At 48.6% G+C, this 57,671-nt stretch carries 56 protein-coding genes, 1 riboswitch and 1 other annotated feature (2 of these 58 cut by a window edge); of the genes, 16 read left to right on the forward strand and 40 right to left on the reverse strand.

What is annotated here, in order from left to right; all coding sequences use genetic code 11:
- Positions 1-1,221: the 5' portion of a cobyric acid synthase gene (locus M1Q06_RS15675; RefSeq protein WP_434400583.1), read on the reverse strand. The gene continues 300 nt to the left of window position 1, outside the view; 1,221 of the gene's 1,521 nt are visible here — the first part of the coding sequence; it begins with the start codon at positions 1,219-1,221; its stop codon lies beyond the left edge, outside the window.
- A gap of 105 nt (positions 1,222-1,326) precedes the next feature.
- A riboswitch (cobalamin riboswitch) is annotated at positions 1,327-1,511 on the reverse strand.
- Between the two features lie 468 nt (positions 1,512-1,979).
- Here M1Q06_RS15675 and M1Q06_RS15680 point away from each other — a divergent pair.
- The gene (locus M1Q06_RS15680; protein WP_434400585.1) at positions 1,980-2,567 is read left to right on the forward strand and encodes a hypothetical protein; all 588 of its coding nucleotides are present in this window, start codon (positions 1,980-1,982) and stop codon (positions 2,565-2,567) included.
- Positions 2,568-2,995: 428 nt separating this feature from the next.
- Here the strand turns inward: M1Q06_RS15680 and M1Q06_RS15685 are convergent, their stop codons facing one another.
- From M1Q06_RS15685 to M1Q06_RS15705, 5 genes are all read right to left on the reverse strand, one after another.
- The gene (locus M1Q06_RS15685; RefSeq protein ID WP_112229735.1) at positions 2,996-3,289 is read right to left on the reverse strand and encodes a 3-isopropylmalate dehydrogenase; all 294 of its coding nucleotides are present in this window, start codon (positions 3,287-3,289) and stop codon (positions 2,996-2,998) included.
- 618 nt (positions 3,290-3,907) lie between these two features.
- Positions 3,908-4,660: an SDR family NAD(P)-dependent oxidoreductase gene (locus tag M1Q06_RS15690; RefSeq protein WP_434400587.1), complete on the reverse strand. Its 753-nt coding sequence runs from the start codon at positions 4,658-4,660 to the stop codon at positions 3,908-3,910.
- Between the two features lie 89 nt (positions 4,661-4,749).
- Complete coding sequence (locus M1Q06_RS15695) at positions 4,750-5,721, reverse strand: NAD(P)H-dependent flavin oxidoreductase (RefSeq protein ID WP_434400589.1); 972 nt, start codon at positions 5,719-5,721, stop codon at positions 4,750-4,752.
- A gap of 30 nt (positions 5,722-5,751) precedes the next feature.
- Positions 5,752-6,879, reverse strand: a complete 1,128-nt coding sequence (locus M1Q06_RS15700) for an NtaA/DmoA family FMN-dependent monooxygenase (RefSeq protein ID WP_434400591.1) — start codon at positions 6,877-6,879, stop codon at positions 5,752-5,754.
- 28 nt (positions 6,880-6,907) lie between these two features.
- Positions 6,908-7,942 carry an LLM class flavin-dependent oxidoreductase gene (locus tag M1Q06_RS15705; protein WP_434400593.1) on the reverse strand — a complete coding sequence of 345 codons (1,035 nt, stop codon included), beginning with the start codon at positions 7,940-7,942 and terminating at the stop codon, positions 6,908-6,910.
- 203 nt (positions 7,943-8,145) lie between these two features.
- On the opposite strand from M1Q06_RS15705, the gene M1Q06_RS15710 reads away from it, so the two are divergent.
- The 3 genes from M1Q06_RS15710 to M1Q06_RS15720 all read left to right on the forward strand — a co-directional run bounded on the left by M1Q06_RS15710 (position 8,146) and on the right by M1Q06_RS15720 (position 9,836).
- Positions 8,146-8,517, forward strand: coding sequence for a winged helix-turn-helix transcriptional regulator (locus M1Q06_RS15710; RefSeq protein ID WP_434400595.1), 372 nt, complete (start codon positions 8,146-8,148; stop codon positions 8,515-8,517).
- A gap of 78 nt (positions 8,518-8,595) precedes the next feature.
- Positions 8,596-9,015, forward strand: coding sequence for a MarR family winged helix-turn-helix transcriptional regulator (locus M1Q06_RS15715; RefSeq protein ID WP_434400597.1), 420 nt, complete (start codon positions 8,596-8,598; stop codon positions 9,013-9,015).
- Positions 9,016-9,041: 26 nt separating this feature from the next.
- Positions 9,042-9,836: an NADPH-dependent F420 reductase gene (locus tag M1Q06_RS15720; RefSeq protein WP_434400599.1), complete on the forward strand. Its 795-nt coding sequence runs from the start codon at positions 9,042-9,044 to the stop codon at positions 9,834-9,836.
- Between the two features lie 204 nt (positions 9,837-10,040).
- On the opposite strand, the gene M1Q06_RS15725 is transcribed toward M1Q06_RS15720, so the two are convergent.
- The 5 genes from M1Q06_RS15725 to M1Q06_RS15745 form a co-directional block, all read right to left on the reverse strand.
- The gene (locus M1Q06_RS15725; protein WP_101802364.1) at positions 10,041-10,367 is read right to left on the reverse strand and encodes a YnfA family protein; all 327 of its coding nucleotides are present in this window, start codon (positions 10,365-10,367) and stop codon (positions 10,041-10,043) included.
- 128 nt (positions 10,368-10,495) lie between these two features.
- The gene (merA, locus tag M1Q06_RS15730) at positions 10,496-12,136 is read right to left on the reverse strand and encodes a mercury(II) reductase (protein ID WP_298829975.1); all 1,641 of its coding nucleotides are present in this window, start codon (positions 12,134-12,136) and stop codon (positions 10,496-10,498) included.
- Between the two features lie 2 nt (positions 12,137-12,138).
- Positions 12,139-12,540 (reverse strand): Hg(II)-responsive transcriptional regulator, encoded by a 402-nt coding sequence (gene merR, locus M1Q06_RS15735; RefSeq protein ID WP_101802362.1) that lies wholly within the window; start codon positions 12,538-12,540, stop codon positions 12,139-12,141.
- Positions 12,541-12,904: 364 nt separating this feature from the next.
- Positions 12,905-15,226: an MMPL family transporter gene (locus tag M1Q06_RS15740; protein ID WP_434400602.1), complete on the reverse strand. Its 2,322-nt coding sequence runs from the start codon at positions 15,224-15,226 to the stop codon at positions 12,905-12,907.
- A gap of 26 nt (positions 15,227-15,252) precedes the next feature.
- Positions 15,253-15,864 carry a TetR/AcrR family transcriptional regulator gene (locus M1Q06_RS15745; RefSeq protein ID WP_404466953.1) on the reverse strand — a complete coding sequence of 204 codons (612 nt, stop codon included), beginning with the start codon at positions 15,862-15,864 and terminating at the stop codon, positions 15,253-15,255.
- A 138-nt stretch (positions 15,865-16,002) separates the two neighbouring features.
- On the opposite strand from M1Q06_RS15745, the gene M1Q06_RS15750 reads away from it, so the two are divergent.
- Positions 16,003-16,611 (forward strand): Type 1 glutamine amidotransferase-like domain-containing protein, encoded by a 609-nt coding sequence (locus tag M1Q06_RS15750; RefSeq protein WP_434400604.1) that lies wholly within the window; start codon positions 16,003-16,005, stop codon positions 16,609-16,611.
- A gap of 82 nt (positions 16,612-16,693) precedes the next feature.
- Here the strand turns inward: M1Q06_RS15750 and M1Q06_RS15755 are convergent, their stop codons facing one another.
- Positions 16,694-17,689, reverse strand: a complete 996-nt coding sequence (locus tag M1Q06_RS15755) for a YhdH/YhfP family quinone oxidoreductase (protein ID WP_101191956.1) — start codon at positions 17,687-17,689, stop codon at positions 16,694-16,696.
- A 168-nt stretch (positions 17,690-17,857) separates the two neighbouring features.
- Between M1Q06_RS15755 and M1Q06_RS15760 the strand changes: the two genes are divergently transcribed.
- The 3 genes from M1Q06_RS15760 (at position 17,858) to tyrS (ending at position 21,586) form a co-directional block, all read left to right on the forward strand.
- Entirely contained in the window at positions 17,858-18,433 is a 576-nt protein-coding gene (locus M1Q06_RS15760) for a TetR/AcrR family transcriptional regulator (protein WP_101191957.1), read from the forward strand.
- Between the two features lie 33 nt (positions 18,434-18,466).
- Positions 18,467-19,933, forward strand: a complete 1,467-nt coding sequence (locus M1Q06_RS15765) for a DHA2 family efflux MFS transporter permease subunit (protein ID WP_101192246.1) — start codon at positions 18,467-18,469, stop codon at positions 19,931-19,933.
- A 118-nt stretch (positions 19,934-20,051) separates the two neighbouring features.
- Positions 20,052-20,293 (forward strand) — a binding site (T-box leader).
- 78 nt (positions 20,294-20,371) lie between these two features.
- Positions 20,372-21,586, forward strand: a complete 1,215-nt coding sequence (gene tyrS, locus M1Q06_RS15770) for a tyrosine--tRNA ligase (protein ID WP_434400608.1) — start codon at positions 20,372-20,374, stop codon at positions 21,584-21,586.
- A 337-nt stretch (positions 21,587-21,923) separates the two neighbouring features.
- Here the strand turns inward: tyrS and aldA are convergent, their stop codons facing one another.
- The 10 genes from aldA to M1Q06_RS15820 all read right to left on the reverse strand — a co-directional run bounded on the left by aldA (position 21,924) and on the right by M1Q06_RS15820 (position 28,621).
- Positions 21,924-23,363 carry an aldehyde dehydrogenase gene (gene aldA / locus M1Q06_RS15775; RefSeq protein WP_434400610.1) on the reverse strand — a complete coding sequence of 480 codons (1,440 nt, stop codon included), beginning with the start codon at positions 23,361-23,363 and terminating at the stop codon, positions 21,924-21,926.
- 99 nt (positions 23,364-23,462) lie between these two features.
- Complete coding sequence (locus tag M1Q06_RS15780; protein ID WP_434400612.1) at positions 23,463-24,161, reverse strand: Type 1 glutamine amidotransferase-like domain-containing protein; 699 nt, start codon at positions 24,159-24,161, stop codon at positions 23,463-23,465.
- 26 nt (positions 24,162-24,187) lie between these two features.
- Complete coding sequence (locus M1Q06_RS15785) at positions 24,188-24,601, reverse strand: NUDIX domain-containing protein (RefSeq protein ID WP_434400613.1); 414 nt, start codon at positions 24,599-24,601, stop codon at positions 24,188-24,190.
- The gene (locus tag M1Q06_RS15790; protein WP_434400615.1) at positions 24,591-24,842 is read right to left on the reverse strand and encodes a hypothetical protein; all 252 of its coding nucleotides are present in this window, start codon (positions 24,840-24,842) and stop codon (positions 24,591-24,593) included. Before M1Q06_RS15790 ends, M1Q06_RS15785 begins: the two co-directional genes overlap by 11 nt.
- 37 nt (positions 24,843-24,879) lie before the next feature.
- Entirely contained in the window at positions 24,880-25,122 is a 243-nt protein-coding gene (locus M1Q06_RS15795; protein WP_434400617.1) for a hypothetical protein, read from the reverse strand.
- 127 nt (positions 25,123-25,249) lie between these two features.
- The gene (locus M1Q06_RS15800; protein WP_434400619.1) at positions 25,250-25,603 is read right to left on the reverse strand and encodes a hypothetical protein; all 354 of its coding nucleotides are present in this window, start codon (positions 25,601-25,603) and stop codon (positions 25,250-25,252) included.
- A gap of 22 nt (positions 25,604-25,625) precedes the next feature.
- Positions 25,626-25,895, reverse strand: a complete 270-nt coding sequence (gene rpsN, locus M1Q06_RS15805) for a 30S ribosomal protein S14 (protein WP_434400621.1) — start codon at positions 25,893-25,895, stop codon at positions 25,626-25,628.
- A gap of 39 nt (positions 25,896-25,934) precedes the next feature.
- Complete coding sequence (gene rpmG / locus M1Q06_RS15810) at positions 25,935-26,084, reverse strand: 50S ribosomal protein L33 (protein ID WP_058382433.1); 150 nt, start codon at positions 26,082-26,084, stop codon at positions 25,935-25,937.
- Positions 26,085-26,099: 15 nt separating this feature from the next.
- Positions 26,100-27,218, reverse strand: a complete 1,119-nt coding sequence (locus tag M1Q06_RS15815; protein ID WP_434400624.1) for a GTP-binding protein — start codon at positions 27,216-27,218, stop codon at positions 26,100-26,102.
- A 146-nt stretch (positions 27,219-27,364) separates the two neighbouring features.
- A complete protein-coding gene (locus M1Q06_RS15820) occupies positions 27,365-28,621 on the reverse strand; it encodes a DinB/UmuC family translesion DNA polymerase (RefSeq protein ID WP_434400626.1) in 1,257 nt (418 codons plus the stop codon).
- A 172-nt stretch (positions 28,622-28,793) separates the two neighbouring features.
- On the opposite strand from M1Q06_RS15820, the gene M1Q06_RS15825 reads away from it, so the two are divergent.
- The gene (locus M1Q06_RS15825) at positions 28,794-29,543 is read left to right on the forward strand and encodes an SDR family NAD(P)-dependent oxidoreductase (RefSeq protein ID WP_434400628.1); all 750 of its coding nucleotides are present in this window, start codon (positions 28,794-28,796) and stop codon (positions 29,541-29,543) included.
- 42 nt (positions 29,544-29,585) lie between these two features.
- Here the strand turns inward: M1Q06_RS15825 and M1Q06_RS15830 are convergent, their stop codons facing one another.
- The 6 genes from M1Q06_RS15830 to M1Q06_RS15855 form a co-directional block, all read right to left on the reverse strand.
- Entirely contained in the window at positions 29,586-30,476 is an 891-nt protein-coding gene (locus M1Q06_RS15830; RefSeq protein ID WP_434400630.1) for a fumarylacetoacetate hydrolase family protein, read from the reverse strand.
- Positions 30,477-30,579: 103 nt separating this feature from the next.
- Entirely contained in the window at positions 30,580-30,867 is a 288-nt protein-coding gene (locus M1Q06_RS15835; protein WP_434400632.1) for a hypothetical protein, read from the reverse strand.
- Between the two features lie 12 nt (positions 30,868-30,879).
- Entirely contained in the window at positions 30,880-31,560 is a 681-nt protein-coding gene (locus M1Q06_RS15840; protein ID WP_434400634.1) for a FusB/FusC family EF-G-binding protein, read from the reverse strand.
- 94 nt (positions 31,561-31,654) lie between these two features.
- Positions 31,655-32,194, reverse strand: coding sequence for a chromate transporter (locus M1Q06_RS15845; RefSeq protein ID WP_274844329.1), 540 nt, complete (start codon positions 32,192-32,194; stop codon positions 31,655-31,657).
- Positions 32,191-32,721, reverse strand: coding sequence for a chromate transporter (locus M1Q06_RS15850; protein ID WP_434402904.1), 531 nt, complete (start codon positions 32,719-32,721; stop codon positions 32,191-32,193). The genes M1Q06_RS15845 and M1Q06_RS15850 overlap by 4 nt, the downstream gene beginning before the upstream one ends.
- 32 nt (positions 32,722-32,753) lie before the next feature.
- On the reverse strand, positions 32,754-34,358 hold the full coding sequence (locus M1Q06_RS15855; RefSeq protein ID WP_434400636.1) for a gamma-glutamyltransferase family protein: 1,605 nt from the start codon (positions 34,356-34,358) through the stop codon (positions 32,754-32,756).
- A 152-nt stretch (positions 34,359-34,510) separates the two neighbouring features.
- On the opposite strand from M1Q06_RS15855, the gene M1Q06_RS15860 reads away from it, so the two are divergent.
- Positions 34,511-35,440 (forward strand): LysR family transcriptional regulator, encoded by a 930-nt coding sequence (locus M1Q06_RS15860; RefSeq protein WP_434400638.1) that lies wholly within the window; start codon positions 34,511-34,513, stop codon positions 35,438-35,440.
- A 56-nt stretch (positions 35,441-35,496) separates the two neighbouring features.
- Here the strand turns inward: M1Q06_RS15860 and M1Q06_RS15865 are convergent, their stop codons facing one another.
- Genes M1Q06_RS15865 through M1Q06_RS15900 form a run of 8 tightly spaced genes read right to left on the reverse strand, consistent with a single transcriptional unit; the run spans position 35,497 to position 43,393 of the window.
- Entirely contained in the window at positions 35,497-36,399 is a 903-nt protein-coding gene (locus M1Q06_RS15865; RefSeq protein WP_434400640.1) for a hydroxymethylglutaryl-CoA lyase, read from the reverse strand.
- Positions 36,396-37,019 carry a flavin reductase family protein gene (locus M1Q06_RS15870; protein WP_374703190.1) on the reverse strand — a complete coding sequence of 208 codons (624 nt, stop codon included), beginning with the start codon at positions 37,017-37,019 and terminating at the stop codon, positions 36,396-36,398. The genes M1Q06_RS15865 and M1Q06_RS15870 overlap by 4 nt, the downstream gene beginning before the upstream one ends.
- Position 37,020: 1 nt before the next feature.
- A complete protein-coding gene (locus M1Q06_RS15875) occupies positions 37,021-38,277 on the reverse strand; it encodes an MFS transporter (RefSeq protein ID WP_434400643.1) in 1,257 nt (418 codons plus the stop codon).
- 39 nt (positions 38,278-38,316) lie between these two features.
- Positions 38,317-39,813, reverse strand: a complete 1,497-nt coding sequence (locus M1Q06_RS15880; RefSeq protein WP_058382420.1) for a sodium:solute symporter family protein — start codon at positions 39,811-39,813, stop codon at positions 38,317-38,319.
- Positions 39,806-40,066, reverse strand: a complete 261-nt coding sequence (locus M1Q06_RS15885) for a hypothetical protein (RefSeq protein WP_058382419.1) — start codon at positions 40,064-40,066, stop codon at positions 39,806-39,808. Before M1Q06_RS15885 ends, M1Q06_RS15880 begins: the two co-directional genes overlap by 8 nt.
- Before the next feature lie 42 nt (positions 40,067-40,108).
- Positions 40,109-40,714: a 3-isopropylmalate dehydratase small subunit gene (gene leuD / locus M1Q06_RS15890; protein ID WP_434400646.1), complete on the reverse strand. Its 606-nt coding sequence runs from the start codon at positions 40,712-40,714 to the stop codon at positions 40,109-40,111.
- Complete coding sequence (gene leuC / locus M1Q06_RS15895) at positions 40,711-42,135, reverse strand: 3-isopropylmalate dehydratase large subunit (RefSeq protein WP_434400648.1); 1,425 nt, start codon at positions 42,133-42,135, stop codon at positions 40,711-40,713. Before leuC ends, leuD begins: the two co-directional genes overlap by 4 nt.
- A 13-nt stretch (positions 42,136-42,148) precedes the next feature.
- Complete coding sequence (locus M1Q06_RS15900; RefSeq protein WP_434400650.1) at positions 42,149-43,393, reverse strand: CaiB/BaiF CoA transferase family protein; 1,245 nt, start codon at positions 43,391-43,393, stop codon at positions 42,149-42,151.
- A 312-nt stretch (positions 43,394-43,705) separates the two neighbouring features.
- On the opposite strand from M1Q06_RS15900, the gene M1Q06_RS15905 reads away from it, so the two are divergent.
- Positions 43,706-44,377, forward strand: a complete 672-nt coding sequence (locus tag M1Q06_RS15905) for a GntR family transcriptional regulator (protein WP_434400652.1) — start codon at positions 43,706-43,708, stop codon at positions 44,375-44,377.
- Between the two features lie 70 nt (positions 44,378-44,447).
- Here the strand turns inward: M1Q06_RS15905 and M1Q06_RS15910 are convergent, their stop codons facing one another.
- Together M1Q06_RS15910 and M1Q06_RS15915 are read right to left on the reverse strand one after the other, a co-directional pair.
- On the reverse strand, positions 44,448-46,493 hold the full coding sequence (locus M1Q06_RS15910) for a CocE/NonD family hydrolase (RefSeq protein WP_434400654.1): 2,046 nt from the start codon (positions 46,491-46,493) through the stop codon (positions 44,448-44,450).
- Entirely contained in the window at positions 46,493-48,016 is a 1,524-nt protein-coding gene (locus tag M1Q06_RS15915; RefSeq protein ID WP_434400656.1) for a BCCT family transporter, read from the reverse strand. Before M1Q06_RS15915 ends, M1Q06_RS15910 begins: the two co-directional genes overlap by 1 nt.
- 142 nt (positions 48,017-48,158) lie before the next feature.
- Between M1Q06_RS15915 and M1Q06_RS15920 the strand changes: the two genes are divergently transcribed.
- On the forward strand, positions 48,159-48,812 hold the full coding sequence (locus M1Q06_RS15920; RefSeq protein ID WP_434400658.1) for a TetR/AcrR family transcriptional regulator: 654 nt from the start codon (positions 48,159-48,161) through the stop codon (positions 48,810-48,812).
- Between the two features lie 516 nt (positions 48,813-49,328).
- Positions 49,329-50,606, forward strand: coding sequence for an L-lactate MFS transporter (locus M1Q06_RS15925; protein WP_434402906.1), 1,278 nt, complete (start codon positions 49,329-49,331; stop codon positions 50,604-50,606).
- Positions 50,607-50,678: 72 nt separating this feature from the next.
- On the opposite strand, the gene M1Q06_RS15930 is transcribed toward M1Q06_RS15925, so the two are convergent.
- The gene (locus M1Q06_RS15930) at positions 50,679-52,172 is read right to left on the reverse strand and encodes an amidase (protein ID WP_434400660.1); all 1,494 of its coding nucleotides are present in this window, start codon (positions 52,170-52,172) and stop codon (positions 50,679-50,681) included.
- 278 nt (positions 52,173-52,450) lie between these two features.
- On the opposite strand from M1Q06_RS15930, the gene M1Q06_RS15935 reads away from it, so the two are divergent.
- From M1Q06_RS15935 to M1Q06_RS15945, 3 genes are all read left to right on the forward strand, one after another.
- Entirely contained in the window at positions 52,451-53,521 is a 1,071-nt protein-coding gene (locus M1Q06_RS15935; RefSeq protein WP_434400662.1) for a Fe(3+) ABC transporter substrate-binding protein, read from the forward strand.
- A 75-nt stretch (positions 53,522-53,596) separates the two neighbouring features.
- Positions 53,597-55,228: an ABC transporter permease gene (locus tag M1Q06_RS15940; protein ID WP_434400664.1), complete on the forward strand. Its 1,632-nt coding sequence runs from the start codon at positions 53,597-53,599 to the stop codon at positions 55,226-55,228.
- Between the two features lies 1 nt (position 55,229).
- A complete protein-coding gene (locus M1Q06_RS15945) occupies positions 55,230-55,976 on the forward strand; it encodes an ABC transporter ATP-binding protein (protein WP_274844314.1) in 747 nt (248 codons plus the stop codon).
- A gap of 56 nt (positions 55,977-56,032) precedes the next feature.
- Here M1Q06_RS15945 and pabB read toward each other — a convergent pair whose 3' ends face one another.
- Positions 56,033-57,671: the 3' portion of an aminodeoxychorismate synthase component I gene (gene pabB / locus M1Q06_RS15950; RefSeq protein WP_434400667.1), read on the reverse strand. 107 nt of this gene lie beyond the right edge of the window; only the last 1,639 of its 1,746 coding nucleotides appear in the window; its start codon lies beyond the right edge, outside the window — the gene reads right to left on this strand; it ends in the stop codon at positions 56,033-56,035.

Raw genomic sequence — 57,671 nt, forward strand, 5'->3', positions numbered from 1 at the left:
AGTCTCCCCGCGGATAGTTGATCTTCCCAAATGGATTTCGTAGCCTGTCAGCATCTGTCCGTCTTTTACTTGCCTGCCGGTCATTAAAACGGTTTTCTTATCCCCAACAAACACCGTGTCCACCGGCAGTAAAGAAAGACCGCTTGCCACTCCCCCTTCCCCGTCGACCGCCTCATTATCTAAAAGTGATTCCCCAAGCAATTGAAAACCTCCGCAAACCCCAAAGATCTTGGTGCCTTGCTCGTGCAGCTGTTGAATCGCTCGATCAAAGCCGTTTTCTTTGAGCCACGCAGCATCAGCCAATGTGTTTTTGGTTCCGGGAATGACGAGCAGGTCAGGTGTACCGAGATCTTCGACTTTTCCGACCAAACGCACGCCCGTTTCCGGTTCATCGAAAAACGGGTCTATATCTGTGAAATTCGAGATTCGTGGGAGCCGGATGACGGCTATATCTACAGCAAACTCTCCTGGTTTCGGTTTTTTAAACCGCAGCGATGACAATGCAAGAGAATCTTCTGCATCGATTTGGACATCGAGATAAGACAAGACCCCGAGCACCGGAATGCCTGTTTCTTTCTCCAGCCAGTCAATGCCATCATCGAGCAGCTCACGCATGCCACGGAATTTATTGATGATGATTCCTTTTACACGAATTCGTTCCGATTCATCGAGCAAAGCGAGCGTTCCGACGATAGCGGCGAACGCACCACCCTTGTCGATATCCACCACTAAAATGACGGCGGCATCTGCCAAGTGGGCCATGCGCATATTGGCAATGTCTTTATCCTTCAAATTGATTTCTGCAGGGCTACCGGCACCTTCAAGTACCAGCACGTCAAAATCCTGCTGCAGCCTGCGCATCGACTGCTCGACCGCCGGCATCACTTGCTGCAAGAAATCGTCGCGATAGGTTTTTGCATTCATGTCCATAAAGTGCCGGCCATGGACAATGACTTCTGACACCATGTCCTGCTTTGGCTTGAGCAAAATTGGATTCATATCAAAAGTCGCCGGAATACGGGCTGCTTCTGCTTGAACGCCCTGCGCCCTGCCGATTTCGCCGGCTGCTTCTGTCACAAACGAATTCAGCGCCATGTTCTGTGATTTAAACGGAGCCACACGGAAGCCATCGTCTGAAAAAATTCGGCATAGCGCTGTACAAATCAAGCTTTTCCCCACATCGGAAGCTGTTCCTTGAATCATAATCGAAACTGCTGGCATACTTTTCCCTCCACTCGTCAAAATAGAAAAATCCCCCGCGTGCCGCAAGGGATTGAGAAAAAACAGCGAAAAAAAGGCTGACTCCCAGCTTGTCCTTGCAAGCAAACGGGCATCCGCATAAAGGCAGGTCTCCTGGCTCGTGATCATCGCCTTCTGAATCTTCCCGAAGCATCGCTTCAGTGGCTTTTTCAGATGGCTCTCACTTACAGTGGCGGGACCGCGCCGGAATTCAACCGGCTTCCCTTTTAACTCATGTTCAAGACATAAGCAACTTTATGCATTGGATTCAAACTCTATTTTTCTTTTCATTATATACACAGTCATTCTTTCCTCACTAGCTTTACTTTCGAAGGTGACGTGGCCATCGAGTTTTTGGGATAAGTTTAAATTAAAGAGAAAGCTTGTTTTACTGTTGAATCATTCGATTTTGGCAGAAGTCCGGAAACTTATCTTTACATCAGAACTAGTAATAAATCAGTTTTTGTAATGTTTCTCCTGAAGCCATTTCAAGGCTCGTCAAAAAAAGTAAAAATGGCCATTCCGCTAAAAATCGGAATGGCCATTTTTATCCTATTCTATTTCCTTCGCATCTTTTAATGTGAAGATAATAAAAATAAGTTTGGAGTCAGTATTCTGAATATAACTTAACTGGACTTAAGTTCCATTTAAAACAAGGATTAACCTCTCCGTATAACTGGTTTTAAAAGTATGATAAGGTAAAAATATGGAAATCAAAATTTAAGAAGGGAGCCAAAACCTTGTTAAAGAAACTAAATAGAATTTTTATGATTTCAATGGTCATATTGTTTTTATTCGTCATATCAGCCTGCAGCTCCCAAATAGAAGACACACAACAAGAAGTCGTGGAGCCTAATAAACAAGACACTCAAGAAGAGTATCTAGGACGAAATCTTGAGATAGGGGTATTAGGCACTCCGCCAGAAATAGACTCAGAGAAAATCACTTTCAGTACGGTGGAGATCGAAGAGTTGAGTATCGAAACAGTCGAACAATACGATAGTTTTTTCGTCATGGAAGAGTATTTAGAAAGGGCTGCTGATAGTCCCTATACTGAAGTATTTGCAAATTCAGATGTTCTCTTTTTCTTCATCCAAACAGAAGCTTATTACTTTCCCTTTGTGGACGATGAGATAAGTTACACAGATTATTCCAAAAGAGTCCATGATGAGGAAATCTTTTCTTTAGGCTATTACCCGGCGGCTGAAGAAGGCGCTTCAAGTTGGCAATTCAATATTTTAGCTAAGGATCTTTCTGAGGAAGAATATGAAGAAGTTGTAAGAGGGCTTTATTACGAAATGTTTTATGTCATCAGAGATTTAAATTAAGTTATAAGGCGGGATACCTCCACTTGATAGAAAAGTGGAGGTATCCCGTTCTCTATTTGCTTTGATGTGAATGCAACTTGATTTAGATTAAGTTATATTCAGATCATCAGGAAATTTTTCTGTTTTTTTTCTTGGATTTTAACGAGTCTAATGAGCCAGTATAAAGCAATCCATGGCAGAATAAATTTAGTGGTCCAGGCAATTGCATTCGGGAAAAAAATGATCGAATTAATACCGATAGCTGATGCTAATACCCATAATAGAGCAATTATTATTGTTAATATTAAGTACTTCAATTGGTTCATCCCTTCTAAGAAAGGTTTAATATGTGAATGCAAATTAATTTATATTAAGTTACATTTACTCTTTTAATTACCTTATTATTTCTTATCCCAGATAAGTACGACTTAGTTCTATGCTTTTTTAAATTATATTTTTCTACTGTTATAGTTTTTTATTAAAGTTGCTACAATCGCAATTATAAAAACGATGAAACTATTTATTAAGAGACAGTAACCTACTTGCATGCCATAAAATATTGCAAAAGCATCACGAATAAGAAATAGTGCCAGTGCACCGCCGATTGTCCCAAATAATATCGCTAATAATAGTATTGTAAACGCTACAGAATATAGATTTTTCTTTTTCTTATAGCCTTTAAACCCAATAATATTTGCGACAATTATAAAGAAAACCAGAAGTATTAAGAAAAAGTAAGTCATTTAACCCTTCCTTACATAATTTTGGTTTCTTGAATTTCAAAGTCATTGCCATAAAGACTTTCTTTTAATCTTTGGTAGTTGAATGTAACTTAAGTGCGGTGAGTTACATTCGACTTTTTCAAACATCAACTACATTTAGACTAACACCAACTCCCATAATATGTATATGAAATAATTACCTTTACTTTATTGAATAAAATCGTTCGTAAGAGTACAGATTCACAAAAAGGAGAGAAGATGTGCTTAGCACACCTTCTCTCCTTTGAAATACACATGACTTCCGATAATCCGGCAATATGTAAACTAAATCTTTGTATTAATTGATAAGAACTTTAGAATACAGACTTCTATCCACAAGAAGTAACAGTTTTTCTTTGTTCTATTTGAGAGCATTAAGTATGTTAATACTAAGCGTAATCCTCTCGACTCATTAGACATATTCGATCGAGAGTACCGTATTAGCATCATGTCAATCTAAGACTTAATTAATTTCTTTTAAAATGAATTAAAAGCAGCAAATTATTAACGCAATAATTTGCTGCTTTTAGAAAGTTAGCCAGTAAGCATTACTTTAATTTTATCGTTAATTAGTTTCCTGTTAAGAAAGTAAAAAACAATTTACTTAATAATCGTATCTCTTGCACCGTCTACTACAATATCTGTTCCATTTATATAACTAGCTTTGTCAGACGCTAAAAATGCTAAAACATCCGAAACTTCATTTGGACTAGCGAATCGCTTCATCGGCAACATTTGAGCTGTTTCCTCAAGTTGTTCGCTCGTTAGCATCTCTTGAGCCATAGGCGTAAGGATAGCTCCTGGAAGGATCGCATTGATTCGAATGTTTTTATTAGCGAATTCATAAGCTGCTTGTTTTGTAAGACCTCGTACCGCAAATTTTGAAGCGGTATACGCAGGGTTTGCTTCAGCGCTTGCTCTCAACCCAGCAAGTGAAGAAATATTGATGATGGCTCCGTCATTTTTTTCAATCATGATCGGTAAAACCGCTCTCATACCATAAAAGACGCCAGATTGATTTATATCAATTATTTTTTTATACAGGCCTTCTTCCATTTCCAAGAGGCCGGTTATTCCGCCAGCCAATCCCGCATTGTTTACTAAAATATCGATAGTTCCAAATGTCTTGATGGTCTGCTGAACTAGAGCATCCCAACTATTGGTATTCGTCACATCCAATTCGATGAATAAGGCGTCTTCCCCCAGTTCCAAAGCAAGTTTTTTTCCTGCTTCGACATCAACATCCCCGATAACAACTTTTGCGCCTTCCTCGATAAACTTTTTGGAATGGGCTTCCCCCATGCCTTTTGAACCTCCGGTGATAATAGCGACTTTACCTTCTAATAATTTCATCTTAATTCCTCCTAAATTTAATTTATGATTTTACTTGTGTACTTTTAGTAATTGTTACTAGATGACTTCGACTGAGAATTTGTACTGAATTATCTTGCATAAAGGGTGTCAACAATTTCTTCAATCACCTCCTGGCAAGTGAGGATCTGTTGAATCCCGCCAGCTGCTTCAGAAACGCTAATCGTCCCGTTAACCAGATCCCCATCCAACATCCCTACCTTGAACCCTTCACCGTAATATTGATAGGCTTCTTCGTGCTTGCCTTGATTGATTAACTCCAATGCTTTCTTCCCGGCTTCTGTCGGAATGGTTCTCAAGTTCCCAATGGCTGATTTGAATTCAATGAATTCCTCGCTTCTTACAGCCAGGATCGCTTTTTTGGTTTCGATGCTGGCTGGATTTTCCTCGGTCGCGATAAATCGGGTCCCCATATAGACGCCTTCCGCGCCCATGGCAAATGCCGCTTTGGCTCCCTGGCCATCCACGATGCCGCCAGCCGCTAGAACCGGAATTTTCACAAGCGAAGCAATCTGCGGAACAAGGGACAGCGTACTGATTTTGTAATCGCTCATATGGCCTCCCGCTTCATACCCCGTCACAATCAGGGCGTCCACGCCCATTTTTTCAGCTTCCACCAGTTTGTCCACCGTCGGGCTTAAATCCCGATAAATCACATTAATTCCCTGTGCCTTAAGCCGTTTCAGTTCCCGTTCGACCACGTTCTGGCCAATGGCAATGACATTCTTCACCTCTTCTTTGACCAGCACTTCAAACACTGCATTCGTAAAGGGATCTTCTGAAGCCCCGCCCATCGGAAAGATGTAATTGACCGCAAATGGTTTGTTGGTCAATGCCTTCACTTTGCGAATTTCGTTGGTTAAGCGATCGGCCATATCTTCTGCACTTGTTGCCTTCTCTGTCTGGCCGGCATTCGGGCCAAGTACGCCCATTCCGCCAGCATTTGAAACGGCCGCGACAAATTTCGCGGATGTCACCCATGTCATGGCAGCTGAAATGATTGGATACTCGATGTTTAGTAATTCTGTCATACGATTTTTCATTATTAAACTCTCCCTTTGCTATTTGCTTTATTATTTCACGTACATATTTTCAGGATATGGCAGCTCTAAATTCCCGCGAAGCGTATTGTCTTCGTACTCCGTCCGGAAGATGCCCTTTTCCTGGAGAATCGGAACCACCAGTTGAATAAAATCTTCAAAACCAGCGGGATGATCCTGCCTGATGAGCAAGATGTCCATAATCCCTGCCTTGTACCACTGTTCGATCTGCTCCGCGACGTTTTCGACAGAACCCATGAACTTTGGCCTTGGCAAGCGATGCCCCACAGGCATCAAGGACTCAATTTCCTTCAGTTTTTCCTCTGCTTCTTTTTCGGTTCTGCCGATGATGGGGCTGTGGGAAGGCATCATCAGCAAATCCTCCGGAGACCGCCCTTGATCCTTCACTCGTCTTTTCAGTTCCGCGGTATATCTCTTCAAGTAGTCGATATTATCTCCCGGCGCCATGATGATTTCCGCATGTTTCGCTGCGATATCCATGAAGTCCGAGGACGTTCCCGCTTGCGAAATTACCGGCCGGCCTTGCCGTGAACGGCTGATGTTCAATGGGCCGTCCACTGAAAAATTATTCCCCCGATAATTCAACGCATACATTTTGCGGGGGTCATAGAATTCACCAGTCGCTTTATTGCGGATAAACGCATCGTCTTCATAGGAATCCCAAAGCCCTTCCACAATCTCCAGAAACTCTTGTTTCATCGGATATAGGTCGGACTTGCTTAAATGGGTCCGGCTGTAATTCGCCAAACCGCCAAGATTAGACGTCACGGCGTTCCATCCGGCACGGCCATTGCTGATTTTATCGAGCGAGGCGATTTGTCTGGCGACTGTGAACGGATCTGCGTAGGAAGTGGCGATGGTCGCCGCCAATCCAATCGAGTGCGTCACCATGCTCAATGCGGACAAAATGGAGACCCCTTCGAACATACTCAAGTAATGAGGGATCATGCCGGGGCCGATATGGCTAACATCCGCCAGGAAGATGGTATCGAATTTCGCTCCTTCCAGCTGTTGGGCTTTTTCAACGTAGTAGTAGATGTTTTCGCTGGCATCGGCCGGCATGTCCGGATGGCGCCATCCCGTGTAGCTCCATCCCACCCCATCGATGATGCCACCGAGTTTGAGCTTTCGTTTACCCATTATCGAATTCTCTCCTTTAATAAGTCCATCAACTTTTCTTGTTCAAACCAAAGGCTTCGGCCAATAATTCATGGCCTTTCATCCGGCTTTCCTGATCGGGATAAAAATCAGCAACGATGATTTCGTTCACTAGACTGGCTTTCGCAAGTTGCTGAAGGTGCTCAGTGACTTGCTCCACACTCCCGATCACAAAGCGTTCCTTGTTCCGATCTCTAGCTCTGGTTTCTTCCGGCGTATAGATATAGTTTTGCGCTTCTTCTGGTGTAGGGAGTGTAAAGTTTGTGTTTCCTGTACTCATCTTCGCCCACACCAACTCCGCAGGTCCTGCTATATACCGGGCTTCTTCTTCCGTCTCAGCCGTGATAACGATTGTCGCCAACATGCTTTGGGGTTCACTTAAATAGGCGGACGGTTTAAAATTGGCGCGGTAATCCCTCAGCAGCGGCACAGCCAGTTGCGGCGTCAGATGCGCTGCAAAAACAAATCCCAATCCTTTGTCCAAAGCAGCCTGCAGTCCGCCTTCGCTGGAGCCGAGCATATACATAGCCGGCACCAATGAACGGTCTCCTGGGGGATTTATATGGCTAAACGGGTGAATTTCTTTAAAATCCCGCGCAAAAAATGACAGGAGATTGTCCAGTTGCTCCGGAAAATCATTTTTTCCTAACAATTCCCTGGATCTCAACAGCGCCCACATGGTCCAGCCGTCCGTTCCGGAACTTCTCCCGATTCCCAAATCCACTCTTCCCGGATACAACCCTTCCAGCAACGTAAAATTCTCCATGACTTTCAACGGGCTATGATTTGGCAACATCACGCCCCCAGCACCTACCCGAATCCGTTTGGTGTGCGCCGCCGCGTGCATGCTCAGCATATCGGGTGACGTGCTCATTAAGTTGGTTGTATTATGGTGCTCAGTGAACCAGTATCGGGTATACCCCAGCCGGTCTGCTAATTGCACCATTTCGGTGATATTTTGAAGACTTTGTTTGGCATCATTTTCTTTATAAATATGAACAAAGTCCAAAATGGATAATTTTATATTTGTGTCGCTTGTCTGCATTTTTCATGACTCCTTTTCTATGCTATAATTTAGTTAGCCCGCTAACTATATAATCAGAAGCTGGCTGATTTTTGATATTGATGGATTCCTTTGCGTGTTTAGCGCTCGGTTTCAATTATAGAAGCTTACTAGACAGTTTGTGAAGAAGGCAATGTAAATGCACAGAGTACATCTATTTGTACTTTAAGATGGGAGTAAATCTAATGAAAGTTTGCTTAGATGGATTTCACAGAGATTTTATCAACGAAGAACGAGATATGTATGCCATTGCATTTACCCAGAACATTTTATCGGGCCGTTGGAAATATTTTATTCTCTGGTACTTAAAAGATGAGACGCGCCGGTATTCGGATATTAAAAATTTTCTGGAAGACATTTCCCAAGGTTCACTCACCAAGCAGCTGCGGGAGTTGGAGCAAGATGGGGTCATCAAGCGGAAAGTCTATCCGACCGTTCCGCCAAAAGTGGAGTATAGCCTGACAGAGAAGGGCGTTAAATTACTCCCTGTCTTAGAGATGATGGAGGCTTTCGGCAAGGAATATGGAGAGCAACTAGAAGACGCCAAAGTCCGATAATGACTTTTACCATAACAATGAACCCGAGCACCTTTCCGAGTCGGGTTGCTGAATGATTTTTGCGAGGAGTTTTTTTATATGTTAAACGATGAAATCCGGGAGCTTTTAGATAAAGTTTCGTCACAGACACGGCGCAACTACAACACGCTGCTGCGTGAATTAAATTTGCATGTCGGCCAGGACCATCTTTTGTGCCAGCTTTGGAGAAAAGATGGTTTAACCCAAGTGGAACTTTGCGAGAAATTGAATTGCGAGGCCTCCACTGTAACCAATATGCTCAAAGTGCTGGAAAAAAACAGACTGGTGGTACGCTTGAAAGATCCGGCCGATAAACGAATCAACCGGATCTTTCTGACCGAGGATGGAAAAAACATTCAAGCTTCCGTGAGTGAAGTGTGGGAAAATCAGCAAAACCGTTTGCTGGATGGGATTACGTTAGAAGAGAGACAGTTGATGAAACGGCTTCTCATGCAAATGCAAACCAATATTTTCAGTTAGCCTCCCCTTTAAGGGGGGAGAATTTCATGCTGAGACCAGTGGGAAATTCCAGAGCTACCAGTGAACCACAAGCAAATAGGATTATAGGAGGAAGAAGAATGAGATTTGGAATTATAGGTGCAGGGCCCATAGGGACAAGCATTGCTAGAAAATTAGTAGAAAATGGGCATGATGTTAAGATTGCAGATGTTCGAGACATTGAACATCTAGAAGGAAAGGAGATTGCTGGAACACCTGTGAGTGTAGAGGATGTCATCAACAATATTGATGTTCTGTTCCTCTCTCTCCCATTGCATGTCATGGCGAGCATTCGCCACATTGTCGATCAAGCAGGCGAGGAAGTAATCATTGCAGACACGTCCAATTATTACCCTTTCAGAGACAACAAGATTGAAGAAATTGAGAACGGGATGGTGGAAAGTGTTTGGGTTTCCCAGCAGTTAGGGAGACCAATCATCAAAGCCTTCAGCAATCAATTGGCGTATACCTTAGAAAACAAGGGAACCCCTGAAGGTACGAATGGCCGCATTGCCATGGCGATTGCAGGCGATGACCCAGCCCAAAAACAACAAATCATGGCCGTCGTCAATGAGTTAGGCTTCGATGCAGTGGATAGCGGCTCGTTGCGCGATTCCTGGAGACAACAGCCCGGAACTCCTGCCTATTGCACCGAACTGACGAAAGCAGAACTGACGGAAGCCTTGAAAAAAGCAGACAAAGAAAAAGCTCCCTATCTGCGGGACAAGGTAATGGAGAATTTTTCAGCTGAATTTACACATGAAGATATTGTGAATCTTAACCGAGAGACTTATAATTCCTAATTCAGAAACTCATATGTTTATTGCTCCGGTATTCTCAGATACTCAAAATGAGCTATCTGCAGGCCGAAATCGGCAATCAGGATGATTAAGATTAAAAAGAGACTACTAGCTGGAAATGCAGCTAGTAGTCTTCCTTTTTGCATGTATTTCATTTAGATAAAGTACTTCTGATAAATTCATGATATGCAAACCAATTAGATTTTATTATCCACGTGGAGCCCACAACATCACGGAAACACCAACTAAACAAATACCTGCCCCGATCCAGTCATAGAAATCAGGTGTTTTTTTATCGACTCCCCATCCCCATAAAACGGAAAGGATGATGAACACTCCGCCGTAGGCAGCATAAATCCGGCCGAATGAAGAGAACGATTGGAACGTCGCAATCACTCCGTATAGAGCTAATGCGATACCGCCAAAAATCCCTAAATACAACGGCTTACCTTCTCGCAGCCATAACCAAATCAAATAACCTCCGCCAATTTCAGCTATTCCTGCGATGACGAATAAGAAAATCGTATAAATCAACTTTAATGCTCCCTTCAACCTTTGAGTTCTATTGGCAAATAGTTTCTTTTCTGATTTCGATCTACTTAACCCTGACCATAGCAACTAGGGAATCCTATTTTCCATTAGAATTTACTTGTTTAACCCTTTTAACCGGCACAGCAAGACAGTTGGGAAACATCCTTGTCGAACGTGAGGGCAGCCAATTTCACCCCTTCCGCCATGGTTAAATACGGCGCAAAGGTGTCGCTAATGTTTTCGATGGTCAAACCGAACTTCACAGCAAGTGTCACTGCATAAATGACATCTCCTGCATTTTCCGCTACGATATGCCCGCCCAGCAGCTGGCGTGTTTTCGCATCCGCCACCAGTTTGAACACGCCGGTCGTCTCCCGGTTCACTTGCGCTCGCGGAACAGCCTCCAACGGCAGGACGGAAGTGATAACGTCATAGCCGTTTTCTTTTGCCTGTTTCTCTGTCAAGCCGACGGTGGCAACCGCCGGCGCTGTAAACGTAACACCCGGCACAATGGCCAAATCCAACTTTTCCTTCTGCCCACCGAGCGCATTTCCTGCTGCCACTCGCCCTTGATAAGCCGCGACATAAACAAACTGAGGACCGAGCGTAACGTCGCCTGCTGCATAAATTCGTTCATTGGTGGTCTTGGCATAATCATCAATCCGAACTTCTCCGAGGCGCCCTGTTTCAACACCCGCCGCGTTCAAATTCAAGCTTTCCGTATTGGGCGTTCGGCCGGCTGCAATCAGCAGTTGATCGGATTCAATGATTCGCTTCTGACCGTCCACCTCGACATATACTTTTTTCACCTCTCCGTCCTGTTCAATTCGCTCGTACGTGGCACCGGTCACTAACCGAATGCCTTGCTCGGTCAAAGCTTTCGTGAGGGCTTCCGAGATTTCCGGATCGTATTCCTGGAACAGGCGCGAACTTCTTTGCATCAGTGTGACTTCGGATCCGAGGTGGTGAAATAACTGACCCAATTCCACACCAATATAGCCGGAACCGATGACCGTCAGGCGTTTCGGCACTTTCTTTAGCTCCAATAAGGTTGTGCTGGTCAAGTAATCCACTTCTTCCAGTCCGGAAATGGCTGGCATAGCCGGAGCCGCCCCCGTCGCAATCAGAAACTGTTTGGCAGAAAGCTTCATGCCGGCCACTTCAATAGTGTGTTCATCTATAAATCTGGCTTCCCCTTTGATCAACTCAAAACCGTAGTCTTCAACCAAATCGACATATTTCTTGTTCCGGAGATCCGTCACCAATTCCTCTTTCTGTTTGACCAGCGGAGCCAAATCCACTTCCCCCGCTGAGGTGTGCAGCCCGATAAACGGATTATTCCTGGCCAAGTGATTGATTTCTCCGGCCCGTAACAAGGTTTTGGAAGGAACACAGCCAATGTTCACACAGGTACCGCCTACCGTTCCCCGTTCAATCATCGCCACTTTCGCCCCATGTTTCACAGCTTCGATGGCGGAAGAAAAGGCAGCGCCCCCGGAACCGATGATGATGTAGTCATACTCGCCTTCTTCATCTGGGCGGAGTGCTTCTTGGGCTCGGACTTCTTCTGCTTCCCCCGGCTGATACTTGGCATCAGCAATTGCTTTTTGTGCCTTTTGAACCTCCATGTTTTCCGGCAGTTCAAATACAGCTTCACCTTTTCGAAAATCAGCTTGGATTTCTTTTGCGCCAATCGCTTCAAGCGCGACTACCACGTGTTCTTCGCATCCGGTACAGGTCATCGCTTGGACATCCACTCGATATTTTTTCATGTCTACTCCTCCTCCATCAAAACATCAATAATCGGGCATTCATGCAGCTCTTTTTCATTTGGACACCGCTCTTTCAACTCGCTCAGCATCCGTTCCGCACGCTTTAGATCCTCAATCTGCTTTCGGACTTCCACTTCTTTTCTGGACACAAAATCGAACATATCTTCACAGCGCACATCGTCTTTGTCGACCACCCCTAACAATTTATAAATCTCATTCAACGAAAATCCCAGTTCCTGCAGTCGCCGGATAAATCCTACCCGTTTGACCGTTTCCTTCGAATAAATCCGATACCCCGAATTATTCCGGACCGGTTCTTGCAATAGCTCTTTTCGTTCATAGTATCGGATGGTTTCCTTATTCACTTCACATAGGGTTGCAAGTTCACTGATTCGATAGCTCAATTTTCTTCACCTCAGAAAAAGTATAAACCATGTACTTAGGTACATGGTCAAACATCTACACTTCAATACTTTCTTTCTATATATAAAATTTCAAGTTACTAAAACTAGATTTAAAATAGTCGTTTATTAAAAATAAAGCGTTCGTAAAAGTACACTTTTACGAACACTCCGAAATGGACTGGAGACGACCGAGTATAGCGTTCGTAAATGTATAAAATAACTTTACGAACGTTCGCTAATTCTCAAACACTTTTACGAACGCTTTTCAGTTACCATCAGAACCCCACTTCCTGACGAGCGATCTTCAGGAATTTTTTAACCAAAGAAAAACTGCCGGGAAGCTTCCCGGCAGTTTTTGCTATCTTTAGATGGAGTTTTCTCCAGTATTCGTGCGTATCGCTTTATCTTTATCTTTTTCATTCAATTCATGAAGCAATTTTTCGCCTTCAATGTCTAAATCCGGGAGAATCTTGTCGAGCCATTTTGGCAGCCACCAGATTTTGTCGCCGAACATCGACATGACGGCCGGGACGAAGATCATGCGGATCAGGAAGGCATCGACGAGGATCCCGAACGCCAGGGCAAAGCCGATTTGCTTGATCATGATGTCATCTGTGAAGATGAAGCCGGAGAAAACCGAGACCATGATCAATGCGGCGGCGACGACGACTTTACTCGCCGTCTTGTAGCCGCTGACGATGGCCCCATTGCCTTTTTCACCGTGGATATAGGCTTCGCGCATCGACGACACAAGGAATACTTGATAATCCATGGCGAGTCCGTACAGGATGCCGGTGACCATGATCGGGATAAAGCTCAACAACGGTCCGCCGGTGTCGATTCCGAAAAGCGATCCGAGCCAGCCCCACTGGAAGACTGCGGTTGTCGCGCCGAATGTTGCCATGATGCTCAACAGGAAACCGACCGTTGCCTTGATCGGAATCAAGATCGAACGGAACACGACTAACAGGATAAGCAGTGACAACACGACGATAATGGCGATATAGATCGGGAACACTTCAGCCAACTTCTCCGAAATGTCGATATTGACAGCCGTCAAACCGGTCACGCCGATTTCTGCGTTGGTGTTTTCAGTGGCAGCGGCATCTGTCCGCAAACTTTCCACCAATTGTTTCGTCGCTTCATCAGTCGGCCCGTTTTCTGGGATGATGCTGATGATGGCAATTGTTCCGTCTTCATTGAAGCCGCCTGGCGATACTTCCGCTACGCCGTCAAGCTGTGAGATATTGCTGAGCAGCTGGAAATATTCTTGCGGATTCACCGCAGCTGCGTCCTGGTCTTTGGCCACGACAAGAAGCGGGCCGTTAAAACCTTCGCCGAAGCTGTCGGAAATGACGTCATAACTTTGTCTGACAGCGGTGTCTTGATTAGCGCTTTCACCCGAAGGCATGCCGAGGTTCATTTGCGCGATCGGCACTGCGAGTGTGCCAAGAACGATAATGACCAGTATGACCGCGACCCATTTCATTTTCAATAAGCCAGTAATCCATCCTTGGGCAAAGCTTTGTTTCGAGCTGTTGTTCGTTTGAGCTTTATTTCTCGTTTTGGCTGAGACGATCCGCTCACCGATCAAGCCAAGCAAGGCCGGGAGCAGTGTGAGCGCGACCAGCACATCGATTAGCACCGTCAATGCGGCGACGATTGCCATACTGCTGAGGAACGAGATGCCGATGACCAGCAAACCGCTGAGCGCGATGATGACGGTCAAGCCGGCAAAGAATACCGCGCTGCCTGCTGTGCCGACTGCACGGGCAGCCGCTTCTTTAGCGGTCAATTGTTGTTCGGTGATCAGTTTGCGCTGTCTGTTAACAATGAACAAGGCATAATCGATGCCGACAGCAAGGCCGATCATCAAAGCGAGAACCGGTGTCAGGCTGTTGATTTCGAACATGCTCGACAAGGCGAATGTCCCGCCGACGCCCACACCGACGCCGATCAATGCCACGACTAGCGGCAAGCCCGCTGCGATGAGTGAGCCGAGCGTGACGACCAGGATGACTGCTGCGATCGCGAGCCCGATGATTTCATGGGTGCCGCCGATCGGGATATCGACGCCTTGCAGCGCACCCGTCGGAATGACTGTGATGGAAGAATTTTCTTGAGCGATATTTGCGGCATCCGCAAGTTCTTCGCGTTCCGCTTCACTCAAGTCTTCCGCTGTTTTGGTCAGTTGGAACTGGAATAATGCGACCGTTCCGTCCTCTGAAATCTGGATGCCCGGGACCAGCATTTCTTGAACGATGAACGGCCGGTGGCTGACTTCAGACGCCGGAAGCTGGCTCACCATGTCTTGCAGTCCCTGCATTTGGGCCATTGCTTCTTCGTCCTGCAGCAGGTCCATCGGATTGACGACATGATCCAGGCCGTAAATTTCATTTGCTGCCATAGCTAAAGTTTGGGCATTGGCCGGATCGTCAATGGCTTCCCCTTCCGGCACTTCGAATAAGTAACTTCCCTGCCCCCCGGATGCTGCTGGGTATTCTTCCGCCAATTCGTCCAGCACGTCCTGTGCGGCGGTGCCGTCAATTCTTGTTTCACTGCTTGTATTCACGCCATTCGTTACGATGGCTGTGATGATGACGCCTAAAATGAGCAGCCAGCTGGCAATGAAAATCCAAGGCTTGCTATAGGCTGTTTTTCCGATGCTGTAAAAAAATCTCGACACATGTGCAACTCCGTTCTCTACTTTTGTTAGTTAAAGCCTTTTCGTAAATGGGCAAACACGGTATCGATGTATTGGTTAAATTCATTATCGGCCTCGTCCTGCTCCCCGTCTTCCGGCAATTTAACGGCAATGCTTTCATCCAGCACCGGCAAAATCGCACCGAAGACGGCGCCGATCAGAATAGGGTAATACTCTTCCGGATAGTCGCTGCCGAACTCTTCACTGATGCCGCGTTTCGCAAAATCCTGCACTTCCATCAATGCCCCGGTTACATACAATTTGAGCGAAGGGTAGTTCCGCGACAGTGAAATGAGCTGGTTGAGCCGCCTCAATTTATTGATCGTGAAACTTCCGCGGATATATAACTCGATGGTATCCAAGGGCGTATACATTTCCGTGGAGAATGTGAATTGGTCGTCGCGCTCTAAATAATCATTCATCGTCAAGGAGTTGGCGATCGCTTCTTCCTTGCATGAAAAATAATTGGCAAATGTCCGGCGTGAATAGCCTGCCGTTTTAACGATATCTTCCACGACAAACCCGTCCACACCGTGCTCCACCGCTAAGTTAAAAGCAGCTTCGGCCAAGGCTTGGCGTGTCGCTATTTTTTTCATATCCCGCAAACCGCTGTCAGTCATTCTATCACCTCATTTTCAATTCTTACATGTTATACCACAAAAATTGCCCAATGTGCAATCTTTCCCTTTGGGCAATTATAAAAAGACGAACCGATTGGCTGTATAATGGTTATCATCACTTGTACGAAGGAGGCCCTTATGAAAATCCATTATTATTTAGGCTGGTTTACTGACTGTTTTCCGGAGAACCTAAGCAAAGCCTTAAGGGAAGACCTTACAGAACGGAAATCGCTCGTGATGGTCAGCTCGGATCCATCAGACACTGAAGTTGATGGCGCTGTGGAGCGTTCCTGGTTGGATCAGGCAGGCATTTCATTCGATGAATATCATCTAATCGATTCGAGCATAAAGCGCGAATTGGCACATACCTTAATCAGAAATGCCTCGGCCATTTTCCTATTGGGCGGAGATACCCTTAAGCAAAACCGGTTTTTGACGGAGGAGTACGAATTGGCAGAGCCAATCAAAACGAGCGCCGCCTTAGTCATGGGTGCCAGTGCCGGAGCGATCAATATGTCCGCCAAATGGAAATGCTCGGAACGCTTTGGATATCCTGTTGGCATGGACGTTGTTTGCGACGGCCTCGCGCTAGACCCTTTCTCCGTGCTGTCCCATTTCGACCTCGAAAACAATATGGAACTCGTACAAGAAGAACTCTCTGCCCTGTCGGATGAGATGAACGTGTATGCGTCAAATAAAGACTGTGCCTTGCGCTCAAACATCCGGAAATTAGATGAGACTTTTTAGCTTCATTGGCTGCATCAAAAGGCAAAACTAAAAACGTTCGGCAAGCAGAATTTCATGCTTGCCGAACGTTTTTTTGATTGATTTAAGCATTTTGGCAATTAACGATCGTTCTCCCTAAATGCTCCCCGTTTTTGATCGCCTCGATCGTATCAGGAATTTGTTCGAGCGAGACTTCGTCCGTCAAGGTTGTTTGGGTGATGTTCCAGTCGGCTGACATCTTGTCCCAGATGGCGCCGCGTTTTTCGATCGGCACATTGACTGAATCGATGCCAAGCAAATTGACGCCTCTTAGGATGAACGGCAGCACCGTCGCCGTCAGTTGAAGGCCAGCTGCGTTGCCGCACATGCTCATGCTACCGCCATAAGAAATTTGCGGGATGAGGACCGATGCCACATCGCCGCCGACGGTATCGAGGACATAATCGAATTTTTGCTTGTTCAATGGCTTTTTCAGTTCGCCCAGATCATCCGGGAAAATGACTTCGTTTGCGCCGAGCGATTTCGCCACGTCCACTTGATGGTCTTTGCGCACCAAGGCCGTGATATTGGTGTAGCCGATTTTGGATAGAATCTGCAGCGCGACGCTTCCGACGCCGCCAGTCGATCCTGTCACCAATAGCTCCGGATTGTTTTTTGGGTCCATACCGTTTTGTTCGAGTGCTTGGATGGACAATGCCGCCGTGAATCCTGCCGTCCCGAACACCATAGCGTCTTTCAAGCTCAAGCCGTCCGGCAAAGGCACGATCCACTCGGCCGGCACGCGGGCATATTCAGAGAACCCGCCGGTGTGGCTCATTCCCATTTCAAATCCTGTGACAATCACTTCCTGGCCTTGCTGGAATCGCCCGTCCGCTGTATGTACAACCGTTCCGCTGAAATCGATTCCGGGAATCATCGGGTAATCGCGGATGACTCCGCCTTTTTTCTGCACCGCGAGCATATCCTTGTAATTGATTGACGAATACGCCACTTTCACCAAGACGTCTCCTTGCGATAATTGGTCTTCACTGATTTGTTCCACGCCGTAGGTCACTTCATCTTCTTGCTGTTTAATGACAATCGCTTTAAATAAATCCATGAAAATCCCTCCTTGCTCTTCTCTTCCCGATTCAGTGTGGCAGCATGCATTATCTAGAGAGATCCTCTTGCACTATTTTTTACTGCTGTGGGCGAAGCCATTCTTTGACAATGATTTATTCAACAATTATATTAGACTGGTCGGTCTAATTGTTTAAAGAGGTGAATTATGTCTAAACCCAATACGAAAGTGGCGTTGATCCAGGCTGCTTCCAGATTGTTCCGCCTGCACGGCTACGAAGGGATCAGTCTTAACGATATTTTAAAAGAGATCAATATTCCTAAAGGCTCCTTGTACCATTATTTCCCTAATGGCAAAGAAGAGCTGGCTGTCGAAGCCATTCACCATACCAAAGATATTGTTTTGGCATGGATTGAAGAGTCGTTCGAACAAATCGGCGATCCTGTCAAAGCGGTGCAAGACCATATTCATCAGCTGGCCGCTCTATTGAAAGATGAGACAGAACAAGTCGGGTTTCCGATTGGAACGATTGCGGCTGAAAAATATTCGACCAATGAACCGATCAGGTCCGCGTGCCAAACGGCATTCGAAGAGTGGAGTGAACTATACTCCACTAAGTTTTTTGAAGCAGGATACAGTGAAAAGCAGGCTAAAGATTACGGAGTTTTCATTCTGGCCGCGATCGAGGGAGGCATTCTTCTTTCACTTACTACCAAAAGCGAGGAATCGCTTTTAATCATCGCCGATCAAATTCCTTTCATCTTGTCAAAAAGAGAGAATTAGAATCAGGCTTTTCAGAGAGGAATGGATAAAGATATGGCAACAATAGCAGGACAGCAACAAGAAACCATCAAAACGACCCCTATTTTAATTTCATTCTTAATCGCTGGCTTCATTGGATTGTTCAGTGAGACTGCGCTCAATATGGCATTGGGTGATTTAATCCAACAATTCGGCGTAGGGTCGTCCACCATCCAATGGCTCACGACCGGATACTTGCTGACACTCGGCATACTGGTCCCTGTGTCGGGCTTATTGCTGCAATGGTTCAGCACAAGACAGCTATTCATTGCCGCGCTGGCCTTTTCAGTGACCGGCACCTTGATCGCTGCACTGGCGCCGAGCTTCAGCATTCTCATGGTGGCTCGTGTCATCCAGGCAATCGGGACCGGCTTGCTTTTGCCGCTCATGTTCAACACGATTCTATTGATCTTCCCTATTCATCGCAGAGGGGCGATTATGGGATTGATGGGCTTGGTGATCATGTTCGCTCCGGCGATCGGGCCGACGATTTCCGGATTTTTAATTGAAAACTTAAGCTGGCATTGGATTTTCTGGGTGTCTCTTCCGTTTCTAGTGTTTGCACTAGTTTTCGGCATCATGTTCATGCAGAACGTCAGCGTGATTACAAAACCTAAGATCGACATCACTTCCATCGTGCTGTCTTCCCTTGGGTTTGGCGGGATTGTCTATGGATTCAGTACCGCTGGGGAAAGCGGCTGGGGCAGCTTCATCGTCATCGCATCTATTGCGGTTGGATTTGTCTCATTGTTCTTGTTCTCCATCCGGCAATTTAAAATGGACCAGCCAATGATCAACCTCCGCGTCTTTAAATACCCTATGTTCACACTCGGGCTCGCGGCTGTGTTTATCGCGTTCATGGTCATCCTGTCATCAGCTATTCTGCTGCCGCTGTATTTGCAGACGGGACTTGGCTTGGCAGCTGTCACAGCCGGGCTCATCCTCCTGCCGGGCGGCGTGTTAAATGGATTGATGTCACCGATTACCGGGCGGATTTACGATAAATACGGGCCGAGAGGATTGGTCATTCCCGGATTTTCCATCATCATCATTACCTTGTGGAACTTATCAGGCGTCACGACCGCCACGACCGCAGTCACAATCGTCGTCTTGAATACTCTTTTGATGGTCGGGGTTTCATTGGTGATGATGCCTGCCCAAACCAATGCGTTGAATCAATTGCCAAAAGACTTGTATCCAGATGGCACCGCTTTGATGAACACCCTTCAGCAAGTATCAGGCGCCATCGGGACAGCGGTCGCCATTACCATCATGTCATCGACACAATCGACCTATATGCAAACTGTATCCGATCCAAACAGCGCTTCCGCTATTCCCGAAGCACTGACGGCCGGCGTGCAAAATGCCTTTACATTCGGTTTGGTGCTCGCTGTGATCGGCTTGGTGATTTCTTTCTTCATCAAATCCGTCCACCTGGCCAAAGAAGAAGCACCTCAAAGAAAAGTTGTCGAAAACACTTAAAAATGACCGATCGATTCAGCTGGTTTCAATTTAGGATTTGACTTCTTTTTTATTCCAGTTATAATGAAAAACAATATCTGCATAACGAAGATTTGCCCGAGCATTTCGGAGTATAAGATCAAAAGCGATGATAAGAACGAGTACCTGTGACTGAAGCATACAGAAAGCAGCCGGTTGATGAGAGGCGCATGCGGTGTCTGGGGAAATACCTCTTTGAGCTGTGTACCGAACCTTCAGTAGGCTACACCGGAGTTGCATCCGTAATCCATGCAGAAGTATCGCTTCGGCCGTACTTTCCAAGGGAAGCTGTGCGAGCAGCTTCCGAACTAAGGTGGTAACACGCATATCCGCGTCCTTTAGGGTTTTTCCCTAGAGGGCGCTTTTTTGTATTCTTATAGATTTTGCGATATGACTATTCCAAGACAAGGAGATGTTAGCATGCGACTCACACCCGCTGAACAAATGAAAATCATCGAAAAAGGAGCAGCCGAAATCATCGAGGAAGGCGAATTGCTCGAAAAGCTCGAACGCTCATACAATGAACAGCGCCCGCTCACCATCAAGCTTGGGCTCGATCCGTCCGCACCTGATATCCACCTTGGCCACGCAGTAGTTTTGCGCAAAATCAAGCAATTGCAGGACCTCGGCCACCAGGCGGTCATTTTGATCGGCGACTTCACCGGGCGCATCGGCGATCCTTCCGGCAAAGCGAAAGGACGGACCGCGCTCAGTGACGAAGCGGTCCGGGAGAATGCGGAAACTTACTATGAACAGATCTTCAAAGTGCTCGACAAAACGAAGACCACGGTGCGCTTCAATAGCGAATGGCTGTCGAAACTGAATTTCGAGGAAGTCTTGAAGCTTGCCGCCAGCACGTCGGTCGCGCGCATGCTCGAACGCGACGATTTCCAGAACCGCTACCAAAGCCAGTCGCCGATCGGTCTCCATGAGTTTTTCTACCCGCTCATGCAAGCCTACGATTCCGTTGAACTAAAAGCGGACATCGAAATCGGCGGCACCGACCAGACTTTCAATATTTTGATGGGGCGCACGCTGCAAAAGCATATGGGCCAGGAAAAGCAAGTTGGCATCTTCATGCCGCTGATCGAAGGGCTCGACGGTGTGGAGAAGATGAGCAAAAGCCTCGGCAATTACATCGGCGTCAGCGAAGCGCCTGAGGTCATGTTCAAGAAAGTGATGGAAATACCGGATCCCCTGGTCTTCAAATACTTTGAACTCGCGACGGATGAAGACCCGCTGTCGGTTGAATCCATCCTCGACCGCCTTGAAGACGGCGAAAATCCACGCAACATCAAATTGGAATTGGCAGAGATCATCACGGGGCTCTACCACGGCGAAGACGCGATGAACGAAGCGAAACGCTACTTCGAGACGGCTTTCCAGAAGCGCGAAATCCCGGAAAATATCCCTTCGCTGCTTGTGGAAATCGGCCAGGAGCGCATCGAAGAAATCATCCCGCAGCTCGTGGAATCCGGATTCGTCCGCAGCAAAAGCGAATTTGTCCGGCTCATCGAACAAAACGGCGTATCATTCAATGGCGACAAGCTGACACGCGAAGAACTCGACACCGTCGTCCATAACGGCGACGTCCTGCAAATCGGCAAAAAGCGCTTCGTGCGTTTTGAAAAATAAGTAAAGAAAAGGAGAGTGACCGAAAGTAAAAGCTGATGTCCATTGCGACGGACGCTTTCGGGGCCACAGCTCATGCAGCTGGCGCGACAGGACGTCGCGTTGCCAGTTGCCAGGGCACCATGTAATTTCGTTGCTCCCACATCTGCAATGCAGATGCGTCGCGAATAAATGAACGAAGTGGAACTGAGTTCATTTATTCGCCGCCTCCATTTCCATCAGCTGTTATGAAAATAAAAATTATAAAAAAGTCAGACATAATTAAAACAGCCGGAGAAAAAGAATCTTTTTTCTCCGGCTGCTTCATTTTATATACGTATGGGACAGACCCTTTTTTACTTTATTTTTTATACTGCATATAAACAACTTGTGTCGCAAGGAAGTCTTCCATGCCGTGTTTGCCGTCCGCACCGCCGAGGCCGGATTGGCGCATGCCAGCGTGATAGCCTTGCACTGCTTCGAAGTTTTCACGGTTGACGTAAGTCTCGCCGAATTTCATTTCATTGACGACGCGCATTGCTTCGTTCAGGTCGTCTGTATAGATAGAAGAAGACAAGCCGTAAACCGTGTCGTTGGCCATTTCAATTGCTTCTTCAATAGTGCTGTAAGTGGTCATCGGAAGCACCGGCCCGAAAATCTCTTCGCGCATGATATCGGAATCGTGCGTCACGTTCGTTAAAATAGTTGGCTTGTAGAAGAACCCGGCCAGATCCGCGCGTTCCCCGCCTGTCGCAACGGTCGCCCCTTGCGACACTGCATCTTTAACCATGCCTTCGACAGTTTCCAAACGGTCCTGGCTAATCAGCGGCCCCATTGTTACGTCTTTGCTTTCTCTCGGGTCGCCAAGCTTGGTCGCTTCAAATGCCTGGATAAGTTTTTGGCTGAGCTCTTCTGCCACGCTTTCATGGACATAAAGGCGCTCCGCATTCGTACACGCCTGTCCGCCATTTGCGAGTCTCGATGTGGTGATGGCTTTTGCGGCCAGGTCCAAATCTGCATGCTGTGTGACGATGGCTGGCGCTTTGCCGCCAAGTTCGAGATTGACCTTGGTGATGTTTTGCGCTGCCGCTTCCATTACTTTCGTGCCGGCTGGCAAGCTTCCTGTCATCGTGATCATTTGGACTTTTTTATGCGAAGCCATTGCGTTGCCAATCTCAGAACCGGTTCCGGTTACCACATTGTAGACGCCTTTTGGAATTTCTTCCATCGCATCGACGATTTTCGTGAATTCCATGGCGGTATTCGGTGTTTGCTGGCTCGGTTTGATGACGATTGTGCAGCCAGTGACGAGCGCTGTCGCGACTTTCCGTGCCAGGATGAATACCGGGAAATTCCAAGGGATAATGCCTGCTACGACGCCGATCGGCTTTTTGTAGACTAAGATATTTTCATTCGGGCGGTCGCTTGGGACGATTTCCCCTTCGATACGTCGTGCCCATTCGGACATATAATGAAAGTAATCAATCGCGAGGTCGACTTCACCGCTTGCCAGTTCATAGTCTTTCCCTTGCTCTTCCTGCAATAAGTCGATAAATTTATCGCGGTTTTCAGCGATCTTATCGCCCAGTTTGCGGACGATTTTTCCGCGTTCGATATTCGGCGTCAATTCCCATGCCTGTTGTGCCTGATGCGCCGCTTCTACTGCCTTATCTACGTCTTCTTCCGTTCCTTTAGGGATCTTGGAAATCACTTGCTCAGTCGCCGGGTTGATGATGTCGATCCATTCATCTCCAGTAGACTTTATATATTCTCCGTTCACATACATTTGGTGAGTTTGCAAAAGATCTCCTCCTAATTTTCCAATTAGTAGGTTTTTCCCTTTATGGTTACCGGTAAACTTGGCCTTCTGCACTAACATGCTTAGACAAGAATTAAACTTTCATGTAACGTCGGGCTTCCCCAAAAACCGGGTTTCCAGTTCGTGTTCATACCCCTCGCCTACACGGTAAGCCTTGGCGTAAGGGCGTGAACTGACAGCGCTATGCAAGTCCTGTCCGATAAAATGAAGCGCCACGCCGTCATCTGCGGCGAGCCCTGGCTTGATCTGCCCTTGCTTAAGCAGCCGTTGAAACGTCGGACGCCGGTGCGATTCCCCATCGTAATGGGGGCAATTGCTGCCGGGCAAAAAGCCTAAGCAGTCCAATGGATGAAGTTCATCGCCGTAAGAATCGGTGACGCCTTGTTCGAACCAGCAAATCGATCCCGCACTGATGCCCGCCAGGATAATTCCTTGATTCCAGGCTTTTTCAATGATCCGGTCCAATCCCCATTCCCGCCACAGCGCAAGCAAGTTTTTCGTATTGCCACCGCCGACATACAAAATGTCCTGTGACAAGACAAACTCCTCTAGATCTTGTGCCGGCGGCTTGAACAACGACAGATGCGTCGGCTCGCAGTTTTGCTGTTCGAAGAAATCGTAGAAGCGTGCGATATAGCTGTCCGCGTCCCCGCTCGCTGTTGGGATAAAGCAGATTTTCGGCGTTTCTTTTGGTGATTGCTCCAATATGTATAAATCGAGGAGTGGATTGTCAGGCTCCATCGAGAAGCCGCCTCCGCCTAGTGCGATAATCTGTTTCATTGGGTTTCCTCCTGCCTCTGCACTTTTTATGTATCGAGTTGTTCGTTCGCAGCCAATTGCTGCAATTTCGCCGCGACCTCCCGCGGTTTTATATTCAGCTTATGTGCCTCTCTCAGCTGGACCCATACCGGCTCGTACGTCCCGCGACGTCGATCCAAGTTTGTGTACTCTTCTCCCAATCCCGTGCCGAAAGTGCCGCCGGTTCTCTTCGCTATAAAAAAATACTGATTGCCTTCATAGTATATTGTTGCGAAAAGCCCTTCGATTTCCACTTGCACGCCCAGTTCCTCGAGTGCTTCTCTTTTTGCTGCAGCTTCCGGCGTTTCGTGTTGTTGAATGCCGCCGCCCGGAAACACATAATATACAGAACCAGCGTGTACGCGTTTGATCAACGCTACCTTATTCTCTTCGACAAGTACGACCGAGCCTCTATTCCCCATATAGCTCTTTATCTTTTTGATTGCTCAAGCGGATGTAATACGGAAACAGCACGATGAGCAACAGCCCGATCGTTCCGCTCACATAGCCGAGCCCCATCAAAAATCCGCCATTGTTGAACGATACGTACTGCCTCGCGCTGCACGCTGGGCAGTTCTTGCCATCTTTTGCTACGCCCAGTTTCCAGATATCTTTCGCTTTCCATTTAACTCCACAATTCGTGCAATGTGCCACGTCCTTCACCCTTTCCCATCCTATTTTCTTCTATATATACAAAGTCTCACCGTTTCTTTAATTGCGCTTCTTCGTTTTCACTGCTCAGCTTCATGAACAGATGGTCTTTCATTTCCCATAAGCAATCCAGCCAAGTTCCCCAAAACAGCATGTCCCGAAATGTATGATCTTCCACTTTCATGTACTGGATAGTTCCGCAATCCGGGCATGGGCAGCCATCCTTCAATTCATACAACCAATGCTTTTCTTTAGATTCCCAGCGATATCGGCAATTCGTGCAGCGTGTCATTTTTTTCTCGACTCCTTTCATTATTTTACTCTCATTTCCAATAAAGATTTCATAAAAAGGCAAAAATTTCTCTACAAAAAAAGCCGCCAGAAAATTTTCTGGCGGCTTTTACGTATTCAGATAAAGTTCATTCGCTGATAAACAGGAAAACCTGCTTGTCTTCCTGTCCTGCTTCACCAGCGAAACGGTCTGTATAGTCGAGCCATTTGGCGCGTTCTTGGCGGGCTTCGATCTTATCGCCGAGTTCTGCTTCAATTTTTTGCATCATGGCGGAAACTTCTTTGAACGAGCGGTTAAAGCGGTAAGCGGCCTGCTCGAACGGCGAATGCAGCACCAGCAAACGGCGAAATTCCTCCACGGTATCCGCTTGTTCAGCCAGCGCATCTTCCAGTTCTATGATGAAGCGGTATAATTGCCGCTGCTCCTCACCCAGTTTCGCCACTTCGCTTTTCAGCAAATAGGCAATCATGCCGTCATTCATTGCCCACGCCTCCTTTATGGTGTTACCAGCTTGATTTTTTGACGCCGGGGATCTGCCCTTTATGTGCAAGGTCGCGGAATGCGATGCGGGACATGCCGAATTTGCGCATGAAGCCGCGCGGGCGTCCAGTCACTTCGCAACGGTTCTTCAAACGGGTCGGCGACGAATCTTTCGGCAGTTTCGCCAATGCTTCGTGATCGCCTTGCGCTTTCAGTTCTTTGCGAAGTTCCGCATAGCGCGCCACCATTTCACGTTGTTTATTATCGCGTGCTACTTTTGATTTCTTGGCCATCGATAGGCTCCTCTCTATTATGCAATAATTTTTACTAGATTACTTGGTTTCGCGGTGCAAAGTCACTTTTTTCAAGCGCGGGCAATATTTTTTCAATTCGATGCGCTCCGGGTTGTTGCGCTTATTTTTGGTCGTCGAGTAATTGCGGTCGCCCGTTTCTGTGCAGGCCAGTGTAATGTTCACTCTCATGCTAGTTCCTCCTTTTTAATGAGTCATGGCTGTTTGCGGCAGCGGATCGTTAAACCCGCTCCAGTCTTCTGCCATTTCTTGTTGTGTCAGCAAGCAGTTATCCAATGATTGAATGACATCTTGTTGATCCATTTCGATGCCGATCAGCACCAACTCGGTCATTTTCACGCCGTATGCCTCGTCCCACGCGCCTGCTGTCTCAAGGCTCGCAGCAGGCCCTGCCTGCGATAATAACATGGCCGTCTCGTCACGTGTGGCGATGCGCAAAAATCCTTTGGCACGGACCACTTCCACCGGCCAGTCCATGATCCAGTGGAACAACCGCTCCGGGTGAAACGGGGTTTCGCTGCGGTAAACGAATGAAGCGATCCCGTATTCCTCCGTTTCCGGCACATGCTCTTCGTTGAGCTCTTGGATCCAGCCGGCGCCTTGGCTCGCTTTGTCCAAATCAAACCGGCCTGTGTTGAGCACTTCGCCGAGTGGCACTTGCGAACGTTCGGTGCGCAGAATATTCGCAGACGGATTTAAGGCCCGCAGAACGCCATGCAGCTCGTCCGCTTTGTCGTCTGTGAGTTGGTCGGTTTTATTCAACAGGATCACATCCGCAAACTCGATCTGGTCGATAAGCAAATCGGAAATTTCCCGTTCATCGGATTCCGTCGCCCCTTCTTTTCGGTCGAGCAAAGTTTCGCCGGAAGCGAAATCGCGCCAGAAGCCGTGGCCGTCGACGACTGTCACCATCGTGTCGAGCCGGCACATGGCGGACAGGTCCACCCCGAGCACGTCGTCCATATAGCTGAAGGTCTGTGCGACTGGAACCGGCTCGCTAATGCCGGACGATTCGATGACAATATAATCGACATCGCCCTCACTCGCCAACTTCTCGACTTCCGCGATCAAGTCTTCGCGCAATGTGCAGCAAATACAGCCATTTTGCATTTCGACCAGTTTTTCTTCTGTGCGGGAAAAGCCGCCGTTTTGGACAAGTGCGCTGTCGATATTCACTTCGCTCATGTCGTTGACGATGACTGCGACTTTCAAGCCTTCGCGGTTCGTTAAGATATGATTCAATAGCGTCGTCTTGCCCGCGCCCAGGTATCCGCTCAATACAGTAATGGGGATGCGCTTGTCCATATGATCTAACTCCCTTATTGTTTCAATCAATAAATCGTAACGATTACGTTTTATATATTAAAGCGCTTTGATCATTTGTGCAAGTATTTTTTCAGCAGAATAAAAAGCCCTGCCATATTGGCAAGGCTTGCTTTATATCAAACACTTCATTTTTTATGCCCGCCGATCAGCTTCGTGCGGTCAATCGCCGTGCCGGCGTCTGTACCGGAAACGCCCCGGTAAATGGCGGTCGGCCCGTGCTTGCGCTTGATCGCATCCATCGCCGCGCCGAGGCGCCGCCTTTGCCATTTATCCGCTTCGAACAAGCTTAGCTGCATTGAAGTTTCGTCTTCCAGATTGGTGATGGACAGCGAAATTTGCCGGACGGGCTGGCCTGTGTAAAATTCCCGGAACAGTTCTTTGCACACGGCGTAGATTTTCAAGGTGTCGTTGGTCGCTTCGTCGATCGAACGCGAGCGGGAGAACCCACCGCCGAATGAGGTTTTGCTATAGCTCATGCCGAGATGGATCGTGCGCCCGGCCATGCGCGCTTCCCGCGTACGCATCGCCACGTCTTCGCACATTTCCAGCACAATCGTCAGGATATCTTCACGCGTTTCATAATCGCGGTAAAGAATTTGGCCTTTCCCGAAGCTTTTCTGCCCTTCGATAAGCAACGACCCGAGCTCCGAATAATCGATGCCGCGCGCGTGCTGGTGCAGTTGGTGACCCATGATCCCGAAGCGGTCCTCTAGCCGTTTGACGTCCGCCCTCGCCAAGTCGCCGACTGTGAATATCCCCATATTATTGAGGTTACGCTCCATCCGGCTGCCGATGCCCCACATTTTGCTGAGCGGGGAAACTGGCCATAATTTTCTTGGCACGTCTTTCATCGTCCAATGCGCGAGCCCTTTTTTCTTGCCTTCGAGGTCGAGTGCAAGCTTGGCCAGCAGCATATTCGGCCCGATGCCGACTGCAGACGGCAAGCCGAACTGGCGCATGATCGAATCCTGCATGTCGATGGCTGCTTTTTCCGGAGTTCCATACACATGAATGATGCCCGTCAAATCGATGAAACTCTCATCCACACTGTAGACATGGATGTCTTCTTTCGGGACATACTGGGCGAACAGGTCGGTAATGGCCATCGAAATCTCCAAGTAAAACTGCATCCTCGGCTCAATGAGCAGGATATCCGGGTGATCCGGAATTTCAAATAGCCGTGTGCCGGTTTTGACACCGAAGCGTTTTTTCATTTTCGGCGAGGCTGCGAGCACGACGCTGCCTTTTCGCTCCTGGTTCCCGACGATGGCGATGCACGCTTCCATCGGATCAAGGCCGCGCTCGACTGCTGAACAGCTGGCGTAGAAGCTGCGCATATCGATGCAGGCGATATAACGGGGCTTTCCTGTTTGTTTTCTCATGACGCCACTCCTATATAGAACGTTTGTTCTTATTTTAATGGAAAAGATAGAAAGCGGCAAGAGGCAAAAGAAAGGAATTCCTAAAAAGACAGAATGTTTTGAACTAATTTGAGATAATCAGTAAACTTAAAGAGCAAAGCTGGAAAGAACAACTCAAGGGAGGAATGGCAGAATGGCAAGATTGGAAGGGAAAGTGGCCGTCATTACCGGAGGCGCTGGCGCTATCGGCAAAGTGACGGCGAAACGTTTTTTGGACGAAGGGGCAAAAATCGTGCTCGTCGATATTTCTGAACAAACGCTCCAAGAAACGAAGCAAGAACTGGGGAGCGGCGTGGAAATTGTCCAAGCCGATGTTTCCAAAGAAGCAGACGTCAAAAACTATGTCGACAAAGCGGTCGAAGCGTTCGGCAAGATCGACGTGTTCTTCAACAATGCAGGCATCGAAGGGCGTGTCGCTCCGCTCACCGAGCAGACGGTGGAAGATTTCGATCAAGTCATCGCCATCAATGTGCGCGGCGTCTTTCTCGGCATGAAGCACGTGCTGCCGATTATGTACAAGCAAGGCTCCGGGAGTGTCATTAATATGTCGTCGGTGTCGGGCCTTAGCGGTTCACCGAACGTCAGCCCATATATCACATCGAAACACGCGGTCGTCGGTTTGACGAAAGCCGCAGCTTACGAAAGTGCGCGCCATCAAGTCCGCGTCAATTCGGTCCACCCGTCGCCGGTCAATTCACGCATGATGCGCTCGCTCGAGGAAGGACTCGGTACAACCGAAAAAACTTTGTCGAAAACGATTCCGCTCGGCCGCTACGCCGAATCCGAAGATATTTCCAATCTGGTGCTGTTTCTCGCTTCCGATGAAAGCACGTTCATCTCAGGCGCCCAGTACCGCGTGGATGGCGGCATGGCCGCATTATAGAAAAAGACGGACACCCACCATTCGGGGATGTCCGTCTTTTATTTATTCACGGCTCGGCAATTTCAAATCTTCAACCGGGTTGTGCAAAGTCTTAAATCCATCGATGCGGCATTCGACCACATCGCCATCGCGGATGACGACTGCCCCCGGCGTTCCGGTCGAGATGATGTCTCCAGGCAATAGCGTCATCACTTCCGAATGGAACGCTATGAGATCCCGCGGCCGGAACGTCATATTCGAGACGCTGTTTTTCCGGTGGACTTCCCCGTTCTTGACGGTCGCCACCGTTAGTTCAAGCACAGCCTCCACTTCGTCAGGCGTCATGAGTTCCGGCCCGAAACTGAAGAAGGTGTCGAAGCTCTTCGCGCGCGTCAAATAGCGCGGATTTTTCTCAAGAATGTCTTCAGCGGTCATATCGATAATTGTCGTGAAACCCGCCACTACATCAAACGCATCTTCTTTCAAGACATTTTTGCACTCCGTCCCGATAATGATGCCGAGTTCCGCTTCCGCCGTCACCCGGTCAGACTGCTTGGGCAGCTCGATTGCCTCTCCCTGCCCGATGATCGTCGTATCGGGTTTCATGAAACTCGCCGGTTCGGTGTCGGGCGATACTTCCTTCAAATCTGCCGCATGCTCGGCGTAATTCAGCCCGATGCCCCAGATTTTTCGCGGATGGCGGTATAAAGGCGCGTAATCCCCTTCGGAAAACGGCATGAGCGATGCTTCGAGCGCCCCTTCAGGCATGCGTTCAAATTCTTCCCTCAGCCATCTTTTCAAGAGCTCGAGTTCACCTGTTTGGATTAGCGTAAACAAATCAGTCGGCCAATTCTCTGCCGTATGTTCGTTGAGTTTGCGCAGCGGCAAAAAGCCATCCTCCATGACCAATGCCGCTTCTTCTGTGCCGTTCCACTGGATTGTCGCGAGGCGCATCACACCTCCCCCTTTCCTTTCCCTTTATTTCGGTTTCTTCCGGCCAAAACCCTGCCGAAAGATAGAAAAACAGGCCTTCCTTCTAAAGGAAAGCCTGTTAGTTTCAATCATTCTCTTTTAATCCATCGATATATTGTTTCGCTTCAAGGAGCGAATAGCCGAATGCGACACGCGCTGCTTTGATAGCGCGGATTTCCTGCCCTTCAGCGATCAAGCGCCGCAGCTCGTCATTGATCGCAGGTTCTTCCAACGTCACTTCCGCTTCCAATTGTTCAATGCGTTTTGACATATGCTTCATGCGCACCTCCATTGCCTGGATTTGCTGGCTCAGCAATAAATACACCGCCCCAACAGCCCCTAGTGACAATCCGATTAGCCATACCCAATCCATGCCCTCTGCCATTTACCGTTCCAGCCGATCTAAAAATTTCTCAAGGCGGTCAACGGTCGTCATGCGGGCGTTGCACGACGTTTCATCTGCACAGATGTACTGCCCGTGCTTGACGTAGCTGTCGATGTTCGCGCCTTTGGTCTTGGCCATGAATAAGCCGACCGAACTGTGTTTATGGCAAATCATACAGACGCCCTGCTTGCGGCTCGCGCCGAACTGGCCGCTCACGGTTTGCAGGCGCCCGTTGCGTTCAGCCACCAGAAAGCGGTTGGTGTTTTCCTGCCAAGACAAATACGACAAGGCGTGGAAATCCATCGCTGCAAGATTCGGCCCTTTCAGCCTTTTCGCTTTTGGAAACAAGCGTTTCAAATTATCCAGATTGACGGTAGGAAAGGGAATCAAGTAAGGGCGCAGTCCCGACAAAAACTCTTCCGCAGCGTCAGTGTCTTTCACCATCGTTAGCGGACGCAACACATTCTTCTGCTCTTCCGTTAACGCCGGGAACATAGCGAATACTTTCTCATGGCTTAAATGGCGCAGAACACTCAACACTTCTGTATCATTCGCTGTGGCATGCGCCGTCACAAGCGCTAGGGCCTGTTCTTTAATAAAATTATATTGATGGTTGCGGATAAACGCTTCGGGCTGGCCCGACACGTTCGTCCGATCTGTCGATTCTTTGATGATAGCCATCGCTAGCCTCCTTGAAAGGTATGACTTTCCTGTGATTTTACCATATTTTGTCCGCAACCGCAGAACAGGCACCCTGAAGTCAGGATGCCTTGTTTTAAGCTATGAAAATTCCGGTTACAGCACCGTAAAGCAGCGCTAACCCGATGACCAATGCGGGATGCAGTTTCCATTTCTCGAGCATCAGGTAGCTTGCCACCATCAAGATCGCGGTCTGGATGCCGCCGAGTGACGCTTCTGAGGTCAAGATGAAGTCGAGCGTCATGACGCCGATTAATACGGCGATGACCGGCTTGACGACTTTGGATATGTTTTTCACTTCACGTGAATCTTTGTATTTAAAGAGAATCGCCATCAGCGCAATCATCAAAATCAGTGAAGGGGCAACAGCGCCAAACAGGCCGACGACCGCTCCGAGCACCCCTCCTTCGGCATAGCCGACATAACCTGCCATTTTTGTCGCGATTGGGCCGGGCAAGGAGTTGCCGAGCGCCAGCACTTCACTGAACTCCTGGGTATCCATCCAGCCATAGCGGTCGACCACTTCCTTTTCGACAAGCGGGATCGATGCCGGCCCGCCGCCATAACCGACGATGCCGGGAATGAAAAACGCCAGGAAAATCTGCCAGTAAATCATGTTCTCTTCACCGTCCTTTTAATGAATGGCACGAGGACCAAAAGAATGAGGGCGGCGATGAGAAATGCCGGATGGATGCCGATCACTTCGAGCAAAATGACGGAGACAACGATCAATAAAATAGCTTTACTCCAGCCAAGCGCCTTCTCGGATTGCTGGACGAAATTCCAGGTCAGGACACCGAGCATGACAGCTACGACCGGAACGACCGCATTCGACATATTCGCAACCCACGGCACGTCTTTATAGTTTTGCAGGATGCCGAGCAGCAGGATCATCAAGACGACGGTCGGTATAACAGAAGCGGCGAGCGCAATCAAGCAGCCGCGAAGCCCCGCCACACGGTAACCGATATAGCCTGCAAGCTTGGTCGCCAAAGGCCCTGGCATCGTATTCGATAAGGCGATCGTGTCGCCGTATTCCTCGTCCGTCATCCAGCCGTAGCGCTCCACGACATCACGTTGCATGATCGGGATGACTGCCGGGCCGCCGCCGAATCCGAGCATGCCCGCCCGAAAAAAGGCCATGGTGAGATCGATCGATTTGACGCCTTGTTCTTTTACCAAACAGCAATCGCTCCGTCCGTCCGGGATTCCGTGCCTCCTGCAAGCACGCCTGTTTCGGGATTGCGCCAGATGATCTGGCCGCGTCCGAAGCTACCCGGATCTGCCATCACTTCCACTTGATGTCCCTTACGCTGCAATTCCTGTGCCAAATAGTTCGGGAACTCAGCTTCTACAGTGACTTTTTTGCCGCCCATCCATTGCCAGCGCGGCATATCGAGTGCCGCTTGCGGATTCAACAGGTAATCGAGCGTATTTACGACCACTTGGAAATGACCCTGTGGCTGCATATAGCCGCCCATGACGCCGAACGGCCCGACCGCTTCTCCCGCTTTCGTCAAAAATCCGGGAATGATCGTATGGAATGTCCGCTTGCCGGGTTTCAAGGCATTCGGGTGGCTGTCATCGAGCGAGAAATCCGCGCCGCGGTTTTGCAAGCCGATGCCTGTTCCCGGAATGACGATGCCTGAACCGAAGCCCATATAATTGCTTTGAATATATGAAATCATATTGCCTTCTTCGTCGGCCGCTGCGAGATAAACCGTACCGCCTCTTGGCAGCTCGTACGCGACCGGGTCGATTGCTTCTGCGCCGATTTCTTTCGCACGGCTCGCTGCATAATCGTCTGATAATAAATGTTCAGCCGTCACCGGCATATCCATTTGTTCGGTAATGAATGCCTGGCCATCTGTATAAGCCAGTTTCATCGATTCAATTTGCTGATGCAGCGTGTTGGCTTGTTGCCAAACGGGTGCGTCCAGCTGCTTAAAGATATTGAGCGCCATTTGCGCGACCATGCCTTGGCCATTCGGCGGGATTTCCCATACTTCGTGCCCTTTATAGCTCGTTGAGATTGGCTTGACCCATTCAGCTTTGTATGCGGCTAAATCTTCTTTTTTCAGGAAGCCACCATGTTCAGTCATGAAGCTGTCGATTTTCTCTGCCAGCTCCCCTTCGTAAAAGGCTTTTGCATCGCTTTCGCCGATTTTACGGAGCGTGTCGGCGTGTCCTGGTGATTTCCACATTTCGCCGATTTCCGGCGCACGGCCGTCCGGTGCGAAAGTTTCGAACCACGCTTCAAATTCCTTAGTGGTGAAATTCTTTTTGAAGGTCTCATACGCTTTTTTCCAGTACTTGCCGAGAATCGGCGTTAATGGATAGCCTTCTTCCGCGTAGCGGATTGCCGGCTCCAATGTTTCGGCAAGCGACAATTTGCCGAAACGCTTCGACAGCTCTGCCCAAGCAGAAGGGACGCCTGGCACCGTAATCGGCACCAACCCGTGCGTCGGCATCTTGTCATGTCCTTTCGCTTTCACCGCATCAATCGTCAGTTCTTGAGGGGAAGGCCCGGAAGCATTCAGCCCGTGCAGTTCGCCTTTGACCCATACGAGCGCGAACGCATCGCCACCGATGCCATTGGAAGTCGGTTCAACGACGGTCAAGGTCGCAGCGGTCGCAATCGCGGCGTCAATCGCGTTGCCGCCTTTTTTCAAAATCTCAAGCCCCGTCTGTGCGGCAAGCGGCTGCGATGTGGCGACCATGCCTTTTTTGCCAAAGACAGTATGGCGTTTCCCTGGGAAAGGGTGATTCGTATAATCCATTATGATTCCTCCTAATATGTATTACTCAAGTTATGGTATCTTCTTGAGCAGAATGAACTTTTCATATTATTCAAATTTTACGGGAGCTATTCAAATAAGTAAAATTAAATATATTTAATAGTATAATGAAAAAAACTCATCGAGGTGGATGTATGGATCACAAACTGGAAATTTTCGTCACAACCGCTGAACAAAAAAGCTTCACACGCGCAGCCGAGCTATTACATATGACGCCTTCCGCCATTTCCTTAAGCATCAAATCCTTGGAAAATAAAGTAGGCGTCCGGCTGTTCGAGCGCAGTAATAAATATGTCCAATTAACGGAAGCTGGGCAAGTGATGTACGCCCAGTCCAAAGAAATTCTCTTGAAATACGATCAATTAAAGCTGGCGCTTACGGAACTCGAACCGTCTACGGCCATGCCCTTGTCGATCGGTGCAGCCTATACATTCGGCGAATACTTTTTGCCAGGCATCATCTACGCCTTCAGCAAGCGCCATCCAAACATCACGCCGAACATCACCATTCACAATTCGAAAACTATTATCGAGCAAATCCACAAGCAGGAGCTCGATATCGGTTTTATTGTCGAAGGAGAAGCGAGCGGCAGTGATGTCGACACGAAACTGTTCACAGAAGAAGAAATGGTCATCGTTGCACGCCCCAACCATCCGATCATTCGCCACTCCCAAGTCGACCGCCGTTTGCTTGAAGCAGAAACCTGGATCATCCGCGAACCGGGTTCCGGCACGCGCGATGTGACCGACAAGCTGTTCGCACAGCTTGGCATTGCGCCGAAGAAAGTGATGAGCTTCGGCAGCTCCCAAACGATTAAGGAATCGGTGGCGCTCGGCCTCGGCATTTCCTATCTATCGGAGTCCACTGTCAAAAGCGAAACAAAAACCGGGTCGATCGGCGCCGTTGCGCTGGCTGATTTCCCGAACAAGAGCCGTTTCCATTACATCACCCACCGGGCAAGCTTCCATACACAAGCTGCCCAGCTGTTCTTGGACTTTCTCGATTCTTATGTTCTCGACGAAAAAGTATCAGTGCATACGAAAAAGCGGTTAGCAGACAAATGATGCCTGCGCGTTCTATAGAAAAAATGGCAAGAGGCTGCATGCCTCTTGCCATTTTCTTATGCAATATGCGTTTTATCGGCTTGTCCCGATTTCATGACTTGCCCCGGGAGCGTTCTGCCGAGCAATTTCTCCATATCGAGTGCTGCATCAAGCAATTGCGGCAGTTTGCCCTCAACCGGCACGTCCATGAACTCGAACATGTGAACGACGTCTTCTAAAGAGACATTGCCACTCGCACCAGGAGCAAACGGGCAGCCCCCGATGCCGCCCAAAGCTGCATCGAAATGGCGCATCCCCGACTGGTATGCCGCATAGATATTCGCCAAGCCCATCCCCCTTGTGTTATGGAGATGCAGCCCGAAATAATGTTGCGGATATTGTTTCTTAATCGTCGAGATAAATTCCGTCATCTGTACCGGATTCGCCATGCCGGTTGTATCGGCAATGGTGAATCGGCTGAGGCCGGCCGCTGTCAAAGTTTCGATATTGCCAAGGATTTTGTCGACTTCATACAACCCCTCGAACGGGCATCCAAATGCTGTGGCTAGACTCACCGTAATCTTTGAAGAATCCATTAGCTTCTGGATGTCTTTAACCCCTTCGATCGATTCACCGACCGTTTTCCTGACATTTTTCTGGTTGTGCGTCTCGCTGATGGACAGCACGTAATTCACTTCATCCACGCCTGCTTCCAGTGCCAGCTCAGCACCTTTGACATTGGGGACGAGTGCAATCACTTCCACGTTTTCACGTTGGATTCCGTCAATTACTTCACGTGCATCGCGCATTTGCGGAACGGCTTTCGGTGAAACAAACGAAGTCGCTTCGATGCGCGGAATCCCTGCTGCGATAATTTGGTTAATGACTCGGATTTTATCTTCGGTATCGATCCAGTCCTTTTCCATTTGAAATCCATCTCTGCCCGTGACATCGGTCATGATCACTCTTTCGTCCATCATTTGATCCCTTCTTCCACTTTTACTCTGGGCAAAGTGAACAAATTATCGACTTCACAATAATTTCCTGCCAGCCTGCCCAGCGGCTTGAGCTTTTCAAGGTCTACTTTATAATTGCCAAGATAATATTCATCCTGGATATGGTATTGAACGACTCTTCCCAAAATCAGATGATCGCTGCCAAGTTCGATGATTTGATCCAGCTCCAACTCAAAAGAAATCGGTGCTTCACCTACTCGCGGCGCTTGCACATTAATGCTCTCAACCGGTGTTAGCCCTGCAGCTTCAAACTCATCCACTTCAACAGGCAAATTACCCGAGCTGATGTGCATCTCGTCGCCAAGTGGAGAATTCACGATATTGATGACGAATTGCTTGGTGCTTCGGATATTCGACAACGTATCCTTGGTCGTTCCTTCCCTGTCGCCGACACCGGGACCGACTGAAATGCATAATGTAGCCGGGTTTCGCGAGGCAACTGTAAAAAAGCTGAAAGGCGCTAAATTGCGGTTGCCGTCTTCATCTATAGTAGAGACCCAAGCGATTGGCCGGGGCACGATCGACCCTGTCATCAATTTATACGCTTGTTTTGTGTCGATGCTGCGCAAATCAATATTCATCATTTTACACTCCCTTGTGAGACTCGCTTTCTTTATATGCTAATCGTTTCGCCCATAAAAGCAGGACAATAACGAAAAGTAAAACGAAAGATAGAAAGAACCAGCCATAATTGAAATTCCCTGAAAGATCGACGATATAGCCGAATAGCGGAGGGCCGATGATTACGCCCCAAGAGCCGACCATCAAAGTGAAGCCGCTTGCGATTCCGGCTTGCTTGAACGGTACAAGTTCCGTAGCCGCATTCATCCAAATTCCGTTGAACCCTGAAATACAAAACCCGAAAACTGCGACAACCGAAGCAATTGCCCAAAACGAACTCCCTGCAGGAAGCCGCGTGACAATCAAGGCGATACCGATTGAGAGTGCCGCAATATAAACAAGCACAATCAAACGCTGTCCTTTAAAAATAGTATCGCTGATAATCCCCCAGGCCACTCTGCCGAAGGAACCGCTGACTTCTGAAATGACCAGCAGCATGCCGGCCAGCAAAAGGCTGAGCCCTAGCTGTTCATAAGCAAATAAGACGATATACGTATTCAAGATCAATTGGCTCCCGCTCAAGCCCATAGCGGCAATACTGAGAAGAACGAGCGGTTTATGGCGGAACATTGCCCCAATCGATTCCTTTAAATAGGACCAGCTGATTTTCCTTTCTGGCTCATGAGGCTCCGCTGAGGGCGGATCCCGGTAAAAGCGGTAAGCAAGCACGCCTGTCACCATCAATAAACCGCATGCTGCCAGTAATGCCAGGCGCCAACCCCAAACCGCTGCCAGCGGCAATAACAAAAGGGCCGAAAGAGCCGACCCCAATGTAACACCCATTTGCTTGATGCCCATTGCCGTTCCGCGCTTTTGTTGGAACCAGTGCAAAATCCCTTTATTGGATGTCGGATGCATTGTGCCATAGCCCACTCCACCGATGGCCACCATCAACAGCACGAAAAAGTAATTACTGCTGATAGCCATTAGCATAAAAGCACCGCCGAGGCCGAAAGACAAATACAGCAATAAGCGTTTGGAACCGATGCGGTCGACGATAAATCCTGCGGGGATGGATGCAATGGATTGGCCGAGGAACAAGGCAGCCGGCAGCATGCCGATCTGAGCCTTCGTCAGTGCCAGATCTTGCCCGATCAATACTCCGAGCGGCGCCAGGCTCCGGCCGATGAATGCGACCATCACCTGGGCAACAAGCAGCCACCCGAGCATGTGCCAGGGATTGATTGATTTGAATGGTTTCACAAGTGTAGAGTTGTCCATTTGATCGCCACATTCTTGTTCAGCATAAAGCAAAAGCGTTTATGCCAAATCGATTTTTTTGAGTTCCGCTTCTTTTTCGACCGTCAGCGGTACAAGGTACGAACCGACAACAGCGATAAAGAAGTTAGCAGCGAGTCCAATGACGCCGCCGTGGATGCCAAACACTGTCTTGTAGCCAGTCCATGTCAATACGCCTGCAATGATCGCTCCGGCCAACATGCCCCAGAATACAGGCTGTGCCGCCATGCGCTTCCAGTAAAGTCCCAAGACAAATGCCGGGAATACCTGGACGAGCAATTCAAATTTCAGCACGAAAATCTCATAAAGCGTTGCGGGCGGATTCCAAGCGATCCACAATAGCAAGCCAACCGCCACGACGCCGGTCACTTTCCCGACCATCACTTTTTTCTTCTCAGGAGCTTTTGGGTTGATGAAGCGGCCATAGATGTCATTGGAAACGATGGACGAGAAACTCAATAACACAGAGTCAGCCGTGGAGACAATCGCAGCTACGATCGCCCCAAAGAAAATGATCATGACCCAGTAAAAGAATCCGTTGATGCCGGCAATTTCATTCGCCATCAATCCGACCAATTGTTCAGAACCGGTTGTATCCAAGTTCGGAATGAGCGCGATGCCCAAAATCCCGATGACAAACACCAAGCCTGTCGTAATCGGCGGCATCCATGCCATACGCGAGAACGAGCGTTTCAATGTGCGTTCGCTGTCTGCTGCGAAGATCCGCTGCACGGCGTGAGGATAAATCGCCGCCCCGAGCCCGACCAACAGCAGCATACTGAACCAGTTTATCGAAGTCATCATATCCGGAACCCCAAGTTTCGCGGGTTCATTCGTGGCGATGTACTGCGTTGCAGAAGAGATATCGCCCCCCACAAGATAGACTGCCCCGACCAGGAAAATGACAATCCCGACCATCAAAACCAAGCCTTGCATAACGTCAGTAAAGGCAACCGCTTTCATTCCGCCCAACCATTCGTAGATCAACATGACCAGCACAAATGCGATCACTGCCACTTGATACGGAATCGTTCCTCCCGTCAAACTTGATGCCGCATGGCCAATCGCCACCAACTGTTCAAGCAGGTAGTTTCCAAGGCCCCAAAGCATGAGTACGACAGCCAGGATCGTCACCGATTTTGATTTGAAGCGATGCGCAATCCAGTCAGCCGGTGTAATGAAATTCATTTTCTTCGATACGACATACATGCGGGGAGCAAAGAGCAAATAGACCCCGATAATGATGGTCATGAAGGAAATCGACTGCAGCCAGGAAAAACCGGTGCGGTAAGCGGTCGGAGCATAGCCGATAATGGTATTCCCGCTGTACTGAGTGGCATAAAGCGTGAAGAACAGCGCCACAATCCCTAAGTTTTTCCCTGCCAGATAATAATTGCTCAAGCTGTCATGGAGCGTTTTGTCTCCACGGCCTGAGAAATAGCCGATCAATAGCATGACGATTGCATAAGCTGACAGAATCAATACGCCATCTAGGCCTGCAAACACCAAATCACTCATTTACTCTCCCCCTCTTCTCCGCTTCTTCTTCATCTTCCACAATATCCCATTCTTTCAGCGTCACCCAGCTTAAAAATCCGCATAAAATCAGCGAAAACGCCAAAATGATCAAAGCCCAATAAGGAACACCGAAAATCAAGGGTTCATAGGAGCCAACCGGCAAATACCAAGGGACGTTTCCGATCACAATCAACAATAAAGCGATCCAAATCCATTTTTTTCGAATCGGCTCTTTAATTTGTTTTTTCTCCATATCCGAAGCTCCTTTTAAATGCTGTATTTTGAACCTTCACCCTTATTGCAGGCTATAGTAAAGCCGGTGTTGTTGCTCGAATGCATCGATTTGCTCCTCATGCCGGATCGTTGCGGAAATTTCGTCCATCCCTTCAAGCAACATATGCTTTCGGTAGTCATCTACTTTAAAATGCTTTGTCATGCCGTTGGAATCTCGAATTTCCTGCGACTCCAAATCCACCGTCAAGGCATATTCGGGTTGTGCCGCAACTTTGCTAAACAGTTCTTCTATCTGTTCTTTAGGCAATTGGATTGGCAAGATACCATTCTTGAAGCAGTTATTATAGAAGATATCCGCGAAAGAAGAAGCCAAAATAACACGGAATCCATAGTCTTCAATTGCCCAGGGCGCATGCTCGCGCGACGAGCCGCAGCCGAAATTATCCCGCGTCAGCAAAACTGTCGCGTTGCGGTAGGGTTCGCAATTTAGAATAAACTCTTCATTTTCCGTGCCATCTTCATTGAAACGCCAATCGAAAAAGAGAAATTGCCCGTAGCCGCTTTTTTCGATACGTTTCAAAAATTGCTTTGGGATGATGGCATCTGTATCAATATTGGCACGGTCCAGCGGCATCAATGTACCCGTATGAGTTTTCAGCGCTTTCATCCTGTCACCCCTTCCCCGGTTCTAAGCGGCCAGTCCCGGACATCGGTAAAGCGGCCGGTAATTGCCGCGGCCGCAGCCATAGCTGGGCTGACCAAATGGCTTCTTGACTGGCGTCCTTGCCGGCCTTCAAAATTCCGGTTAGAAGTGGAAGCCACCCGGTCTCCAGGCTTAGCGATGTCTGGATTCATGCCGAGGCACATGGAGCATCCCGCATCCCGCCATTCGAATCCAGCATCTTTAAAGATGCGATCCAAGTTCTCGGTTTCAGCTTGTGCTTTGACTGCTTGGGAACCTGGAACGACTAGTGCCCGAATCCCTTGTTTTATGTGGTAGCCATTCACGACAGCCGCCGCTTCCCGCAAATCTTCAATGCGGCCATTGGTGCACGAGCCGATAAAGACCGTATCGATTTCGATATCTTTCATCCTTACTCCCGGTTCCAGCCCCATATAAGCCAAAGCGCTTTCCGCGATTTTTCGCTGCTCTAAAGAAAGCTCTTCCAGCGCTGGCACTTGGCCATTCACTGAAACGACCATGCCGGGGTTGGTTCCCCATGTCACTTGGGGTTCTACTTTGCCGCAATCAAATTCCACCACTTTATCGAATACCGCGTCTTCATCGCTGTACAATTTTTTCCATTCTGCTTGTGCTTGCTCCCACCGCTTACCTTCCGGAACATAGGATTTACCTAACAAATAAGCGAATGTCGTTTCATCCGGCGCGATCATACCTGCCCTTGCGCCGATTTCAATCGACATATTGCAGACGGTCATCCGCTCTTCCATCGATAGCTTACGGATGGCTTCGCCGCGATATTCGATTGTGTAACCGGTTGCAAAATCATGCCCGTATCGCCCGATCAACGCCAAGATTAAGTCTTTCGCCGAAGTACCGGTCGGCAATTGCCCTTGGAATTCAATCGCCATCGTTTTGGATTTACTTTGCTTCAAAGTTTGCGTGGCCAGCACATGTTCAACTTCGCTCGTGCCGATGCCAAATGCCAATGTGCCAAATGCCCCGTGCGTCGCTGTATGGCTGTCTCCACAGACAATCGTCTGTCCTGGCTGCGTCAATCCGAGTTCGGGCGCAATAATATGGACGATGCCTTGCTGTTTATGGAAAAGATCGAAAAGTTTGATGCCAAAGTCTTCGCAGTTTTTACGCAACGCCTCTACCTGCTTTTGCGCAATTTCATCTTCAAAAGGCTGGTCGCGGTTAAGGGTCGGTATGCTATGGTCCATAGTCGCCAAAGTCCTGTCTGGCCTGCGCACGTTCCTGCCTGCTTGCCTTAAGCCGTCGAATGCTTGCGGGGAAGTTACTTCGTGCACTAGATGCAGATCGATGTAGAGAATATCCGGCTGCTCTGGCTGTTGGGCCACTACATGCCGGTCCCAAATTTTTTCATATAATGTCTTTCCCAAAACCCATCACTCCTTAAATGATTTCGCGCTCCTCCAGCTCTTTCAGTTTTTCTTCGCCATATTCCAAGATTTTTCCGTAAATGAGTGCATTGTCTTTTCCTGCCCGCTCCGCTCCAACGTGCTTCACTTCACCTGGCGTCCGGCTCAATTTCGGGACGACTCCAGGCATCGGGAATTCGCCGAGTGTCGGATGTTCCCGCTTGATGATCATTTCGCGTGCTTGATAATGGGGGTCTTCGACAATGTCTTTGGCGGTGTAGATCAATCCGGAGGGTACGCCTTTTTCCGCTAAAATTTCGAGCGCCACTTGCGTATCTTGCTGCTTCGTCCAGGCTTCGATAAGTTCATCCAATTCTGTCATGTTCTCGCTTCTGGCATGATGGGTGTTGTACTTCGGGTTGTCGAACAGCTCCGGCTCGCCCATCGCTTCGCATAGACGCTTAAAGACTCCGTTTGCGTTGGCGCCGATGACGATGTACGTATCGTCTTTTGTTTTATAAATATTCGATGGCGCGACACCTGGCAGAATATTGCCCATCCGTTCGCGCACATAGCCTGCCAGCAAATAATCCGGAATGGTGCTTTCCATGACTGAAAAGACCGATTCGTAAATGGCCGTATCGACCACCTGCCCTTTTCCGGAATGATGGCGCTCATGAAGTGCCGTCAGTGTTCCGATGGTGGCAAATAGCGCGGCCAGCGTGTCTCCAATAGAAATTCCGATGCGCGAAGGTGCACGATCGGGAAAGCCCGTAACGTTTCGGATGCCGCCCATCGCTTCGCCAACACTGCCGAATCCAGCTCTTTCTTTATAAGGGCCGGTTTGGCCATATCCAGACGTTCTCGTCATGATGATACCCGGATTGATTTCAGCTAATTGCTCGTAGGAAAGGTTCCATTTCTCCATGGTTCCGGGGCGGAAATTCTCAATGATGATGTCGGCATTTTTGACCAACTCTTTAAAAATCTCCTGTCCTTCCACCGTCCGCAAGTTCAAGGTCACTGATTTTTTATTGCGCGACTGGATCGGCCACCACAAGCCTTCTCCATCTTTTTGCTGCCCCCATTCACGCAGCGGATCCGCTTTATCAGGTGCTTCGATTTTAATGATCTCTGCTCCAAAATCTCCGAGCATCCTCCCCGTAAATGGACCGGCAAGCAAGGTGCCTAATTCCAGGACGCGAACTCCCTGCAGCGGCAGCCTGTCTTCTCGTTGTGGTTCGCCTTGGATATCGATTGCTTCTTGTAGGTTTGTCATATGTGGCACCCCCATTTATTTTTTGCATTGTATCCAATTTGTCCGTTTCTCCCTATTCTGAAGCAGGCAACACATTGCCCAATGGAATTAAAGGCGCTGATACGGCGTGATTTTATCAACACGGATAAATTTTTGGATAATTAGCAATTGATAAAAAAATAACATATTGTATACAATAAGGTCAACACTCTTTTTTAAATAAAACTCAACGCCTTGTTATAACGCTTCAAAATCAAAGGGGATTTTTTAAATTGCTATGGATATTTGTCTCTAAAACTAGTTTTGTATACAATAAAATAAGAGGTGTTGGACATGAACGCATACGAAATGATTAAAAATGAAATCATCATCGGCAAATTACCGCCTGGCAAACGCTTGACGGAAGAGGCATTGGCCGAACGCCTGCAAGTCAGCAGGACGCCGGTAAGAGAAGCGATTAAACAGCTTGAATCAGACGGTCTCATCACCCCATTCCAACGGCGGGGCTATACAGTCCGTGAATTCACCATTCAAGACATTCGCCAAATCTACAATGTGCGGGCGCTACTGGAAAGCCATGGCACGAGCGAAGCCGCCCTTTATCGGACAGAAGACGATCTCGAAAAAATTCACAATAAAAATTTAGCCTACGAAAAAGCAATCAACGATTTGGACCGTGAGGATATTTACTCGATCCGCAGCTTGCAGCAAGCGAACCAGGCATTTCACGAAGAGATTTACAAAGCTACCAAAAACGAGTATTTGATGTCGCTTATATCTAAAGTAGTAGTAGTGCCACTCATTTTCCGCTCCTTCTATTGGTACAACGAAAACCAATTGATGCGCTCATTGGACGTTCATAACACCATTTGGAAGGCCATCGAAAATCAAGAACCGGAACGCGCGAAAATTGCCATGCAAGAACATATTTACCAAGGGCGGGATGATGTATTGAAGCAATTGAGCAATCCTGAATTGGAGATATGGAAAGAGAACATTCAATAACTGTTGCCGAGAAGGCAATAACAATCAAAAACCCAAAAAGAGGCAGCCCTAGGGCTGCCTCTTTTTGGGTTTAATTGAAATCCCGCTCCGTTTCAAATTCACGGCAGGTATCATACACTTTTTCGTCACCGTCAAATGCGGCCAACTCACTCGTCACATAGAATTTCTTTTCATCAGCCCACATCGTGCTGGTGGATTCTAAACGGGTCTGCCATTCCCCTCGGCCAAGTGTCAAGGTCCAGTCGCAAACCACTTTTGCGGACAACGGATCTCCTTCCGCAATCCGATAGATATTGCGGTTGGTGCTGCCGTATTCCAAGCCGTTCGACGGCAATCGACGGCATCCTTCGTCCGAGAAATCTTCAAGCAGCCATTCATTGGTGACGGTATCATGCCGGATGGCACGGGTGCGCCCAGCTTCGCGCAGCACTTCACGGTCCAGCACCGCGGCTGTCTCCGGCTGCTTGAAAGGAGAATGTTCTCTTGAAGGAATCTCCTTTTGGTAAACCGGAAGCGTTAGTTTTGTCTCTGCGTCTTTGATTAACAAGACATTTGCTTCTTCTGCCGAAGGCCAAGCGTGTGGCCAATAATTTGGTGAAATCGATACTTGCAGACGATGGCCTTTTGGCACTTTATAGCCGATTGCATCCAGTTCAATGGTAGCTGTAAAAGCTTCTCCAGTCGGTACGTCTTCCGGAAATTCATGGCTGTTTCGATGCGTCAGGTTCAATTGCCCCCAGCTGATCAGCTTGGAAGTGCCAAATGGTGAAAGTTCGCTCAAGCGTACCGCCAAATTGCCGCGTGTCTGATCGCTCTTCAGCTTCACTGTCATGATTGGAAACCCAAGTATCGGCAAGTCTTTTTCCAGCTCCGCGCTGGTGAAAGTATTGGACAAGCCATTTTCGATGCCTTGGTCAGATGGCATATCTCCTTCTTGTCCGAACGGGCAAAAGACTCCCGCATATAAACCATGATGCTGGTGTTTTTTCAGCCACTCTTCACCTTCAGCCGGTGCTTCAGCCAAATCGAGATCTCCCAAATAAAAGTTTTGATCTTCTGTGTTAGGGGTCGGCCATGCTTGCTCTTCCACCCATTCTCCCGGCCGCACATCATAATCCGTTTTCGGCGGCACTGCATCCTGCATCCACAGGCGGATCGGGGCTTCTTCCATAATGCCCGTTTCTTCCTCTTTCAACCACTGGTCCCACCAACGAAGACATTCCTGAAGAAATCCGATTTGCGGTCCTGGCACAGCGACTTCCGGGTATTCATGGGCCCACGGGCCGATTAATGCTTTTTTCGGACCTTTCAAGTTTTTCATCATGCGAAAAATTGCATTCGTGTAACCGTCCGCCCATCCTCCAACTGCATAAACTGGAATTTGCACATCCTCGTAATTCTCACAAATCGAGCCATGCTTCCAATACGCATCACGCCGCTGGTGGCGCATCCATTCTTCTATAAAAGGCGGCGTCTTCTCCAGACGTTCCAGCCATTTTTCCCGCCAGTCTTCCCCGACATGTTCAGGGTCTGCAGGGCGCGCATTGTAAGCAAGCATCGTCGAAGCCCACCACAACATATCCGAAGCGAGCACTGCGCCTCCCTTATAATGGACATCATCTGCATAGCGGTCATCGGTCGAGCATAAGGTGATGACGGCCTTTAATGCCGGATGCTGACGAGCGGCCACTTGAAGGCCGTTAAATCCTCCCCAAGATTTCCCGATCATCCCGACCGCTCCATTTGACCAGTCTTGTGCTGAGATCCAATCTAAGATTTCCAGCGCGTCGTCCTGTTCTTGCGTGGCGTATTCATCGTACATGATGCCTTCCGAATCTCCGCAGCCACGCATATCCACCCGGATGCTTGCATAGCCATGCCCGGCAAAATACGGATGCCGCAATGAATCGCGCAAGGCAGTGAATTCGTTTTTCCGATACGGTAAGTATTCAAGCACTGCGGGCACCTTAAGTCCGATCGCTGTTTTTGGCATCCAAACTTTCGCAGACAGCCTAACACCATCAGACATCGGAATCCACAAGTGATCCGTCACTTCCACTTCATACGGAAATTCTTCTTTCACTTTTCGTGTGCTTTCCCTTACGTTAAAGACCATTATTTTTCCGCTCCTTTACCTATCTGTTCATGATAATCTTCTTTCAGCCATTTCAACAATGAAGCCGTCAGTAAGCCATACAGCAAGATAACCGGTACCGAGACAATGACCGAAGAGGTTTGAATGACGTTCAATCCGCCGATCAATAATAACGAAATGGCAAGCGCCGCCAGCACCATTCCCCAAAGCATACGGTTCCAGCGTGCCGGTTCCTGTCCTGCAGATAATTCTTTCGTCGTGATGGATGCGAGGATATAAGTTGCTGAATCCAATGATGTCGCCAAGAAAATGAAGCCGAGAACGGCAAAGAACGGTAGCACCAGAAAGCTCAGCGGCAAGCTCTTCAAAATCTCAACGATTGCTGCTGGGTCACCACTTTCATTCATCACGCCTAAGACATCAAGTGCTCCGCTCAATTGTAAATTCAAGCTATAGCCACCAAATATGCCGAAATATAACCAACTGCCGACTGAGCCCCATAAGAGAATATGGGTAATCAATTCACGGATGGTGCGGCCGCGTGAAATCCGAGCGACGAACAATCCGATGAACGGCGCTGTTGCCGCAAACCATGCCCAATAGAAGACCGTCCAGCTTTGTGGAAATCCACCTTGATTGATCGGGTCTGTCGAGAAGCTCATGAAAGCGAAATTTTGCAGCATCAGCCCGAAACTATTCGTAAAGTTCGATAAGATAAACAAAGTCGGCCCTGCTAATAAGACAAATACCGCCAAGCCAAGCGCTAAATAAACATTCCAGTCACTGAGCTTGCGTATACCTTTATAAAGCCCTACGTACGCACTGGCACTGTAAATGACGACCCAAACCGCGATGATGATGATGCTCAAGGTGAGCGATTGGGCAACGCCGAAAATTTCACCGATAACTGCGGACACCATCGGTACACCAAGGCCCAATGAGGTTCCGAGCCCTCCAACCAAACTCCAAATCACGAGGATATCAATGATTTTGCCAAGCCAGCCGTCTGCATGTTTGCCTAAAATACCGCGGCACGCCGAACTGATTTTCAATGAATGATTCTTCTTAACGAAAAACGAATAAGCAATGGTCACTGTCGGCAAAGCATACAACGACCAAGCCGAAATGCCCCAGTGGAACAAGCCGTAAGTAACGGCCCATTCCGCTGCCTGGTTGCTATTCGGCTCATAGCCAAACGGCGGCCCCATATAGTAATACATTGGTTCCATCATCGACCAGAACATAATGCTTGTGCCCATCCCCGCACAAAACAACATAGCTCCCCAACTAAAGGTCGAAAACTCAGGCGGTTCGTCACCCAAGCGAACTTTCCCATATTTGCTGAACACCAAATACATCAGAAGGATAAACAAGCCGAATGTCAGAAATTGAAACGCCCAGTCCAAATTGTAAGTGATGCCAGTCAACATCTTATTTAGTACAGGTTCTGCCGTATCCCTAAAAATGACCAAAGCCAAAGTCGCGACGACGATGACTCCCAACGAAGACCAAAACACCACAGGATCGATTTTCACTTTATTCATCCAATTCCCCCTTGAATTGTTAATCAAGATTAATTTATAATCATGATTACTTTTTTTACTATGTTTAGGTTAGCATGGTAGTATAAAAGAAATCAACAGTCGTTTAGGCAAGTTGCATAAAACAGAAATGGTGGAGTTGGATATGGAGAAACGAAATTTAAAAAAACGGAGAATGTGGACTTATTTTATCGATGCAACGGAGGAATTAATCCAAGCTGAAGGATTTCGTCATGTCACGATTCGGAAAGTGGCCGACAAAGCAGGTTATAACAGCGCGACCATCTATAATTATTTTGATGATTTATCCCATTTGCTGTTCTTTGCTTCTTTGAAGTTCATGCGCCCTTATATCGAAACGGTGACTGCAGAAATGGAAAAAGCAGACGATCCCATCGAGAAATACCTCGCTGCGTGGGATTGCTTCAGCCGTTACTCCTTTTCAATGCCGGAAATTTTCAACGCCGTTTTCTTGGTGGACCTTGGGGATCATCCTGAAAATATGCTGGCGCATTATTACGAATTGTACCCGATGGACTTGGTGACGGTTCCCGATGAACTGTTGCCAGGTTTGAAGAAGCGCAGCTTAACGGACCGTGGCCGTTATGCCATCCACTTTATCGTTGAATCTGGGGTGCTTGATGAGCAGCAAGCTGAAGAATTGAATGAACTGACCAACCTTGTGTGGCAAGGAATGTTTTCAAACTACCTGAACCATCGAAATGACTACAGCTCGGAAGAAGCACAAGAACGGGTCATGGCTTACATCCGCGATATCGTCCAGATGAAAGTGAATTGATGAAGCAGTTTCCTGAAACCGGAACCCCTCACCTACCGAGGAATTCCGGTTTTCTTATATCCAAATAATTATATTGTCTGAAATAGCATTTATTCGGCTAAAAGAGAGAAAACTATAGCTGAAACAGAATATTTTAGAATAGTTGAAATTCTTTTTCTGATAAGCCTCAAAACCGCATGAACACTGAATTCCAGACACCTCTTATGTCTCCTAAACATAGAATTTCTCCTTTACATTAGAAATTTTCTCTCTTAGTGAAAAATGAGTATATATTACCAATCTAATTTGCCCTTTTCTGAAAACGCTTACTTTTAAACGCTTGTTTTATTCCTTTTTCATTAAAAACGACTGATTTTCACCCTCTTAAACGCATAACCCCCCACTCTTCATTAATAGCAATATCAGTTTTTTATTAGATTAGTTTTTCTATTCTGAAAATTAGTTTGTCGAAATAGTGAAAAGCATGTATTCTCGAAAGAACAGTTTCACTCACAAAGGAGGAATTTCACTATGAAGATGAACAAAAACAGATGGCTGATCGCGTTATCCGCCATCGCGATCCAATTGTCGATCGGAGCGGCTTATGCCTACAGTGTCTATACAAAACCCATCAGCGAAACGATGGGCTGGTCTCCAACGGAAATCACTTACGCCTTCACGATCATGATGGCACTCGGCGGGATTTCCGCTGCGTTCTTCGGTGGCTTTGTTGAAAAGAATGGCCCCCGAAAATCCGCTATGGTAGCAGCTTTCTTGTTCGGTATCGGACAAGCAGGCGCTGGCTTTGCAACACAAATCGATTCACTCGTGCTGTTCCTGCTTACATACGGATTCATGAGCGGAATGGGGCTTGGCGTCGGGTATATCGCGCCAATCTCGACACTCGTCAAATGGTTCCCTGACCGCCGCGGCCTCGCGACTGGCATGGCCGTCATGGGCTTTGGCGCCGGAGCACTCATCACCGCTCCGGTTGCCGCAAGTTTGATCGCTTCTGTTGGCGTGACGACGACTTTCTATATTCTCGGTATCAGTTATTTCATCTTAATCTCACTCGGTGCTTCCTATATCGCACCGCCGCCTGAAGGGTTCATGCCTAAAGGAATGGAAGCGGACCTTGCTTCCGGCAAAAAAGTCATGAAAAAAGACTTGGCGCAACTGACAGCTAGAGAAGCTGTGAAAACACGCCGCTTCTGGATGCTCTGGACGATGATGCTCATCAACGTCAGCGCCGGCATCATGATCATTTCGGTCGCTTCTCCAATGGCACAGGAATTGGTCGGCTTGACGGCAGCCGGTGCCGCGACACTGGTCGGTATCATGGGGATCTTCAACGGCGGCGGTCGCCTCGGCTGGGCCGCAATCTCCGATTACATCGGGCGCCCGACCGTGTTCATGCTATTCTTCATCATTCAAATCATCGCTTTCGTCATGCTTCCGGGCATCACGAACGTCATCATTTTCCAAGTGTTTATCTTGCTTATTGTCAGCTGCTACGGCGGCGGCTTCTCGAACTTGCCGGCGTTTATCGGCGATATGTTCGGCACAAGACAGCTTGGTGCTATCCATGGCTATTTGCTGACGACCTGGTCTCTTGGCGGCATCATCGGGCCGGCGATCGTTTCACAAGTCTATTCCGCAACAAACAGCTATGTACCGGTTTTCTATATCTTCATCGGATTGATCTCCGTTGCGCTCGTCTTGTCCATCTTGATCCGCATGGACATCCGCCGTGTGGAACGCAATTACGAAAAAGACGACAAGGTCCAAGCGACCCAGCAAGCCGTTTCTTCTTAAAACGAATGAAAGCCCTGGAAAAGGAATTCCTTTTCCAGGGCTTTTTGTGTTTCCTTCTATAATAGATTCGATTTATTGAAAGAATGGGTTACCGCGCTGGCCGATCCATAAATCGCTTTGTTCGATTTGCCGCGCCAACTGGAGCAAGCGATGCTCCTCCCCTTTTTGGGCCATTACCTGGACGCCGATCGGCAAATTCGCCTCGGTCACATGAAGCGGCAAAGACATCGCCGGCTGGCCGGTCAAGTTCGCCAGCTGCGTGAACGGCGTGTAGCTAAGGCTTGGCAAGAACATTGCATAGATCAGTTCTTGCTGATCGGTAGTATCACGTGCCATATCGAGTGCTTGCAATAAGCGCGTACGTGATTCTTTAGAATGGCTCAATTCGCCGATTTCTGGGGCAGGGTGCGCGGTCGCGGGAGTAATGTAGAAATCAAAACGCGCGTGCAGTTCTGCCATTTTCGCGGCGGCTGCGTCCCACGCGGCAAGGCTCGCAGAATAATCTGCGGCCGAAACCCGTTTGCCGGCAGTCGCCAAAAGCCAGGACTCGATTTCCATATCGTCTTCCGACAGGCGCCGGCCGAATGTTTTCTCGAGGTTTTTCTGAAGCAGCGCCATTTCCCCGCTGTTCATCAAATAATACTCACGCATCAATTGAACGCCGTCGATGTCAGGAGCTTGTTCTTCGACTCTATGCCCCTGCTCTTCAAGCCAGCGCACCGTCTTCAGCACGGCTTGTTTCGCATCTTCTGACACTAACGTACCGACAGGCGATTCCAGTGAGAACGCAATCGTCAGCGGCTCGCTAAACTCCCGGCCCAGCTGTTCCGTATAGTTCCCGGGAAATAGCGGCGTTTGAAACGCGGCTTCCGGCTGGACGACCTGCAATGCATCGAGTAGCGCAGCGCTGTCCCGCACCGTCCGGCTTAATGCAAAGTCGATCGATGCCCCTTGCCATTGCCGTCCGGCTCCCGGCCCGACTGGCGTTCTGCCGCGTGTCGGCTTGAGCCCGAACAAACCCGTGAATGATGCAGGGATGCGAATCGAGCCGCCCCCGTCACTGGCGCCGGCGACAGGCACGATGCCGGATGCTACAGCGGCCGCTGCCCCGCCGCTTGAGCCGCCTGGCGAATGATCCGTATTCCACGGATTGTGCGTCGGGCCGAACAGCTCAGGTTCTGAAATATTCTTCAAGCCGAATTCCGGCGTATTCGTGTGCCCGATCGGGATAAGCCCAGTTGCTTTCAAGCGCGCGACGAAATGAGAATCGCGTTCCGGGCGGAAGTCTGCAAACAATTTCGATCCCGCACTCAGGCGCTGTCCCGCGAGTGCCTGGGAGATGTTCTTCAAGGCAACCGGCACACCACCGAAGATGCCGTTTCTTCCATTCTCCGCATCCAGCAATGCCTGCTCGTGACGCTCCGCTGTGAAAGCATGGAGTTTCGGTTCGACTTCATCCAAGCGCTGAAAGCTGAGTTCCACCAATTCCCTTGGGCTAACTTCCCCTTTTTTCACCAATTCCGCAAGCGCTGTCGCATCGAGCGACAAGTATGTTTTCATATCCATTCCGTATGCCCCCGTTTCCATTAGATCAGTCCAGTTGTTTCTCATTCTCAAGTGTAGCATTTCCTGAGACTGGCAAATAGCCAGGGGTTCGATGAGGCTTTGAGAAGCTTTCAAACTAAGCGCTTCCATTTGTTATCTAAAATATAACGAAAATGGACACATTTAAAACAAGTTTTCCGCTAAAACCGTTGACTTTAATGAGTGGCTAGCTATACTAGTAAATGAGAATCGTTTTCATTTAAATAAGATTCATCAACCAATTCAAAGGAGAGACATCCATGAAGAAATTGCTTTCATTCCTATTAGTGCTCGGCACGCTTCTAGTCCTTGCTGCATGCGGCAGCTCGAACAGCTCAGAAGAACAACCGGCGGAAACGTCCGGCGAAGAAACAGCCAGCAACGAAGTGAATCTATATACTGCACGCCACTACGATGTGGACGATGAGCTCTACAAGAAATTCGAAGAAGAGACCGGCATCAAAGTCAACTTGATCAAAGGCGAAGCCGACGAGTTGCTTGAGCGCATCAAGCGCGAAGGCGACGCTACGCAAGCCGATTTGTTTTTGACAGCTGATGCAGGCCGCCTGCACCGCGCGAAAGAAGACGACATTTTGCAGTCTGTTTCAAGTGAATTGCTGGATGAGCAGATTCCTGCCAACTTCCAGGACGAAGACCAAATGTGGTATGGCCTGACAAAACGCGCACGTGTCATCCTGTATGACAAAGAAACAGTCGACCCGTCTGAACTATCCACGTACGAAGCGTTGACGGAAGACGAGTGGGCTGGACGCATATTGATCCGCAGCTCTGAGAACATCTATAACCAATCCTTGCTCGCTTCTTTCATTGAATTGAACGGCGAAGAAGAGGCGAAAGAATGGGCAGCTGGCATGGTCGAGAACTTTGCGCGCGACCCTGAAGGCGGCGACCGCGACCAAGCGAAAGCAATCGCAGCGGGCGTTGGCGATGTAGCCATCATGAACACGTATTACTTCGGCCAAATGCTGAATTCTGAAGACCCTGAAGAAGTCAAAGTGGCTGAAGGCCTCGATGTGTTCTTCCCGAACCAGGATACGACAGGCACGCACGTGAACGTCAGCGGCGCGGGTGTGGTAAAATCAGCTAAGAACCAAGAAAATGCCATCAAATTGCTGGAGTTTCTCTCCGCACCGGAAGCCCAGGAAACATTCGCTTCCGTCAATTATGAATACCCAGTAAACGAAGCAGTGGAACCATCCGAATTGCTGCAATCATGGGGTGACTTCAAAGAGCAGGACATCTCGATGTCTGCACTCGGCGAAAACAATGCCCAAGCGATTCTATTGTTCAACGAAGTCGGCTGGAAATAAGCTGAATGATTTCCCCTTGCCGCTGGTTTAGTGCGGCAAGGGATTTCTTGCGAGTTGGAAAGAGGTGCCTGGATTTTGCAACGCAGATTGGCCAATTTCAATATCTGGACTGTAGGGGCAGTCGTCATCATCCTGATGCTGTTCCTGCCGAATTTGACCATTGTCACCGGGCTGTTCACGCCGTCAAATGACAATTGGGAACATATGAAAGAGTTCGTATTGCGTCAGTTTGTCATCAACTCACTGATCCTGACGCTCGCGACAGCGTTCTTCACGATTCTGATTGGGCTGAGCCTGGCCTGGCTGATCGCGCAATACGATTTTCCATTCCGGCGCTTTTTGAAGTGGGCGTTGATCCTCCCTCTTTCCATCCCGCCGTTTATCGGTGCTTATACGTACCACGGCATCTTGAATTTCACCGGCGCCATCCAGACGACGCTGCGCGAGGGATTCGGAATGGAGCTGAACCCGGCGTATTTCGATATCATGAATTTGCCCGGGGCGATTTTCATTTACACGATGTTTTTGTATCCTTATGTTTACACGATCACGCAAGTGTATTTGTCTGAACAATCAGCGTCATTGATCGAAAGCACACGGTTGCTCGGCAAAGGCCCTTGGCGCACGTTTTTCCAAGTGGTGCTGCCGATTTCCCGGATTTCCATCATCGCCGGTGCAAGCCTGGTCGTGTTGGAAGTGCTGAATGATTACGGCGTCGTGAAATATTACGGCATCCAAACCTTTACGACCGCCATCTTCCAAAGCTGGTTCGGCCTTGGGGACTTGGATACGTCGATCAAACTGGCCGCGTCTCTCATGGGCTTCGTCATCATCATCCTGCTCATCGAGAAGCTGCTTCGCGGCAGACGGCAATATAGCTATTTCTCGACGAAAGTACGCCCGCTTCAGCTGATCCCGCTCAGTGGATGGAAAGGCTTTGCGGCGGCAGGCTACGGCATGGTGATCTTGAGCCTTGGATTCTTCATCCCTGTCATTCAGCTGGTTGACTGGACGGTTTTGACCTTCGGGACGATCCCGATGGAAGAATTCATGCGCTATGTGCAAAACTCGGTGTTTGTCGCCGGGCTCAGCGCCACCTTGATCGTCATCCTTGCGCTCATCGTCGGGAATTTCGCCCGCATGGTGCAAGGCAAATATACAAAACTCTTGCCGAAACTGACAGTGCTCGGCTATTCGATTCCTGGGGCGGTCATCGCCGTCGCAGTCGTCACGGCTTTTGTCGCACTCGACGGCTACCTCGCTCCCGTTTATCTGGCGATCGGCCTCGAGACGACGTTGGTGCTCAGCGTCAGCATTGTTCTGCTGCTCGCTGCTTACATCATCCGGTTCTTCGCCATCGGCTACAACTCGATTGAGACGGGCTATGACAAGATCGGCACGAACTTCCGGGATGCTTCAAGACTCCTCGGCGCCGGCCCGACGAAGACCTTTTTTAAAGTCGATGTGCCGATGATGAAAGGCGCGATTATCAGTGGATTTATCCTGGTCTTCATCGATGTGCTCAAGGAGATTCCCTTGACATTGATCCTCAGACCGTTTAATTTTGATACATTGTCAACAAAAGCTTTCCAGTACGCAAGTGATGAAAAAATCATGGAGGCTTCCCAAGCTTCCTTACTGATTGTCGGTATTAGCGCCTTGGCCATTGTGATTTTCTATAAGATACTCGAGAAGGAGATGGATTGATATGTTTGTCGCCATTGAAGATGTGAGTTTTTCCTATCCGAATACACAGGCCCCTGCACTTGATCGGTTCACGCTGGATATAAAAAAAGGTGAAGTCATTTCGATCCTCGGGCGCAGCGGCAGCGGAAAAAGCACAATTTTGCGTTTGCTCGCCGGGCTTGAGCGGCCGAAAAACGGACGTTTAGTCATCCAGGACGAAACCTTGTTCGACGACAAGACATTTTTGCAGCCGGAAAAACGTGGCATTGGCATGGTTTTCCAAGACTACGCTTTGTTCCCGCATATGACGGTTGCCGCGAACATCATGTTCGGCTTGTCCGGCATGAAAAAAGCTGACAAAAAGCGGCGCATGCGTGAAATGCTTGAACTCGTCGAATTGGAAGAATACGAAAAGCGCTATCCGCATCAATTGAGCGGCGGCCAGCAACAGCGTGTAGCAATTGCCCGCGCGATTGCGCCGAACCCTCATTTGATCTTGCTGGATGAACCTTTCAGTAATTTGGACGCCGAGCTGCAAGGGAAAATTCGCAAAGATCTTCGGGAGATTTTGAAAAAGGCGAACATCACTTCCATCTTTGTCACCCACGATGAAAAAGACGCGCATATCCTTGCCGACCGCATCGTGAAATTGAAAGACGGCAAAATGGATTTTGTGGGGCGCCCGTGCGATATGCTCGATACGTTCCGCCAAGAAGCCATTGCCGAATCCGAAGAAGTATTGAAACCTAAAGCTACCGTCAATGCGTAATATAGAAAAGCCGGCCCTTCCGTGATGGAAGGGCCGGCTTTTTTTAACTGCTATTTTCACACAGGATAAGTATCAAGTTCTACTTTCATCCACCCGCGGACGCTGTTGATGAACCAGATGGCGTCGAATGTGTGGAGTTCATCTTTTTTCAGCACTTTCGTTTCGATGCGCTCTTCATCAATCAGCTGTTCGCGATAAGTGCCCGCAAGCAGTCCGCTTGAGACGGGCGGCGTGTAGAAGCGGCCGTCTTTTTCAGCGACCACATTGCCGATGGTGAACTCGGTCAATTCTTCACGATCATTCCATAACAGCACGGAAAAAGCGTCAGGCGCGTGCTGTTGATGCTGGTCATAAATGCCTCGGTTGGTCGTTTTGTGATAAAGAAATGCATTTCGGCTGTCGACGGGCGCTTTGGCGAGTGCACAGCGGATCGGCTGCTCGATTGGGGCTGCCGGCTGTGCAGCCAACTCCATCTTGCCGCTGCGCTCAAGCGTCAGGCGGACTTTGAAAAGGCCTGTCGCATGCTTTGAAGCAAGCGATTCCAATTGTTTCGCCACAACTTCTTCATCCAATGCAAAACAAAAATATGCCGCGCTTTTTTTCAGCCGTGCGAGGTGGAGCGCGACAAGCGGATAATTGCCGTCTTCCAGCTTGAGTGATTCGAGCAAGGCGAATTCCGGGCGCTGGTCAGTCAACACGCGGGCTTTTGTCAATAGCTCTTCGTACTCGCCTTCGGATGTTGAATCCCAAGTGATGCCGCCGCCTACCCCGTAGCGCGCAGCCGATTTGTCCTGATCGATGACGACGGTGCGGATCGGCACATTGAAGATGGCATTCTTTTCAGGCGTGATATAGCCGATTGCGCCGCAGTAAACTTCCCGCGGCGTCTGTTCGAGTTGAGCGATATAACGCATCGTGCTGATTTTCGGCGCGCCGGTGATCGAGCCGCACGGGAACAAGGCTTTGAACCAATCGAATACGCTGAGCCCTTCCGGCAATTCAGCTTCTACCGTTGATGTGAGCTGGTGGACGGTCGGGTATTTCTCGGCTTCAAACAACTTCGGCACCTGTACGGTTCCCGGTTTGGCGAGGCGGCTCATATCGTTTCGCAATAAATCCACAATCATCAAGTTCTCGGCACGTTCTTTTTCCGAATCAAGCAGCACATCCAAAATGGCCTCATCTTCCCAGCTCGTCCTGCCGCGCGGCGCAGTTCCTTTCATCGGCTTTGTGCGGATACGCGAGCCGTCGATGCGGAAGAATAATTCCGGCGATGCCGACAAAATCTGATGGCGCCCGATATCCAAGTAAGCGCTGTAATCCGCTTGCTGGTTGCGCGCAAGCTGACGGTAAAATGCTTTCGCATCCCCTTTGAATCCGGCGGTGAGGCGTTCTGTGTAATTCACTTGATACGTATCGCCTTCTTCGATGGCTTGGCGGATTTTTTGGATGCCGTTCTTGTACTCGGCAACGGATCCTTCAAGCGACCAAGAGGATACTTCATAATGTTCATCGCCTAAGATTTTTGGCGCTTGTGGATCGCGATAGATGCCAAACCAGACGAGCGGCATTTCGGCACCTCTGCGAACGGCCATTTCCGGATGGAAAGCAGGCGCAGCTTCGTAGGATACATAACCCGCAGCGTAATAGCCTTGGGAGGTGTACTCATCGACTTGTTCAAAAACAGCCGCCACT

Origin of the sequence: Planococcus sp. 11815 (assembly GCF_051096385.1) — a bacterium.
GTDB classification, from domain to species: Bacteria; Bacillota; Bacilli; order Bacillales_A; family Planococcaceae; genus Planococcus; species Planococcus citreus.

Excerpts from the sequence above, each read along its gene's own strand:
- M1Q06_RS15860 (WP_434400638.1), top strand. The coding sequence starts at position 34,511 with ATGGATCACAAACTGGAAATTTTCGTCACAACCGCTGAACAAAAAAGC.
- rpsN (WP_434400621.1), bottom strand. The coding sequence starts at position 25,895 with ATGGCCAAGAAATCAAAAGTAGCACGCGATAATAAACAACGTGAAATG.
- M1Q06_RS15750 (WP_434400604.1), top strand. The coding sequence starts at position 16,003 with ATGAAAATCCATTATTATTTAGGCTGGTTTACTGACTGTTTTCCGGAG.
- M1Q06_RS15935 (WP_434400662.1), top strand. The coding sequence starts at position 52,451 with ATGAAGAAATTGCTTTCATTCCTATTAGTGCTCGGCACGCTTCTAGTC.
- M1Q06_RS15840 (WP_434400634.1), bottom strand. The coding sequence starts at position 31,560 with ATGGCTATCATCAAAGAATCGACAGATCGGACGAACGTGTCGGGCCAG.
- M1Q06_RS15765 (WP_101192246.1), top strand. The coding sequence starts at position 18,467 with ATGGCAACAATAGCAGGACAGCAACAAGAAACCATCAAAACGACCCCT.
- M1Q06_RS15915 (WP_434400656.1), bottom strand. The coding sequence starts at position 48,016 with ATGAATAAAGTGAAAATCGATCCTGTGGTGTTTTGGTCTTCGTTGGGA.
- M1Q06_RS15745 (WP_404466953.1), bottom strand. The coding sequence starts at position 15,864 with ATGACTGACAGCGGTTTGCGGGATATGAAAAAAATAGCGACACGCCAA.
- M1Q06_RS15845 (WP_274844329.1), bottom strand. The coding sequence starts at position 32,194 with ATGATTTACTGGCAGATTTTCCTGGCGTTTTTCATTCCCGGCATCGTC.
- M1Q06_RS15685 (WP_112229735.1), bottom strand. The coding sequence starts at position 3,289 with ATGACTTACTTTTTCTTAATACTTCTGGTTTTCTTTATAATTGTCGCA.
- M1Q06_RS15700 (WP_434400591.1), bottom strand. The coding sequence starts at position 6,879 with ATGGGTAAACGAAAGCTCAAACTCGGTGGCATCATCGATGGGGTGGGA.
- M1Q06_RS15830 (WP_434400630.1), bottom strand. The coding sequence starts at position 30,476 with ATGCGCCTCGCGACAATCCAGTGGAACGGCACAGAAGAAGCGGCATTG.
- M1Q06_RS15720 (WP_434400599.1), top strand. The coding sequence starts at position 9,042 with ATGCTGAGACCAGTGGGAAATTCCAGAGCTACCAGTGAACCACAAGCA.
- M1Q06_RS15690 (WP_434400587.1), bottom strand. The coding sequence starts at position 4,660 with ATGAAATTATTAGAAGGTAAAGTCGCTATTATCACCGGAGGTTCAAAA.
- M1Q06_RS15885 (WP_058382419.1), bottom strand. The coding sequence starts at position 40,066 with ATGGAGAAAAAACAAATTAAAGAGCCGATTCGAAAAAAATGGATTTGG.
- M1Q06_RS15900 (WP_434400650.1), bottom strand. The coding sequence starts at position 43,393 with ATGACAAACCTACAAGAAGCAATCGATATCCAAGGCGAACCACAACGA.
- M1Q06_RS15815 (WP_434400624.1), bottom strand. The coding sequence starts at position 27,218 with ATGGACAAGCGCATCCCCATTACTGTATTGAGCGGATACCTGGGCGCG.
- M1Q06_RS15865 (WP_434400640.1), bottom strand. The coding sequence starts at position 36,399 with ATGATGGACGAAAGAGTGATCATGACCGATGTCACGGGCAGAGATGGA.
- M1Q06_RS15905 (WP_434400652.1), top strand. The coding sequence starts at position 43,706 with ATGAACGCATACGAAATGATTAAAAATGAAATCATCATCGGCAAATTA.
- merA (WP_298829975.1), bottom strand. The coding sequence starts at position 12,136 with ATGAAAAAATATCGAGTGGATGTCCAAGCGATGACCTGTACCGGATGC.
- M1Q06_RS15835 (WP_434400632.1), bottom strand. The coding sequence starts at position 30,867 with ATGGATTGGGTATGGCTAATCGGATTGTCACTAGGGGCTGTTGGGGCG.
- M1Q06_RS15780 (WP_434400612.1), bottom strand. The coding sequence starts at position 24,161 with ATGAAACAGATTATCGCACTAGGCGGAGGCGGCTTCTCGATGGAGCCT.
- M1Q06_RS15705 (WP_434400593.1), bottom strand. The coding sequence starts at position 7,942 with ATGCAGACAAGCGACACAAATATAAAATTATCCATTTTGGACTTTGTT.
- M1Q06_RS15825 (WP_434400628.1), top strand. The coding sequence starts at position 28,794 with ATGGCAAGATTGGAAGGGAAAGTGGCCGTCATTACCGGAGGCGCTGGC.
- rpmG (WP_058382433.1), bottom strand. The coding sequence starts at position 26,084 with ATGAGAGTGAACATTACACTGGCCTGCACAGAAACGGGCGACCGCAAT.
- M1Q06_RS15760 (WP_101191957.1), top strand. The coding sequence starts at position 17,858 with ATGTCTAAACCCAATACGAAAGTGGCGTTGATCCAGGCTGCTTCCAGA.
- M1Q06_RS15930 (WP_434400660.1), bottom strand. The coding sequence starts at position 52,172 with ATGGATATGAAAACATACTTGTCGCTCGATGCGACAGCGCTTGCGGAA.
- M1Q06_RS15785 (WP_434400613.1), bottom strand. The coding sequence starts at position 24,601 with ATGGGGAATAGAGGCTCGGTCGTACTTGTCGAAGAGAATAAGGTAGCG.
- M1Q06_RS15910 (WP_434400654.1), bottom strand. The coding sequence starts at position 46,493 with ATGGTCTTTAACGTAAGGGAAAGCACACGAAAAGTGAAAGAAGAATTT.
- M1Q06_RS15710 (WP_434400595.1), top strand. The coding sequence starts at position 8,146 with ATGAAAGTTTGCTTAGATGGATTTCACAGAGATTTTATCAACGAAGAA.
- M1Q06_RS15875 (WP_434400643.1), bottom strand. The coding sequence starts at position 38,277 with ATGGACAACTCTACACTTGTGAAACCATTCAAATCAATCAATCCCTGG.
- M1Q06_RS15795 (WP_434400617.1), bottom strand. The coding sequence starts at position 25,122 with ATGACACGCTGCACGAATTGCCGATATCGCTGGGAATCTAAAGAAAAG.
- M1Q06_RS15855 (WP_434400636.1), bottom strand. The coding sequence starts at position 34,358 with ATGGATTATACGAATCACCCTTTCCCAGGGAAACGCCATACTGTCTTT.
- M1Q06_RS15945 (WP_274844314.1), top strand. The coding sequence starts at position 55,230 with ATGTTTGTCGCCATTGAAGATGTGAGTTTTTCCTATCCGAATACACAG.
- M1Q06_RS15870 (WP_374703190.1), bottom strand. The coding sequence starts at position 37,019 with ATGATGAATATTGATTTGCGCAGCATCGACACAAAACAAGCGTATAAA.
- tyrS (WP_434400608.1), top strand. The coding sequence starts at position 20,372 with ATGCGACTCACACCCGCTGAACAAATGAAAATCATCGAAAAAGGAGCA.
- M1Q06_RS15850 (WP_434402904.1), bottom strand. The coding sequence starts at position 32,721 with ATGGCCTTTTTTCGGGCGGGCATGCTCGGATTCGGCGGCGGCCCGGCA.
- M1Q06_RS15715 (WP_434400597.1), top strand. The coding sequence starts at position 8,596 with ATGTTAAACGATGAAATCCGGGAGCTTTTAGATAAAGTTTCGTCACAG.
- M1Q06_RS15820 (WP_434400626.1), bottom strand. The coding sequence starts at position 28,621 with ATGAGAAAACAAACAGGAAAGCCCCGTTATATCGCCTGCATCGATATG.
- M1Q06_RS15880 (WP_058382420.1), bottom strand. The coding sequence starts at position 39,813 with ATGAGTGATTTGGTGTTTGCAGGCCTAGATGGCGTATTGATTCTGTCA.
- M1Q06_RS15695 (WP_434400589.1), bottom strand. The coding sequence starts at position 5,721 with ATGAAAAATCGTATGACAGAATTACTAAACATCGAGTATCCAATCATT.
- M1Q06_RS15800 (WP_434400619.1), bottom strand. The coding sequence starts at position 25,603 with ATGAATGACGGCATGATTGCCTATTTGCTGAAAAGCGAAGTGGCGAAA.
- M1Q06_RS15925 (WP_434402906.1), top strand. The coding sequence starts at position 49,329 with ATGAACAAAAACAGATGGCTGATCGCGTTATCCGCCATCGCGATCCAA.
- leuD (WP_434400646.1), bottom strand. The coding sequence starts at position 40,714 with ATGAAAGCGCTGAAAACTCATACGGGTACATTGATGCCGCTGGACCGT.
- M1Q06_RS15920 (WP_434400658.1), top strand. The coding sequence starts at position 48,159 with ATGGAGAAACGAAATTTAAAAAAACGGAGAATGTGGACTTATTTTATC.
- M1Q06_RS15755 (WP_101191956.1), bottom strand. The coding sequence starts at position 17,689 with ATGGATTTATTTAAAGCGATTGTCATTAAACAGCAAGAAGATGAAGTG.